At 41.2% G+C, this 57,671-nt stretch carries 53 protein-coding genes (2 of these 53 cut by a window edge); 40 read left to right on the top strand and 13 right to left on the bottom strand.

Annotated elements, in window-relative coordinates; genetic code table 11:
* From ACFOHL_RS09955 to ACFOHL_RS09930, 6 genes are all read left to right on the top strand, one after another.
* On the top strand, positions 1 to 241 hold the 3' portion of the coding sequence (locus ACFOHL_RS09955) for a type II secretion system protein J (RefSeq protein WP_376920074.1). 152 nt of this gene lie to the left of the window's left edge; the window shows 241 of its 393 coding nt (coding positions 153–393); the start codon falls outside the window, past its left edge; it ends in the stop codon at positions 239 to 241.
* A 14-nt stretch (positions 242 to 255) separates the two neighbouring features.
* Positions 256 to 879 carry a prepilin-type N-terminal cleavage/methylation domain-containing protein gene (locus ACFOHL_RS09950; RefSeq protein WP_376920073.1) on the top strand — a complete coding sequence of 208 codons (624 nt, stop codon included), beginning with the start codon at positions 256 to 258 and terminating at the stop codon, positions 877 to 879.
* Positions 869 to 1,828, top strand: a complete 960-nt coding sequence (locus tag ACFOHL_RS09945; RefSeq protein ID WP_376920072.1) for a hypothetical protein — start codon at positions 869 to 871, stop codon at positions 1,826 to 1,828. Before ACFOHL_RS09950 ends, ACFOHL_RS09945 begins: the two co-directional genes overlap by 11 nt.
* Positions 1,829 to 2,118: 290 nt before the next feature.
* Positions 2,119 to 3,537, top strand: a complete 1,419-nt coding sequence (locus ACFOHL_RS09940; RefSeq protein ID WP_376920071.1) for a hypothetical protein — start codon at positions 2,119 to 2,121, stop codon at positions 3,535 to 3,537.
* Positions 3,538 to 3,608: 71 nt separating this feature from the next.
* The gene (locus ACFOHL_RS09935; RefSeq protein ID WP_376920070.1) at positions 3,609 to 4,442 is read left to right on the top strand and encodes a sulfotransferase; all 834 of its coding nucleotides are present in this window, start codon (positions 3,609 to 3,611) and stop codon (positions 4,440 to 4,442) included.
* 103 nt (positions 4,443 to 4,545) lie between these two features.
* Positions 4,546 to 7,128 carry a hypothetical protein gene (locus tag ACFOHL_RS09930; protein ID WP_376920069.1) on the top strand — a complete coding sequence of 861 codons (2,583 nt, stop codon included), beginning with the start codon at positions 4,546 to 4,548 and terminating at the stop codon, positions 7,126 to 7,128.
* On the opposite strand, the gene ACFOHL_RS09925 is transcribed toward ACFOHL_RS09930, so the two are convergent.
* Positions 7,088 to 7,876: a sulfotransferase family protein gene (locus ACFOHL_RS09925; RefSeq protein ID WP_376920068.1), complete on the bottom strand. Its 789-nt coding sequence runs from the start codon at positions 7,874 to 7,876 to the stop codon at positions 7,088 to 7,090. The genes ACFOHL_RS09930 and ACFOHL_RS09925 overlap by 41 nt on opposite strands.
* 370 nt (positions 7,877 to 8,246) lie before the next feature.
* On the opposite strand from ACFOHL_RS09925, the gene ACFOHL_RS09920 reads away from it, so the two are divergent.
* From ACFOHL_RS09920 to galU, 11 genes are all read left to right on the top strand, one after another.
* The gene (locus tag ACFOHL_RS09920) at positions 8,247 to 8,861 is read left to right on the top strand and encodes a hypothetical protein (RefSeq protein WP_376920067.1); all 615 of its coding nucleotides are present in this window, start codon (positions 8,247 to 8,249) and stop codon (positions 8,859 to 8,861) included.
* Positions 8,862 to 9,072: 211 nt separating this feature from the next.
* Positions 9,073 to 10,047 (top strand): HAD family hydrolase, encoded by a 975-nt coding sequence (locus ACFOHL_RS09915; protein ID WP_376920066.1) that lies wholly within the window; start codon positions 9,073 to 9,075, stop codon positions 10,045 to 10,047.
* 7 nt (positions 10,048 to 10,054) lie between these two features.
* The gene (locus tag ACFOHL_RS09910) at positions 10,055 to 11,974 is read left to right on the top strand and encodes a rhamnan synthesis F family protein (RefSeq protein WP_376920065.1); all 1,920 of its coding nucleotides are present in this window, start codon (positions 10,055 to 10,057) and stop codon (positions 11,972 to 11,974) included.
* 3 nt (positions 11,975 to 11,977) lie between these two features.
* Complete coding sequence (locus ACFOHL_RS09905; protein WP_376920064.1) at positions 11,978 to 12,982, top strand: hypothetical protein; 1,005 nt, start codon at positions 11,978 to 11,980, stop codon at positions 12,980 to 12,982.
* Positions 12,969 to 14,156 carry a glycosyltransferase family 2 protein gene (locus tag ACFOHL_RS09900; RefSeq protein ID WP_376920063.1) on the top strand — a complete coding sequence of 396 codons (1,188 nt, stop codon included), beginning with the start codon at positions 12,969 to 12,971 and terminating at the stop codon, positions 14,154 to 14,156. The genes ACFOHL_RS09905 and ACFOHL_RS09900 overlap by 14 nt, the downstream gene beginning before the upstream one ends.
* Positions 14,153 to 15,070, top strand: a complete 918-nt coding sequence (locus ACFOHL_RS09895; protein ID WP_376920062.1) for a glycosyltransferase family protein — start codon at positions 14,153 to 14,155, stop codon at positions 15,068 to 15,070. The genes ACFOHL_RS09900 and ACFOHL_RS09895 overlap by 4 nt, the downstream gene beginning before the upstream one ends.
* A 20-nt stretch (positions 15,071 to 15,090) precedes the next feature.
* Positions 15,091 to 16,803: a glycosyltransferase family 2 protein gene (locus tag ACFOHL_RS09890; RefSeq protein ID WP_376920061.1), complete on the top strand. Its 1,713-nt coding sequence runs from the start codon at positions 15,091 to 15,093 to the stop codon at positions 16,801 to 16,803.
* A gap of 41 nt (positions 16,804 to 16,844) precedes the next feature.
* Positions 16,845 to 17,717 (top strand): glycosyltransferase, encoded by an 873-nt coding sequence (locus ACFOHL_RS09885; RefSeq protein ID WP_376920060.1) that lies wholly within the window; start codon positions 16,845 to 16,847, stop codon positions 17,715 to 17,717.
* On the top strand, positions 17,717 to 18,580 hold the full coding sequence (locus tag ACFOHL_RS09880) for a glycosyltransferase family 2 protein (protein WP_376920059.1): 864 nt from the start codon (positions 17,717 to 17,719) through the stop codon (positions 18,578 to 18,580). The genes ACFOHL_RS09885 and ACFOHL_RS09880 overlap by 1 nt, the downstream gene beginning before the upstream one ends.
* 104 nt (positions 18,581 to 18,684) lie before the next feature.
* Positions 18,685 to 20,025, top strand: a complete 1,341-nt coding sequence (locus tag ACFOHL_RS09875) for a UDP-glucose dehydrogenase family protein (RefSeq protein WP_376920058.1) — start codon at positions 18,685 to 18,687, stop codon at positions 20,023 to 20,025.
* A gap of 9 nt (positions 20,026 to 20,034) precedes the next feature.
* On the top strand, positions 20,035 to 20,928 hold the full coding sequence (gene galU, locus ACFOHL_RS09870; protein ID WP_376920057.1) for a UTP--glucose-1-phosphate uridylyltransferase GalU: 894 nt from the start codon (positions 20,035 to 20,037) through the stop codon (positions 20,926 to 20,928).
* A 109-nt stretch (positions 20,929 to 21,037) separates the two neighbouring features.
* Here the strand turns inward: galU and ACFOHL_RS09865 are convergent, their stop codons facing one another.
* From ACFOHL_RS09865 to queF, 4 genes are all read right to left on the bottom strand, one after another.
* Positions 21,038 to 21,340 (bottom strand): ComEA family DNA-binding protein, encoded by a 303-nt coding sequence (locus ACFOHL_RS09865; RefSeq protein ID WP_376920056.1) that lies wholly within the window; start codon positions 21,338 to 21,340, stop codon positions 21,038 to 21,040.
* A gap of 89 nt (positions 21,341 to 21,429) precedes the next feature.
* Positions 21,430 to 22,791 (bottom strand): nucleotide 5'-monophosphate nucleosidase PpnN, encoded by a 1,362-nt coding sequence (gene ppnN / locus ACFOHL_RS09860; RefSeq protein ID WP_376920055.1) that lies wholly within the window; start codon positions 22,789 to 22,791, stop codon positions 21,430 to 21,432.
* On the bottom strand, positions 22,784 to 24,301 hold the full coding sequence (locus tag ACFOHL_RS09855) for a GGDEF domain-containing protein (protein WP_376920054.1): 1,518 nt from the start codon (positions 24,299 to 24,301) through the stop codon (positions 22,784 to 22,786). Before ACFOHL_RS09855 ends, ppnN begins: the two co-directional genes overlap by 8 nt.
* A 3-nt stretch (positions 24,302 to 24,304) precedes the next feature.
* Positions 24,305 to 25,114 carry an NADPH-dependent 7-cyano-7-deazaguanine reductase QueF gene (queF, locus tag ACFOHL_RS09850; protein WP_376920053.1) on the bottom strand — a complete coding sequence of 270 codons (810 nt, stop codon included), beginning with the start codon at positions 25,112 to 25,114 and terminating at the stop codon, positions 24,305 to 24,307.
* Between the two features lie 93 nt (positions 25,115 to 25,207).
* Between queF and syd the strand changes: the two genes are divergently transcribed.
* On the top strand, positions 25,208 to 25,783 hold the full coding sequence (gene syd, locus ACFOHL_RS09845; protein ID WP_376920052.1) for a SecY-interacting protein: 576 nt from the start codon (positions 25,208 to 25,210) through the stop codon (positions 25,781 to 25,783).
* On the opposite strand, the gene ACFOHL_RS09840 is transcribed toward syd, so the two are convergent.
* Positions 25,780 to 26,076 carry a DNA-binding protein gene (locus ACFOHL_RS09840; RefSeq protein WP_376920051.1) on the bottom strand — a complete coding sequence of 99 codons (297 nt, stop codon included), beginning with the start codon at positions 26,074 to 26,076 and terminating at the stop codon, positions 25,780 to 25,782. The genes syd and ACFOHL_RS09840 overlap by 4 nt on opposite strands.
* Positions 26,077 to 26,394: 318 nt before the next feature.
* Here ACFOHL_RS09840 and ACFOHL_RS09835 point away from each other — a divergent pair, with 318 nt between their 5' ends.
* Complete coding sequence (locus tag ACFOHL_RS09835) at positions 26,395 to 26,763, top strand: DUF3192 domain-containing protein (protein WP_376920050.1); 369 nt, start codon at positions 26,395 to 26,397, stop codon at positions 26,761 to 26,763.
* 152 nt (positions 26,764 to 26,915) lie between these two features.
* On the opposite strand, the gene ACFOHL_RS09830 is transcribed toward ACFOHL_RS09835, so the two are convergent.
* On the bottom strand, positions 26,916 to 27,722 hold the full coding sequence (locus tag ACFOHL_RS09830; RefSeq protein ID WP_376920049.1) for a prolyl hydroxylase family protein: 807 nt from the start codon (positions 27,720 to 27,722) through the stop codon (positions 26,916 to 26,918).
* A gap of 181 nt (positions 27,723 to 27,903) precedes the next feature.
* Here ACFOHL_RS09830 and ACFOHL_RS09825 point away from each other — a divergent pair, with 181 nt between their 5' ends.
* Positions 27,904 to 28,551 (top strand): GNAT family N-acetyltransferase, encoded by a 648-nt coding sequence (locus tag ACFOHL_RS09825; RefSeq protein WP_376920048.1) that lies wholly within the window; start codon positions 27,904 to 27,906, stop codon positions 28,549 to 28,551.
* 529 nt (positions 28,552 to 29,080) lie between these two features.
* Here ACFOHL_RS09825 and ACFOHL_RS09820 read toward each other — a convergent pair.
* Both ACFOHL_RS09820 and ACFOHL_RS09815 read right to left on the bottom strand, forming a co-directional pair.
* The gene (locus ACFOHL_RS09820; RefSeq protein ID WP_376920047.1) at positions 29,081 to 29,389 is read right to left on the bottom strand and encodes a DUF3301 domain-containing protein; all 309 of its coding nucleotides are present in this window, start codon (positions 29,387 to 29,389) and stop codon (positions 29,081 to 29,083) included.
* Positions 29,386 to 30,435, bottom strand: a complete 1,050-nt coding sequence (locus tag ACFOHL_RS09815; protein ID WP_376920046.1) for a DUF3549 family protein — start codon at positions 30,433 to 30,435, stop codon at positions 29,386 to 29,388. The genes ACFOHL_RS09820 and ACFOHL_RS09815 overlap by 4 nt, the downstream gene beginning before the upstream one ends.
* A gap of 100 nt (positions 30,436 to 30,535) precedes the next feature.
* On the opposite strand from ACFOHL_RS09815, the gene truC reads away from it, so the two are divergent.
* Together truC and ACFOHL_RS09805 are read left to right on the top strand one after the other, a co-directional pair.
* On the top strand, positions 30,536 to 31,354 hold the full coding sequence (gene truC, locus ACFOHL_RS09810; protein WP_376920045.1) for a tRNA pseudouridine(65) synthase TruC: 819 nt from the start codon (positions 30,536 to 30,538) through the stop codon (positions 31,352 to 31,354).
* Between the two features lie 43 nt (positions 31,355 to 31,397).
* Positions 31,398 to 31,847 carry a flavodoxin domain-containing protein gene (locus tag ACFOHL_RS09805; protein WP_376920044.1) on the top strand — a complete coding sequence of 150 codons (450 nt, stop codon included), beginning with the start codon at positions 31,398 to 31,400 and terminating at the stop codon, positions 31,845 to 31,847.
* A 93-nt stretch (positions 31,848 to 31,940) separates the two neighbouring features.
* On the opposite strand, the gene dapD is transcribed toward ACFOHL_RS09805, so the two are convergent.
* Genes dapD through map form a run of 3 tightly spaced genes read right to left on the bottom strand, consistent with a single transcriptional unit; the run spans position 31,941 to position 36,235 of the window.
* Complete coding sequence (gene dapD, locus ACFOHL_RS09800; RefSeq protein WP_376920043.1) at positions 31,941 to 32,765, bottom strand: 2,3,4,5-tetrahydropyridine-2,6-dicarboxylate N-succinyltransferase; 825 nt, start codon at positions 32,763 to 32,765, stop codon at positions 31,941 to 31,943.
* Entirely contained in the window at positions 32,762 to 35,395 is a 2,634-nt protein-coding gene (gene glnD / locus ACFOHL_RS09795; RefSeq protein ID WP_376920042.1) for a [protein-PII] uridylyltransferase, read from the bottom strand. The genes dapD and glnD overlap by 4 nt, the downstream gene beginning before the upstream one ends.
* Positions 35,396 to 35,443: 48 nt before the next feature.
* Positions 35,444 to 36,235: a type I methionyl aminopeptidase gene (gene map, locus ACFOHL_RS09790; RefSeq protein WP_376920041.1), complete on the bottom strand. Its 792-nt coding sequence runs from the start codon at positions 36,233 to 36,235 to the stop codon at positions 35,444 to 35,446.
* A gap of 213 nt (positions 36,236 to 36,448) precedes the next feature.
* On the opposite strand from map, the gene ACFOHL_RS09785 reads away from it, so the two are divergent.
* The 18 genes from ACFOHL_RS09785 to tilS all read left to right on the top strand — a co-directional run bounded on the left by ACFOHL_RS09785 (position 36,449) and on the right by tilS (position 57,540).
* Positions 36,449 to 37,972: a S10 family peptidase gene (locus ACFOHL_RS09785; protein WP_376920040.1), complete on the top strand. Its 1,524-nt coding sequence runs from the start codon at positions 36,449 to 36,451 to the stop codon at positions 37,970 to 37,972.
* Between the two features lie 233 nt (positions 37,973 to 38,205).
* Positions 38,206 to 38,934, top strand: coding sequence for a 30S ribosomal protein S2 (rpsB, locus tag ACFOHL_RS09780; RefSeq protein ID WP_376920039.1), 729 nt, complete (start codon positions 38,206 to 38,208; stop codon positions 38,932 to 38,934).
* A 70-nt stretch (positions 38,935 to 39,004) separates the two neighbouring features.
* Entirely contained in the window at positions 39,005 to 39,877 is an 873-nt protein-coding gene (gene tsf, locus ACFOHL_RS09775) for a translation elongation factor Ts (protein WP_376920038.1), read from the top strand.
* A 139-nt stretch (positions 39,878 to 40,016) separates the two neighbouring features.
* Positions 40,017 to 40,757, top strand: a complete 741-nt coding sequence (gene pyrH / locus ACFOHL_RS09770; protein WP_376920037.1) for a UMP kinase — start codon at positions 40,017 to 40,019, stop codon at positions 40,755 to 40,757.
* Positions 40,758 to 40,773: 16 nt separating this feature from the next.
* Complete coding sequence (gene frr, locus ACFOHL_RS09765; RefSeq protein WP_376920036.1) at positions 40,774 to 41,331, top strand: ribosome recycling factor; 558 nt, start codon at positions 40,774 to 40,776, stop codon at positions 41,329 to 41,331.
* A gap of 9 nt (positions 41,332 to 41,340) precedes the next feature.
* Entirely contained in the window at positions 41,341 to 42,132 is a 792-nt protein-coding gene (gene uppS / locus ACFOHL_RS09760; RefSeq protein WP_376920035.1) for a polyprenyl diphosphate synthase, read from the top strand.
* The gene (locus tag ACFOHL_RS09755; RefSeq protein WP_376920034.1) at positions 42,126 to 42,989 is read left to right on the top strand and encodes a phosphatidate cytidylyltransferase; all 864 of its coding nucleotides are present in this window, start codon (positions 42,126 to 42,128) and stop codon (positions 42,987 to 42,989) included. The genes uppS and ACFOHL_RS09755 overlap by 7 nt, the downstream gene beginning before the upstream one ends.
* Positions 42,990 to 42,996: 7 nt before the next feature.
* Positions 42,997 to 44,184, top strand: a complete 1,188-nt coding sequence (ispC, locus tag ACFOHL_RS09750) for a 1-deoxy-D-xylulose-5-phosphate reductoisomerase (RefSeq protein WP_376920130.1) — start codon at positions 42,997 to 42,999, stop codon at positions 44,182 to 44,184.
* Positions 44,181 to 45,530, top strand: coding sequence for an RIP metalloprotease RseP (gene rseP / locus ACFOHL_RS09745; RefSeq protein ID WP_376920129.1), 1,350 nt, complete (start codon positions 44,181 to 44,183; stop codon positions 45,528 to 45,530). Before ispC ends, rseP begins: the two co-directional genes overlap by 4 nt.
* 43 nt (positions 45,531 to 45,573) lie before the next feature.
* Positions 45,574 to 48,045: an outer membrane protein assembly factor BamA gene (gene bamA / locus ACFOHL_RS09740; RefSeq protein WP_376920033.1), complete on the top strand. Its 2,472-nt coding sequence runs from the start codon at positions 45,574 to 45,576 to the stop codon at positions 48,043 to 48,045.
* Between the two features lie 91 nt (positions 48,046 to 48,136).
* Entirely contained in the window at positions 48,137 to 48,652 is a 516-nt protein-coding gene (locus ACFOHL_RS09735; RefSeq protein ID WP_376920032.1) for an OmpH family outer membrane protein, read from the top strand.
* A 120-nt stretch (positions 48,653 to 48,772) separates the two neighbouring features.
* Positions 48,773 to 49,219, top strand: coding sequence for a 3-hydroxyacyl-ACP dehydratase FabZ (gene fabZ, locus ACFOHL_RS09730; RefSeq protein WP_376920031.1), 447 nt, complete (start codon positions 48,773 to 48,775; stop codon positions 49,217 to 49,219).
* 1 nt (position 49,220) lies between these two features.
* On the top strand, positions 49,221 to 49,991 hold the full coding sequence (gene lpxA / locus ACFOHL_RS09725) for an acyl-ACP--UDP-N-acetylglucosamine O-acyltransferase (RefSeq protein ID WP_376920030.1): 771 nt from the start codon (positions 49,221 to 49,223) through the stop codon (positions 49,989 to 49,991).
* Positions 49,992 to 49,999: 8 nt separating this feature from the next.
* Positions 50,000 to 51,133: a lipid-A-disaccharide synthase gene (gene lpxB / locus ACFOHL_RS09720; RefSeq protein WP_376920029.1), complete on the top strand. Its 1,134-nt coding sequence runs from the start codon at positions 50,000 to 50,002 to the stop codon at positions 51,131 to 51,133.
* A complete protein-coding gene (gene rnhB / locus ACFOHL_RS09715) occupies positions 51,134 to 51,715 on the top strand; it encodes a ribonuclease HII (RefSeq protein WP_376920028.1) in 582 nt (193 codons plus the stop codon).
* Positions 51,716 to 51,765: 50 nt separating this feature from the next.
* Positions 51,766 to 55,182: a DNA polymerase III subunit alpha gene (dnaE, locus tag ACFOHL_RS09710; RefSeq protein WP_376920128.1), complete on the top strand. Its 3,417-nt coding sequence runs from the start codon at positions 51,766 to 51,768 to the stop codon at positions 55,180 to 55,182.
* A 35-nt stretch (positions 55,183 to 55,217) separates the two neighbouring features.
* Positions 55,218 to 56,174 carry an acetyl-CoA carboxylase carboxyl transferase subunit alpha gene (accA, locus tag ACFOHL_RS09705; protein WP_376920027.1) on the top strand — a complete coding sequence of 319 codons (957 nt, stop codon included), beginning with the start codon at positions 55,218 to 55,220 and terminating at the stop codon, positions 56,172 to 56,174.
* 7 nt (positions 56,175 to 56,181) lie between these two features.
* Positions 56,182 to 57,540: a tRNA lysidine(34) synthetase TilS gene (gene tilS, locus ACFOHL_RS09700; RefSeq protein ID WP_376920026.1), complete on the top strand. Its 1,359-nt coding sequence runs from the start codon at positions 56,182 to 56,184 to the stop codon at positions 57,538 to 57,540.
* Between the two features lie 77 nt (positions 57,541 to 57,617).
* Here tilS and ACFOHL_RS09695 read toward each other — a convergent pair whose 3' ends face one another.
* Positions 57,618 to 57,671 carry the final stretch of a GGDEF domain-containing protein gene (locus ACFOHL_RS09695; RefSeq protein ID WP_376920025.1) on the bottom strand. It continues 849 nt past the right edge of the window, so only the last 54 of its 903 coding nucleotides appear in the window; its start codon lies beyond the right edge, outside the window; its stop codon occupies positions 57,618 to 57,620.

The raw sequence follows: 57,671 nt of genomic DNA, 5'->3' as shown, positions 1-57,671 counted from the left end.
ACAGGCGATTGCCTATTTGGAAAGTGTCGAGTTCAAAAAACAGCGTGAAGGCTCGTTTCAAATACAGGAAATAGTCATTCGTTGGCGAAGTACAATCTTACGGCAATCTAAAAATGAGTATTATCGGCGGCAACCTGCTTGGAATGTGGTGTTGTTCAACGTTGATTTGTCTTTTTACATCGACAACAGAGAAGTTGCATCGGTGACTACTGCGATGACTAAGCAGTGGCTTGAACAATAATTGCGAGGTTTTGGGTGAAACATATCCATCCCAATATAACTAAATCAAATGGCTTCACAATCATGGAGTTGTTAGTTGTTTTAGTTATTCTGTCGCTTGTGACGACTTTGTTATTGTCGTCGTTATCAGTAATTTGGAAGAGCTTTGAACGTTTGGAGCACAAACAGCTCAATCATTCTGCAAATCTTGCCGCGTTTTGGTTTAGGAGTAGCATAGAAAATGCAATACAGTTTCACCCAGAGCGTCCTTCTTTTTATGGTGATGCTCGTTCAATCACCTTCTTTTCTGTAGGCGCTATTGATTCTGAAACCAGTCAACCGACGCGGCTTAGTTGGGAGATACTGGTAGCAGAAGACAAGCATAACCAAGATATTTATACCCTGCGATATGTAAATCGTCTATCCGGCGAGTATGTCGATACACACAAAACTGACGTCCCGTTGAGCTTTGTCTATGCAAATGAAAACAAAGAGCAATCATCGATCTTTCGTCCCGAAAGATCTGTGTTACCAAACGCGGTCTATATTACTGCCAATACGGAAAGTGAAAATCAAATTTGGGTAGTTGCCATACCCAAAAATAGAGGGCCGGCTGAAGTACCCGTTGAAATGGCAACGTTTGGTGAATATGAATTTTAAAGATATCTTTCAACCGCAAGACGTGTCAAGGCTATCCGTTCAAAGAGGCGTAGTGCTATTAGCTGTGCTTGGATTCCTAATTATTGCTAGTATATTAATCAGTAGTGCCAGCGTCATAATGGAAGAGCGGCTAAATATTGCTACTCAGTCGCAGCAAAACTTTTATAACTTGGCTTTAGCTCATTCAAAAAAAGCCGAATTAATATATTTGTTGTCTACCCAGCGGCTAACCGTTGCCGGCATTAGCCAAGGAAGAAACCCAGAAGGTGCTATCACGAATGAAGACGGTTTCTTCGTAAATCGAACGACAGGCGACGAATTAAGAGTGGATGGGCAAGTTATTACAACAGAAAATAGCCTTTCCTTTGCCATACAAAATATGGCGGGCTTGATTGCGATAAATACAAGTGAACAGTTTTGGTTGTCGCGATATTTGAACAATAGTCGAGTGAGCTCGATCAATAAGCACAGGCTACTCGATTCATTGAGAGATTACGCCGATGAAGACGACACACAGTCTGCCGCTGGCAAAGAAGCAAGTTCGGGTTATCATACAAGCAACTACCTTTTACAATCGTGCACTGAATTATATTCCGTTGCTCACTGGTCGGCATACCTGCTTACAGATGATTCTCTATTAGAACATTGTTCATTAGGACGCACCTCGATATTAAATTTTAATGCGGTGCCGATAAGGCTTTGGAAAAGGCTCTTTCCTGACAGTGCAGATAAAGTGCAACAAATGCGCGAAAAAGGGGAGTGGTTGGAGTCACTAAACAGTCTGACACAAATGGAACCTAGTATAGTTAATCTGCAGGATGAATATTATTCCGTATTAGGCGGTAAACGTTTTGCCGTATTGGTGTGGCATGAAGGTGTGCAGGTAAAAAGCCATATTCAAGTGGGAGATAACCTTGCAAAGCCGTTTACCTCGAAAATCTATCAATAACTTTATGCTGATTTTTATACCTAAAATTTTGTTGTAATCCTTGCAAAACTTACTTTTCATGCTATAAAGTTATAAAGCTAGTAAATATTTGAGGGATCGCGCCGATATTTATTTAGCTTTTTGCTCTTGTTGTTTCAAAAAAACAATGAGTTATACAATAAAAAAGTTGAACGCGACAAATTGGTGTTGTACCTTATAGGGGATGTCTGGTGCAAAGTCACTCAGATTACTATGTTGGCAGTGCGCCAAGACAAACAAAAAAACTTAATCTACACTCTCAGGAGTTTTAAATGCTAAATAAAAAATTACTGGCTGTCTCAGTTGCAGCCTTATTCTCTGGCGCTGCTACAGCCGCTATCGATTTGAATGCGACCACTAGCCAAGCCCTCGTGTACGAAAGAGCTGCTATCATTGCTTCTGGCGGTTCTGCAAACGTAGAAGAAGATGGTTTCTTGGTGGTTCAGGGTGGTTCTGGTGAACTAAACGTTCTTGTAAACGCAGGTGTTGGTATTGCTGCTGGTGGTACTCGCTTCATACGGTATGATTTAACTAATGCAAGATTCAATAGTGGCTCAGCGATTGCAGGTGATGGTGCTGGCGGTAGCGCCGACTCGGTAACTATTACTTCTTCTGCAAGTCCATCGCCTGTTGCGGCAGTTACCTTGCTTGAGGGTGGTACTGACGAGTCAACCTTTGCGATTTTTCAGGTAGATATCTCTACTGCGGCCTTGAGCTCCACTGATGACTTCGTTCTTGCACTTCCAAGCTTGGATATCTCGCAAACGGAAGCTGCGTCCATTACGTTTGCTCAATATACAGACTTTGCACAAGCGTCTAACAAATCAAATTCGCTGAATTCTAGTGTTAAAACTGGTCAAATTGCGTCTATCTCAACTAGTGTGGTCGGAACTGTTTCTAAACCACTGAATGTCAAGGCAACTGTGTCGAGCGAATTTAAGAAGTTCCTAAATAACGGTTCTACATCACCTGGACGAATTGGCGATACTCTAGCTACAGTTGGCTCTATGGATGTAAGTGGTTATAATGGAACTACCACGTTGGATCCGGACGATAGTATGGCCATTGCAACTGCAGATGTATTAGATATTAGTCAAAAACTAGTGTTTTCTGGTGATTTTACGTTTGGTAAGTGGACTGTTGATACTGGTTCGGCCTGTGCTTCAGGTACTGTTGCATCTACGCTAAACGGAGACAAAAACACACTCACTACTAATGCAGATGTTACTCTTACTACACCTCATTTCTTATGTTTAGAGAATGGTACAGAGAAAGACGTTATAAATCGTGGTAGTTATAGTGTAGCGCTGGCAGATACTGGTAACTCAGGGTCGTTAGGTGTAATATCTTACGATACTACATCTGTTGCTATCCCGTATCTAACTACTTTTAGTGATTACAATCAACGTGTATACTTAATAAACTCTAGCAGTCGAGATGCTGCATACACTACTTCTTTTAGAACTGAAACTGGTGTTACAGCGACAGCTGGTGCAGCTGCTACAGGAACTATTCCTGCAAACAGTGTGTTAGCAATCAGAGCATCTGATATTGTTACACTTGATGGTAGAACAAGAACTTCTGCTACTATTGAAATTGAAGCAAACCAAGGCGACATCAAAGCAACTACACAGACGATTAATTTGTCTGATGGTTCTACAGACACTGTTGATTTAGTTGTCACTCAGTAAACGTAGTAAATGCTATGTTGTAAAGGCCACTTAACAGTGGCCTTTTTTATTTTTGGGTATTTTTTATTATAATGACGTTTCTTTTAACTGGGGTGCCGCGAGCAGGCACGACATTATGTTGTAATATTCTTAACAATCAAAAGGTCTTTCTAGCACTACACGAACCTATCAACCCCTCAAAGCTCATACCGGATACTAGGACTCCTGCTTACCTTCAGATAAAAGACAAAGTTTTAGAAATCAAGAAAAGCATTTCACTGGGCTTACCTATCGAATTGGGAGACGCTAAACAAGGTTTGGCAGTCAATAACCCCGTTGGCTTGAATGTCGATGCAGCAACCGGCAAGCGCAAGTTGCAAGCAGTCCGCGGAAGTGTTTTGCTGAAGCAATATATTGGTAAGAATGTTCAACTCGTTATTAAACAAAATGCTCTGTTTACGGCTTTATTAACCGAGTTGCGTCGAGAGTTTCCAATAGTTTGTGTTGTGAGAAACCCTGTAGATGTGCTGTTATCTTGGTGGACGATTAGTTTACCAGTTAGCAGAGGGCGTTTGCCTGCAGGTGAGCAAAACAGCGCTTTGCTTGCATCCCGTTTACGAGGTTTGGATGAGCTTAATCGTCAGTTCACGATATACGAATGGTTTTGTGAGTCTTATGAGCCCTATCGCCAAAACACTGTGCGTTATGAAGATATTATCATAACAAATGGTCAAGCATTGGTCGAGAAGTTCAATATTACCTCTCCGTCTTTATCTGAGCTGGCATATCAAGAACGTCATTTTCCGGAAGATGTTTTGCATAAGTTGAGAGCAGCGCAAAATCACATTACCTCGATGAATACCTTCGGGTTTTATACTAAACAAGAAATAACTGATAGACTACAGCAAGTTTTGTCACAGCAATAAGTAGTCGATGCCAAGTTGTTCACCTTATTTTTATCTTCTCACAGGGTTTCATAGAAGTGGAACCTCGCTTTTAGCTCAGACATTTCTAGCAAATGGAATGAATATGGGGCAAGAGTTGATGGGGGCAACATTCAGTAATCCACTGGGTCATGTGGAAGATATGCCTGTAGTTAGATTGCATGACAAAATTTATCAGCTAAATGGTGTTGATTGGCGTTATCACGATAGTGAGCCATTAATAAAACCAGTATGGTTAAGCAATTATCTTAAGTCTTACATAGAAGGTAGGCAGAACGACTCCACTATAATTCAAGGGGTTAAAGACCCAAGAGCTGTGCATTTTCTAAAAGATTGGCAGCATGCTGGGGGTAAAAACATTAAGTTTGTTTTTATTTATCGCCACTGGCGCACAGCTGCTTACTCTTTACTAAAACGCCATAGTCGCCATTTAATCAACAATGCCCATGACATCAACAAGCACATTGTTAATTTTAGCTTTTGGGAGTATCCGAGCCTACCATATAATATGTGGCTGTCTGCAAATAGGGTTATTTGTGATTTTGTCAAAGCACACCCGCATGATTGCTTACTTGTCTCTCAAGAAGCATTAGTAAAGGGCGGGAGGCCACCTGTCTCAGCAATATCGGGTATAAATTTGACTACTGAGATGTTCAATTTGAGTACCTATCAGGACAACATGTTGACAGAGCAGACTCCGCTAGTGTGTGAAAAAGTCCTAGATAGCAAATTGCAAGTTAAGTTAGAGGAGTGTTACCAAAATCTGCAAAGTCTGTCCGATTTGCCATTTCAGAAGGTATCAAAAACTGGGGGAGCATTTTCTTTTGCTTGCGAGACCCAAAAACAGGGTAAAAGTTTGTTTAGCGACAAAAGATTGGATTTATCTTGTTTGACTTGGTCTGAGTTGAGTGGCGCATGTATTCAAATTCCGCCTAAACGATTAACGTGTAAAAGCTATAACGAAGTCTTACAGAGAGAGCTGGGGAGCGTTCAAGACTATGACTCGCTAGCAAAAGTAGCGCATATGCAAGGCCACTGGCTTGTTACTCGTACTTTAAAAATGCGCGCAAATATAAAGCGCTGTATAGATAACATGCAATCGCCTTTTGATCTTCGCAACTGGCTTCTGTTTGTCGACACTCAAACGGATTGGTTGGCGTTGAGTGATACCAATTTGCATAAACCAAATCCGTTTTCGTTGCGCTCTGTTCAAGCTTTGCCTCAGCGATTCAATGAAATGTGCGATGATGAGATTGTGATCCACGAGCAGTTTCTTGAGAAGTTCTGTTTAGGTGATTTGAGTGCTGCTCCGAGAAATTCATTAAGACTAGATGCCAATGTTCACAACCTGGTAAGTAATGAGTCACTTTCTATATTTTTTTCTAAAAAGCTACTGCTCGAGGCACTGCCATTTGATGCATATATGCATATTGCGGAGCTAACTAAAGATTTAGGTTTGTTTGGAATAGCAGAGTTTGCATATTTTAAAGCGCTACGGCTTTGTTTTAAACACATAGTACAATCCGAGGAGATGAGCTTAACTGTTGAGCAAAAAATAAACTTGCGAGATGCTTATACTGCTTTGTATAAATATTATCGTTTATTACCCCACGAAAAACTTGCCAATTTAGTTAAAGGAGCTGCAAAGTTATTCGAAATATATGTTTGTGAATCGGATAACGAAGCACCAGCCAACAGCCACGACATGCCCGGCCTTTCTTCACTTAAGCATCGCTTTGCCTTGCTTCCCCATTCTTTGGATTACAAGCAAATACTCTCGATTGGGTACGAGAATGAAGATTTAGGAAAAATGCTAGATAGGTTGAATTCACGTTTGTGCATGTTGTGTAAAGACAACCGAAAATGGTTGGACTTAGGCTTGAAAAGCTTACCTGGTATCAATGTAAAAGCAAGTTTACGTTATTGTGTTCATGAGCATTGGCGCTCTCTGTGGCCCGAAACAGTATATAACTTTCTATTTAATATCCGAGAGCGTAAGGATTACATTGACTGTTCGGATTACCACAAAATGGTCGCGACAGCATCCTTGCCTGTATCCGAACAGTCAAAGTCTCTGAGGATATATGTCTACGATTTTGAACCCTATGCTTTTGGTGCGCTGTATACCCTACTTAAGGAAAAAAAGCTGCAAGCACAAACTTACATTCTGCTTACCAAGGAGCAAAGATTTGAGTATGGCGAAGCTTTAGACTATTTTCAGAATATCGGCTGCAAACTGATTCAAATGGATGGCAAAGGAATTAAAGGCGCGATTTATAGTGATAAAAGTATTGATTGTGCAGCAACATGGTCTTGCTTTTTACATTGTGCTCATGATAGTAGTGACTTATCTAGGCAGAGCTTAGTTGTGTCTTGGTATACCGCTCTTGGAGGAGAGCAGTCGTTTAATGAACTATACTCTGATACAGACTGCCCTCATATGGCCTTGCCATCTTATCCACCTTGGGTTCTCGATGATATCCAAAACCGACCATTTTATTATCCTGTAGCTTATATGTGTTGGTTAAACAGTGCTGGATTAAACGTTGCACTTTCCATTCGCGAAAATACACAACACCATTTTTTAATAAAGCTCTTACACCGGTTAAAGCAACAAGAGAACACAATCAGTTTTGTCCATCAGCAGTTTTTGAAGCATTTTCAATAATTGCCCGCCAATACTTGTGATTTTCTCGTTTTAACCAGTAGTAACTTTTTGCGTAACATTTTCCAAAAAAAATGTTTGTTGTTACTTTAGTCTTTTCACTACAAAATATCCGTTCTGGTGCTATTGACTGATAGGGGAGGTTTAAAAACTGAAAAACGGATTTAAGCACGGTGTTATGTTTTTTTATAAGTGCTTCTTGGTTCAAGAGCAATACTTGGTCTGCGGGTATTGTATCGAATAAATTGCGTAACTGTGGCGCATAACACCCCCTCGTTAGATAGCTTTGGTGACGCCAAGGTGATTGAAATGATAAGTTATTTTTGTATCTCGCTAATCTGAAGTGCTCAAGTAATAGAGCCGTAAGAAAAGAGCGAGATTCATGCCCTTTGTTTACAGACATACGATAGTGACTCAACGCTCGCTCAATAGGGTTGCGTAAAACGACGATAAATTTAGCCGCGTTGTTGTATGCATAGCAATGTTTTAAGAACGTAGGGCTAAACCAGGTTATAGGGGTGGCGTCACATATATACTCTTCGCCCTTATACTGACTCAACTTGGCTGCGTACTCCACACGAGCATGTTTCATTTTTTTGTGGCTATGTAAAAAAGCAGGTGAGTCGAAAATATGTGCTTCTTTCCCATCAACAACATATATATTATTGTGTTGCTGCAAAAAATAGGCAAGTGCCGTAGTCCCCGATTTTTGTGCACCAATAATATGCAGGTTTACTAGTTTATCTTTCATCAATCCCCTTGGGAGATAGTAATTTGCGTGGTATTCTCAATTTTATTTATTGAATCCATATTCGATTTTGACGTCAATCAGCTTCTATCGAAATTATTCAGCTTACACTGGTGGTCACCAAAAAGTTTTTGATTATTTAAACCACTCGTTAGCATTGAATGAACTTGAATGTAAATTATATATTGCCAATAAACTAGATAAAAACACAATATTTGACAATTTGGCAGGTGTTAAATATCAGAGGCAGTACCAACCTCAAAAAGCGGATATAGTATTTTTGGCTGGAGTTGATTGGGAAGCATATTTGCCGTTTTATAACCAGCGACAGTTAAAAATATGTTTGGTCCAGCATCTTAGGCATGCCAACCCTATGTATAAACAGTTTTACTATTTGCAGCATCGAGCAGTGAGGATTTGTGTTTCCGATAGTGTTTGTAAGGCTATTTCGCCATTTGCAAATGGCCCTTGCATCCATATTCCCATGGGGTATGAGTTCCCTAAATTCATCAATTCAACGTATACGCACGATGTATATATTCTCGCGAAAAAGCGCCCTGGAGTAGGAAATGTCATCGCTGATTGGTGTATGAAGAATAATTTGAAAGTAAAATGTCATGATCATTTGGTTCCCAAGAACGAAGTATTAAGTGCAATGGCAAGCGCAAGCTTATCGGTTTTGTTACCAAATGAAACCGAAGGGTTTTATCTGCCCGGGATCGAAGCAATGTATTTGTCTAAGCGAGTGCTTATGACAGATTGCATTGCCAACAGAGAGTATGTTTCAAGTGAGTCTAACGCTGTGCTTTGTGAGTTTTCGTTAGATAGTATTTTGGCGAAGTTGAATCAAATGTTGCCTGAATTAAGAAGAGGTTGTAGTGACATGTTATGTGCGCAACAAAAAAATGCCATAGTCCAAAAGTATAATTTGATGAGAGAGCGTGAAGCTTATCACCAGCTACTCAATGAATTACTGTGGAAAAACTAAACCTTAATGAGCATACGGCTACTAGGTTCATGATTTTATCTCTATATTAAATTTACGAAATTGCAGTGCAATGTGGTAAAGTGCAAAGTTAGATTAAGTTGTCACAAGAACAATATTTTTCATGCAACACAAATCCATAGCACTTTCCGACTTTGGTTTTCAATTCTTGGGTCCTATGTGCAGTGAGTATATGCATCACCTACAGACCTTTATGTCTGAACACGAGGATTCCCCATTAGGTTTTTTGGCAAGAGAGGGGTATTTTCTCAAAAAAATTTTTAGTTCACTTTCAGCGCATAAGTTAATAGAAAAACGCCCTGCGTTTTACTTGTTTACATCACGTACCTTTTTGTTTCGAATTTGTATCGCTGATCCTTACTCTTGGGAATACAGCTGTAAGCACAAATTTGAAGGTTCAATCGATGATTTTCTTTGTGCTCGGTTTGGCTTTACGCACGCGGTTACTCAAAAAATTTTTTCTAAGCAATTGCTAGGTGAAGTTGTTTCTTTACCGGAAGACTTCGATCGGATAACGAGTATTTTTTATCAGCACTTGGATTTGTTAAATAATGCAGTAGCAAAAAGTCGTGGCGTGTATCGAGATTATATTAGCAGTCTGCCTTTGTTTTCTGGAAATAAGCCAATCCTGGTCGATGTCGGGTATTCAGGAACTATTCAGAAGTTGCTTACGAGATTGTTAGGTCACGACACACTAGGACTATACTTCATCACTACTGCTCAAGGTATTTACAAACAAAATGGTACTACTGCTCAAATACATTCAGTTTTTAAAGATAAGGTAAAAATGGGTGGGGGCTATGCAATGTTAGATAAATCCTTATTTTTGGAGTCATTACTAACCGCACCCAATGGGCAATTAATCGATATGTACAAGTTGTCTAATCCGTTACTAGAAAAAGAAGTGTTTCGTCCTGTGTTCGGCCGAGTCTCGTACACACAAGCAAACTTTGAAGAACTCGAAGCAGTATTTCGTGGGGTGTGTGAGGCTGTTGTACATTTTTTTCAAACTGGGGTCAGATTTTCTAAGGTGCAAATAGAAGAAATGTACGAAGTGTACACTTCGTCACCACAAATGATTCCAAGCGTGTTACGTCCTCTATTTGATGTTGATGATGCCATTTCAGGAAATAAAAACGTGAAACCACTGCAACTATTTGGCTTGTAAAAAAAGTATGAACGATGATTTAAACCTGCACTTGCCGAAAGATGCGTACGGTTACTCTGAAAAAAATTATGAAGATATGTTGTGTTCTGCAAAAGACTCGGGTGTGTTCGATCTCGATTTTTATCAGGCACATTGCGGCGAATTTGAAACCGAAATGCTTGCATTTAAAGATGCCGTGCGAAAAACTCGCTTTTCAAATGTGAACCCTTCTGCCAATTTTGATACAGAAGGGTACATGAGAATGAATTTAGACGTGTACCAACAAAATACCAGTGCCTTGGCTCACTATATTTGCCATGGGGAAGAAGACAACAGAAAAACCATGCCAGCAACTCATCGTTGGGTTCCCAAAAGTGCGCTAGTTGCTAAGGACACCAACACTTGGCAAACTCAAAAGGTAGCTATTGTTGTACATATTTTCTATTCGGAGTTTATTGAAAAGTTTGCAGGCAGCATAGCAAAATTTCCAATAGCGGTAGACGTGTTCGTTAGTGCGTCGACTAATGAAATTGTTGAGCTGGTAAAAGATAAGTATCAGACTATAGAGAGCATTCGACAATTGAAGGTCGTTAAAGCGGAGAATAGAGGGAGAAACTTTGGTCCTTTCCTGGTTGAGTTTTCTCAAGAGCTCCTAGAGTATGATTTGATGTGTCATGTGCATTCAAAAAAGTCACTGTATTCTGGTCGTGAACAAACTCAATGGTTTGACTATATGCACGAGTATTTACTAAACGATGTTCACGTAGTTTCATGTCTTCTTCGTTTGTTTGACGAACATCAAGATATAGGCATCTACTATCCGACATCATTTTGGATGATGCCCAGTTGGGTCAACCATTGGACTTGTAATAAGTCTCATGCTCAAACTTTTGTCGACGAGTGGGGTATTAGCACTAACACTGGGTTTTTAAATTATCCGGCTAGTGGCATGTTTTGGCTGAGACCAAAGGCTGCTGAGCAATGGCTGGGTCGCGCATACAATTATAAGGACTTTCCTAAAGAGCCTCTCCCAAATGATGGATCGTATTTACATGCATTGGAGCGCTCCGTTGGGCTATTGGTTGAAAAGAATAATTATAGACAACTGTTTTATCATCCATCCACCGCGAAGTTTACTTTAGATAAATCTTATATTTACACGAATTATCACAAGCCTCCTATTCAGTTGTTCAACGAAGTCAAAAACTTTGAAATAGTTTCTTTTGACATTTTCGATACGATATTAAGTCGAGAGTTTCAAGTTAGTGATCTAGCAAAATTTAAGCTTGGAGAAGTACTCTCAAACTGCGATGTAGTTTCTTCTCCAATGCAATTTGTAGAGGTGAGGAATAGTGTCGAGCATCAACTTCGAGTAGAGAGAAAGTTTTGTGGAGATGTCAGTATAGTTGAGATTTATCAGAGAATTTCAGAAGAATTTCAATGTGAAAATAGTCAAGCTCAGGGGTGGGGTGAACTTGAGTTCGAGTTTGATCGAAAGTCGATTCGAGCAAAGCCAGAAATGGTAGATTTGATATATAACTTACATGAGTTAAATAGGGATATATGGTTTATCACCGATACATATTATACCGAAGATCAGATAGCAACTTTATTACAATCTATAGGAATTAGTATTCCTTATAAATTGTTTGTTAGTAGTGAACTTGGTCTAAGAAAAGACGCGGGAACGATGTGGAACCATGTGTCGAAAGCCGTACAAGCTCAAGAGCGAAGTTATATTCACATTGGTGACAATGTGCGCTCTGACGCTCAAATTTGTGGTGACTTCGGACTTACAAATATGCATGTATTACACCCAGTTGATAAATGGCAAGCCAAGTCGTTACCGAACAATTGTGTTTGTCGAGACCAACTTAATATAACAGAAGTAAACAAATGGGGGCCCTTAGTGAGTAAGTTTGGTCGTTACCCATTCTTTGGAGAGTAAGATTTGAATAAATTGTTTTTGCATGTCGGTCCGCATAAAACAGGTACAACTGCTATTCAAAAGTTTTTGCTCGACAACACTGGAGCTTGCTTTCAGCAAAATCTTTTTTATCCCAGAAAGTATATACATATTTTTGGTCACCATTGCTTTCGGTCAGTCGTAAAAGAGAGAAAACTAAATGCGGTAGAAAAAGCTTTTTTTTTGGATTCTAAACATGACATTCTGTTGTCTAGTGAGGATTTTATTTCTCTTGATATCGCTGATTTTGAGTATCTGCGAGAGTCTCTCGATCCGCTTAATATTGTGATCGTTTTTGCTTGGAGGCGGGCAAGTTACAAGTTGTATTCAATATGGCAAGAAGTCATAAAACACGGCGGGACGATAGACTTTTTTGAATATTACTATGACCACCTTGCCCGACCAAGTACTAGCCAGATGCTGTCTCCAGATTTGAAGTTGAATACCTTTGTGAACGTGTTTGGAAAACAGAATGTTAAAGTTTTGGACTATGATACCAGTAGAGCAAACAATTCGCTTTTCCAAGATTTCATAAAAGTATGCGGGTTAACATGGAATAATAATTTTTCAGTGAGCAAAATTGACGATACTGCAAAAAATCAATCAATGCAGCTTCATGATATTGAAATAGTCAGAGCCTTAAACGGGGTGATGGCAAAAAAATATGATTATCATGGCAGTCAAGTGAGACTAGCATATAACCAGTACAAAGGAAATTTGAATAGGGTACACCTATCAGAATTGGTAAATATAATTCGCGAGCATACTCATAAGAAAGTAGTGGGTAACTATTTTATTGATACCAGAGCAGAAAAGTTGATGCAGAAAAGGTTTAAGGAAAATATGCTAAATTATCAGGACAATCATCAAACGAAACCTTTACTCATTTCATCTTCTCGTTGGATGAGCAACATAAATGTTCATGATTTACTGAGCAGTCTATCTAATGAGTTGTACAACTTGAATATGCAGAACAATGCAAAAAATTAAATCTAAATTAGTTACTATCGCAAAAGACGAAGCTGCCTATCTTCCGGAATGGTTAGCTCACCATTTGTTTGTTGGTTTTGACAATATAGAGGTTCATGTAAATCGTAGCAGTGATAATACTATCGCAATACTTGATAAAATTTGTGAGCAGTACACTCAAATAAGTTACCGAGTTTTTGATTGGGTTGATGTTTGTACGGAAGCTGTAAGCAGGAACATTCAATTTGTCTCCCAAGCTTTAGCTATTGATGAAGCAAGGAAATCAGGTTTTTTTTCGCATATTAGCTTTTTAGATGTGGATGAGTTTTGGTTTGACCTAAAAATAAACAGAAAGATAAATGATTACATTGTCGAACTTGGTAGTCAAAACATTATATACAACCTCTGGGTAAATGATTTGCCCCAAGAGACTTCGTTTAGTCTATTGGACAAAACGCTATCAGGAAATATGTCTGTGTTGGGAAAATGCATATATCCACTCGATACATCATTTGAGCAATTGCATTTGCATATACCCGAAATATCGCAAGGCAAGCGCTACATATTGCCAAACGGCGAATACGTTATTTTTGATTCAAATGCTCCACAAGCTGTAATTGAAGAACAGAGAAAACTGTATGATGCCATTGTGTTCCATCGCGCAACTAGAAGTGAAATGGAGTATGTATCCTTGGTGTACAGAGGCCGTCCCAGCGATAGGTTCCCGTATAAACGAAATAGAAGAGGCTTACCTTCTCAATATGAGCACACAGTAAACATTAACTTAAACGATGCTTTTGTTAGAGAACGAAATAGAGCTATTGAAAGAATACTGTCGGTTTGTGGTGACGACTTGCTTAACATCGCGAAAAATTTTGTTATTCAGCGATATCATCAATCAATCTCCCAATTGTCCGAATACCTTAGTAATGAATACGAAATCTTAGTTGAAATCTTCAAGGGAGTGCACATTCACGAAGTAGTGCTTCATTTTACTCGTTTTCGCCAGCAAAAATTAAAAGAATGCGGTAATGATGTAGATAAAATTCGTATTTTGGCTCAACAGGCTATTCATCAAAGTGTTGATGAGGCTGTATTGCTGATTAAACTGGCTCATTCATTAAGGCCGACTGGTCCGTTGATTAACAAGTTAAAAGACAAGTACATTGCGAAACAAAGGGCACTCAACTTGTGAGCGGGAATAAATATTGTATTGCTTCTCCGCACAAAGATGAGAGTTGGTACGACTACCGTTTATATGAAAACTTAAAGCATTCTCTAAGAAAGCTTGGTTTTGTGCATCAGGCTGCTGCAAAAAATCGTATATATTTTTTAGGTGCTCCTTTAAAAAAGCACTACCCCAAAGTAGGACAGTTTGACCCCCAAGCAAACAACATAGCACTAATCTATTGTCACTTGCAGAAAATACATTCATTGCGCGAGTTTGATCATATATTTGTGACCAGCGAGTATGCTAGGCGTTATTTGACTAGACGACGGTTTAAAGGGTGGTTGCGTGGAAAGTTTAGCTCGACTTTTGATACGCAACGGAAAATCAGAGTCATGAGGCCGTTCTCTTCACTCAGTCCGTTGCTTGAAATACCGGAGGAATATAGGTGTGATATAAGTTTCATGGGCGTCCCTAGGAAGCGTCCAATAGTTGAGGATATTCTACCTATTGTGGAAAAGCACGGACTAAAATTTCAAATCATTGGCCCATCTTGGCAAAATTACCCTGGTGATAAACGTGCCAAAGCGTATTGCATTGGAGCTAGCGTGCCATACAAAAACCTTCCTTTTGTTGCACAGGGTGCTACTATTAATTTGGTTGACCATCACGAAAGCATGAAAAAGCAGGGAATGGTTAGCCACAAGTATATTGACCTCATTAATGCGGGTGGGTTTGTTATCAGCGACAATAACAAAGATGCTAAAAACAGCTACAATGGGATTGTCTATCGTTCGGCAAATGAACTAGAAGCACTTGTATTAAAGTACTTATATGATCATGAAAAACGAGATAAAAAAAGAACAGAGCAATGGAACCTGACTAAAGGATTAACGACAGATGCAGCGGCTAAAACTTTTGCTGAATGCTTTGTAGATTAACTCCTTTGGAAGTATTAAGTATGGTTCGCGTTCTTGCAGTTTTTGCACATAAATTAAACCGAATTTTACCTAGGTTCGTTAGCAAACGACTGCGGAATTCAAAACGCTTGTTCTCTTGGTATGCTGCACTTATTCAAAAAAACAGGCATTTTATAGATCCAAATTATGTTGTCCCCTTCGAAATACCCAAGTGGGGTTACTTCCCGAGCTCTGAAGATTACAACAAGAATATAGTAAAGCAAAACCAGATAATTCGATTAGCATCTGAGTACATTGCTATCAAGCAAGGATTTGTAGTTGTAATTCTGATGCCTACTTTTGATTTTGTGAGCTTGCAAAAAACCTTGTCTTCCCTAAAGCTTCAAGCCCATTTTATCGATCGCCTATTAGTTGTAACAGAAGAGATCGAGTTGTGTAAGACTTGGTTGGCCAAAGACTCGTGTGGATTCGCTATAGAGTTGGTAGGTGCCAAAAGCAATCGCTTAACATTTAAGTTCGATTTTCCATCGTTTGTATGCTTTAGTGGCGAAGTGCTACACGAAAAAGCGTTCAGCTATTTGAGCCATTTCTCCCCAACATTAAAAAATCTTACCTACTGTGATACTGATGTATTGTTACAAGATATACGTCAGTTGCCGCATTTTTACCCTGATTGGAATCCTGACTATCAGTTATCTGCGAACTATATTCGGACAGGTGTGATTGTGCCTCAGGGGGTTACAATTATGCTTGAAGAGTTGTCGAAAGACACTGTTTCGACTTGGTTAAAAAACTTGTATTTGTCTGATTCAGAGATTAAAGTCGATCATATACCTTTGGTATTGATACACAGACCAATTAGCTTACTTAGAACATTAAATGAGGGGTGTAATACCGCAACACTTTTCAATCCCTCTCGTTACCCTAGGGTTTCTCTTATCGTACCTACATACAATGGCCTACAAGTACTCAAAACTTGTATTGAGTCGATCCTAGAAAAAACAACGTACCAAAAATATGAAATTATAATTGTCAACAATAATTCAGATGATGAAGCTACACTTTCGTATTTGGAGACAATCAAACAGCATGAAAATATAGATGTGCTTGAATACCCAAAGCCATTCAATTATTCAGCTATAAATAATTTTGCAGTACGCCATGCAAAAGGCGAAATCATTGGTTTAGTAAACAATGACATTGAAGTCATTACCCCTGAGTGGCTAGAATATATGGTCACTCATGTTCAGCGGCCTGACATTGGTTGTGTGGGAGCAAAGTTGTTGTATCCAAATGATTTAGTGCAGCACGCGGGCGTTGTGATGGGATATGGTGGGGGAGCTGGGCATGCTCATAAGTTTTTCCCTAGAGAGCATCCAGGATATTTGGCTCGTGCAGTATGTACTCAGAACTTTAGTGCGGTTACAGCGGCTTGTCTATTAGTGAAAAAATCTGACTATGAAGCAGTTAATGGCTTAAATGAAGTAGATCTTACTGTTGCTTTTAATGACGTAGATTTTTGTTTGAGAGTACTGGAACTTGGCAGACGTAATTTGCTTTGTGCGGAAGCTGAGTTATACCATCATGAATCTATTACACGAGGTCACGAGGATACCCCAGAAAAGGCAGAGCGATTTACTAATGAAGTGAATTATTTGAAAACAAAATGGTCTGATTTCATTTCTCATGATCCTGCTTACAACCCCAACTTAACGCTTAGGTATGAAAATTTTTCTATAAAATTGGATGAATAAAAGGGACAATATGCAGCTAATATACGACAAACGGAGAAATCTTGTCTAAATCCATTGAATGCAAGCGTTCGCCAAGAATAATAAATACAGACTGCGTTATCGCAATGGCACTCTATTCAGAAGACAGAGCGGAATGGTTGCGTGATGCAATTAGGAGTATTTTAAGCCAATCATTTAACGATTTTGTTTTTATTATTGTCATTGATGGCCCAGTTTCAGTGGATTTAAAAAATGCCTTGTTCACAGAGGTAGGTGATGACGAGCGTGTCGGGGTATTTGAATTCTCTGAAAATCGCGGACTCAGCGCTGCTATGAATTATGCAATTGAATGGTCTGAATTTTTAACGCCAAAGTTTTTTTTTAGAATGGACGCAGATGACATCTCTCACCAACAGCGTTTGCAAGAGCAAATAGACTTCCTAAAAAAACATCATAACGTTGATGTGTTAGGTTCATCACTTTACGAAATAGATGAGTTAAGCCGCCAAGTTGGCAAGCGTGTATTACCCCATAAACACGAGAAAATAAAAAAAATGATTTTTACTCGTTGTCCGTTAAATCATCCCACTGTTTGTATTCGTTATAATGTGTTCAAGTCTGGTTTTCGATACGACGAAAGCTTAAAAAATACCCAAGATTATTTTTTGTGGATTAACCTCATGCAAGCTGGATTCAAGTTTGCAAATTTGAAAGAGCCGCTGTTGCATTTTAGGCGAGTAAACAATTTTTACAAAAGACGTGGTTTTAACAAATCACTAAATGAGTTTCGCGCTCGTAGACTTGCAATGAAAAAGCTCAATAAATACAGATTCAGATATGCATTTTACGCAGTCTCGGTATTGATAGTCAGAATGATGCCTCCCCCTATCATTCGATTTGCATATGCAATTGACCGGCTATTGTTGAGGCATTGATGAAAAAGGCTGGTGCGATAATAATACTTTATTACCCAGAGGTTGATGAAGTATTGAATATGTTGGCTGAGCTTTCTAGCGACTTGGAAAGCGTTGTATTGATTGATAACACACCAATACCTATGAAAATTGATTTTAGTCAGTTTTCCAATGTTACCCATTGTAAACTGGGGAAAAATGTGGGTTTAGCCTCAGCTCAAAATCAAGGGCTCAAACATTTGCTCGATTTAGGGTGCCGGTTTGCTTTTATTTTTGATCAGGACACCCAAATAGGTGCTCAATACATCAAAAGTATGCTGCAAGTTTGGAATGATGCTAACGATCAGATGCTTGCAGCTATTGGCCCCCAAATTATATGCGAATTTAGTGACACCATTGAATCTCCAGTGATACAGACTCCTTACAGAAAAAGCAACGGGCTACATTACGTAAAGCAGATAATTTCTTCTGGCATGATGCTTGATTTAGACAAAATTAAAGATATCGGATTAAAAGAAGATGGTCTGTTTATTGACGCTGTTGACCATGAATGGTGTTGGCGGGCAGGAAAATATGCCTATGCGGTTGCGCAAACCCCTGAAGTGCAAATTAGGCACAGAATGGGTGTGGAACGGAAAACACTATTTGCTTGCAGCTATAAAGTTGGTCAGCCCATTCGTCACTATTATCAAGTACGTAATGTTCTACTGTTATTAACTAGGCCTTACGTGCCTTTTTACTGGAAAATTAGAAATATTGGAATGATATTTGTTAGACTTGTTCTTGTAATACTTCAAGGAGACAATAAGCTTTCGAGAATGAGTTATATTTTTCAAGGTTTATTGGATGGTTTAAGGCGAAAGTCAGGTAAATTGAATAAGTAATAGGAATGGTTTGGTTTGCGTAATTGCAGGCTCTATTCAACAGATTGAACTAATGATGAAGTTCAACCTCGCTCGAATTTAGTAATTTTGAAAAGGATAGATTAATGAAAGTTACCGTATTTGGTATTGGGTATGTGGGGCTAGTACAAGCTGCTGTACTAGCAGAAGTCGGGCATGATGTGTATTGTGTAGATGTTGACCAACAAAAAGTTGACAATTTGAAAGCAGGGATCATTCCTATTTTTGAACCGGGTTTAACTCCGCTTGTAAAGTCTAATCACGAAGCCGGAAGAATAACTTTTACGACTAATGCGGCTGAAGGAATAGAACATGGTGAATTGATTTTTATTGCTGTAGGTACACCACCTGATGAGGATGGCTCTGCTGATCTAAAATACGTGTTAGCCGTTGCCAGCACAATTGCAGAAAATATGTCGTCGCACAAGATAGTTATCAATAAGTCAACTGTACCCGTTGGGACAGCGGATAAAGTACGCGCAAAAATAGCAGAAGTGCAAAAGACAAATAATAAAGATGTCAGCTATGATGTTGTATCCAATCCTGAATTTCTAAAAGAGGGGGCGGCTGTCAGTGATTGTATGCGTCCCGATAGGATCATTTTGGGCACCTCTAGTGAGGTATCAGAAAAAAAACTTAGGGAGTTATATGCGCCTTTTAACCGTAATCACGATAAAATCATTGTGATGGACGTGCGGAGCGCAGAACTAACAAAGTACGCTGCAAACTGTATGTTGGCAACCAAAATTAGCTTTATGAATGAGATCGCCAATTTAGCTGAGCTCTTTGGTGCAGACGTTGAAAATGTACGTAAGGGGATCGGTAGTGATCCACGGATAGGCTATCAATTTATTTATCCGGGTTGCGGTTACGGTGGATCTTGTTTCCCCAAAGATGTGCAGGCGCTCGTTCGTAGTGCAACAGGTGTCGGTTATAGTGCAAAAGTGCTCGAAGCCGTGGAGGCTGTAAATTATCGTCAAAAAGAAAAACTGTTTGACTATTTAATGGATCACTATGACAACAATCTCAAAGGCAAAACTATTGCCTTGTGGGGCTTGTCTTTCAAGCCCAATACCGACGACATGCGAGAAGCGTCGAGTCGTGTGTTAATGGAAAAGCTTTGGGAACAGGGGGCGAGCGTGCAAGCCTACGATCCAGAAGCAATGGAAGAAACACAACGAATTTATGGCAACCGCGCAGATCTGTCTTTAATGGGTACCAAAGAAGCGACAATGAATGGCGCGGATTGCTTGGTTATCTGTACTGAATGGCAAGCGTTTAAAGCACCAGATTTCGAAGCTATCAAAAATACGATAAAAGACCCTGTGATTTTTGACGGAAGAAATTTATTCGAGCCAGCGTTAATGTCGGAATACGGATTGCAATACTACGGTATTGGTAGAGGTTCATCAGTTAAAGGAAATTAAGGAATTTTTATGAGTCAAGTGAAAAAAGCTGTCATTCCTGTTGCAGGTTTGGGTACAAGAATGTTACCGGCCACTAAAGCCATTCCAAAAGAAATGTTGCCTGTAGTGGATAAGCCACTTATTCAATATGTTGTACAGGAGTGTATTGCAGCTGGATTGAAAGAGATTGTATTAGTCACACACGCCAGTAAAAACAGCATTGAAAACCACTTTGATACGTCTTTTGAACTTGAGGCGACCTTGGAAAAGCGTGTAAAACGTCAGTTACTCGAGGCTGTTCAGCAGATTTGTCCAAAAGACGTGACGATTATGCATGTCCGCCAAGGTGTAGCGAATGGTTTAGGACATGCAATCATGTGTGCACTTCCGCTCGTTGGCGATAATCCTTTCGCTGTAGTTTTGCCTGATGTGATTATTGACGACAACTCCTCTAATCCTCGCAAAGATAATTTAGCGGATATGGTCGCTAAATTTAATACTACACGCGTCAGTCAGGTTATGGTTGAACAAGTAGCGGATGAAGATGTATCTAAATTTGGTATTGTTGATTTAGAGGGCAAAGAATTAGCGCAGGGAGAGTCGGGCAAAATTCACAAAATGGTCGAAAAGCCACCGTTGGAAGAAGCCCCATCAAACCTTGCCGTTGTTGGCCGCTATGTGCTTTCAGAAAAGATATGGGATTTACTCGCTAAAACCCCTCCGGGTGCGGGTGACGAAATTCAATTGACTGATGCGATAGATACCCTGATGGAGCACGAACAAGTTGATGCTTACTATATGAAAGGTAAGAGTCATGATTGCGGTTCTAAACTAGGGTATATGATGGCCAATGTCGAATATGCAATGAGACATCCTGAATTAGGCGCTGAATTTACTGAGTACGCACGCAAGTTGCTTGCTTAAGTCTGTGGTAGAAAGAACTAAGATTAAAAAAGGGAGCTCACGCTCCCTTTTACTTTAAGCTTGTAAGCCAGCTAGTTCAGTAATTGCTTATTGCACTGAGTGGGGCGCTTTAAACCTCGATGTAAGTAATCACTTTTTCTAGCAATTTTTCGCCAATACCTTTCACATTAACTAGCTCTTCTTTACTACGGAATTTCCCATTGAGTTTTCTATAGTCGACGATCGCTTGCGCCTTTTTTTGTCCTATTCCTGGTAAACTAGAAAGAACAGACACTTCTGCTGTGTTGATATTCACAAGTGCAATTTGGTGCTGCTCAGTTTTGACTTCGCTGTCGGCTAGTGCATCTTGTTGCGAGTAAATTAGAGCAGATACTGCTAATAGTAGTACGGTTATCCATGTGGTTAGTTTCATTTAAAATCTCCTGTGTTAATCTAAATTCCACATTGAAGACTTTAATAGAATTGAGCAAAATGAATAACTGTACAAGAGCATTGAATACTCTATAGCTTCACTTTATAGCAAGGATTATAAGTACTGCCAGGCAATTTCATTCGGCCTTGTTCAACAAAAGAATTGAGTAACTTATCCATATGCTTCATAAGTATTTCGTCACCCGAAATTTCAAATGGTCCTAGCTCTTGTATTTGTTTTACACCTTCTGCTTTTACGTTACCGGCCACTATTCCAGAAAAACATTTACGCAAATTTGCTGCCAATGCACTGGCGGGCTGATCCAGATGCAGATTTAATGCAGCCATACTTTGATGACTGGGGTTAAAGGTACGTTGGAAATCGTCGGGGATCTTAAGACGCCAATTGAAATTAAACAAATCGCCTTGCAACTTACGGTATTGGATCACTCTGTTTTTAGCTTCTACGAGCTTTGAAGCGACAAGCTGAGCATCACCCACTACGATTTCATACATCGCCTGAGCCTCTGAACCTAGGGTGTCTCCAATAAATTGGTCAATGGCTGCAAAGTAGTCGGCTTTGTCCGCAGGGCCTGTCAATATTAAAGGGATGGTTTGATCTCTGTTTTCTGCTTGTAAGAGCAAACCTAGCAAATAGAGTAATTCTTCTGCGGTGCCAACGCCGCCGGGGAAAATCACTATGCCATGGGCCACCCTCACAAAGGCTTCTAAGCGCTTTTCAATATCAGGCATGATAATCAGCTCGTTAACTATTGCGTTAGGGGGCTCTGCTGCAATGATAGAGGGCTCTGATATGCCTACATACCGACCATTTTTTATACGCTGTTTGGCATGGCCAATAGCGGCACCTTTCATTGGTCCCTTCATTGCACCTGGACCGCAGCCAGTGCAAATGTTAAAGCCTCTTAGTCCGAGTTGATAACCGATTTCTTTAGTGTACTTGTATTCGTCTTTGCGGATAGAATGCCCACCCCAACATACAATCATATTGGCAGGTTCGGCGGTACTGAGTGCGTTTGCGTGGCGCAGCATATCGAAGACCATATGCGTAACAATGTGGTTTTCTTCTAGCTCCTTTTCAAAAGACAGTTGATGCTTACTGCTCATGTATAGCATGTCGCGCAATACTGCAAATAAGTGTTCGTGCACACCAGCAATAAGCTTACCATCAACAAATGCCACCTCTGGTGGATTGATAAGCTCCATTTTTACGCCGCGCTCTCGACGAATCAAACGAACATCAAAATCATGATATTTTTCGAATAATGCTTCAGAATCATCCTGTTCAATACCAGAATTTAAAACGGCAAGGCAACAGTTTCGAAAAACCTGATAAAGTTCAGCGGAGGTTGAAGTAGCAAGTTGATTTACCTCCAGCTGAGATAGTTGGCTCATCCAACCAACTGGATTGAGTTGCACAGTATTAGTCATGAGACTCCTTGCGTTGAATTTGATTTCTACCGTTTTCTTTCGCTGTATAGAGTAATTTGTCGGCTTTCTCAAAAGCGTCTTCTAGCCGCATATCGCTTAAAATTTCTAACATACCGATTGAAATGGTGACACTTACGCGGTTACCTTTAAACATGAAAGGGAGCTTCGAGATTTTATTCCGCATGATATCTAATTTTTTAAAGGCATCGTTGCTTTGGGTGTTGGGAAGTAAAACAACAAACTCCTCGCCCCCCCAGCGTGCTACAAAGTCAGTATTGGCTAGATTGTTTTTGATTTGGGTAGCAATGACTTGAAGAGTCTTGTCCCCTACAGAATGCCCATATTTGTCATTAATTGACTTAAAGTGATCGATATCGATGATAGCCATGCACAGAGGAGTATTAGACTGTTTTGCATGATTGATTTCATTTATCGCTTTTTCTTCATAAGCGACGCGGTTAGGAAGCTTTGTTAAACCGTCGGTCAGGGCATCTATGCGTTGTTCAAGCAGTTTTTGTTTGTATCCTGCGGCTTTGTTTTCTAACTCACTCAAACGTTTTTGCATGGATTGTAACAAGGCGATCATCTTCTCCTGCTCAATGCGATCATCCGCTTCAGATTGAGTCAGAGAAGCTTGCATTTTTGTCAGGTAGTGCTGAGCTTGCTGTTTTAGATCTTCTACTTTGTGGCTATCTGTGAGTGCGGTTTCAATGGCGCTGATCTGTGCTTGCATATCAGCCGTTTGTTTCACTCGTTTTTCAATTCGTACTTTCGATTTTTCGATAGTGCTCTTAATGCCTTGATTGACTTTTAATAGCGATTGATGAATGTTGTGGATTAATTTGTTCGCAGCGCCAGCCTCGTTGATAACATCCTTGATAACAAAGCGAATCAAACTCAAACAACACTCCAGTAGCTGACTGGGGTTTAAGCCTTCGTCTAACTTCTCTCTGATTTCATTGATTGCTTTATCATTCGGATTGTTTTTCACATAGGGAAGGATCAGCGTTTTTAGTTCTTGAGCAATTTGCTGATGCAGCTGTTTTTGTTGCTTAGCCTCATTGTGGCTTTTGTTTACTTTGTTGTTACTTAGGGCTTTTCTAAACAACCCTAGGGCTTTTTCAAAAGTGCCGATTGGCGACGAAATATTGTTATCCGAAGGTGACAAGTTTTGTAAAAATAGCTTAATTTCACTTTTTACCGATTCATCAATCGCTTCTATCTCATTTAGTTTTCTGAGTGACGTCTCGATTTGTGTGATGCTATTTAGTTGCTGTTGTTTTATGTATTTAGCTTCGTTTTTTAGATCGCTATTCAGCTTTACTGATAATTCTGCAGCGGCTTGATAGTCGGGCTTGCCTGACAAAAGCTTTTTTATGGCATTCAAGTCTTCGTCTATTTTCGGCGTGCTACCTTGAAAGAACTCAGCCATGCTGGCGATAAATATAGAAAGTTTATCGAGTTGCTGCTTTGCGACCAGTAGTTTTTTCTTTGCACTATCATCTGTCATACTTTATTGCCTTGCAAGTCGCGCGTTTGAATAGGGCAATTCAAAATTTGATCTGAATGGATTAATGTCTAGACCACCGCGACGAGTATATCGAGCATAGACGGTAAGTTTGCTTGGTTTACATTGTTGCATGATATCTTTAAAAATGCGTTCAACGCACTGCTCATGGAACTCATTGTGTTGCCTAAATGATATGATGTAACGGAGTAGTCCTTCATGATTGATTTGCTTCCCCGCATAACGGATGAGTACACTGCCCCAGTCAGGTTGGTTGGTAATTAGGCAATTAGATTTCAGCAAATGACTCACTAGGCTTTCTTCACAGTCGGTGTCATTTGTATGTAAGAAATTAGGGTCAATGTCGGTTTCAGACACAGATATATCGAGTTCATCAATTAGATTTCCCTCAAGTTTGCCAAAGCTCAGAGTATCAAAATCGGATGAATGAATGAATTTTAGTCCTACTGGCGCACCTGCACAGTTAGAAAGATCGCGTTCCATCGTTTTTAACAACAATGCTGTTGTTTCAAATTTCGATTGATTGAGGCTGTTGAGATAAAGTTTGAATGACTTCGACTCTATTAGATTGGGGGAGTCTATGGGTATTGTGCACTCCACAATCGCAACCATTGGTTTACCTTTAGTATTTAACCAAGATACTTCGTAAGCATTCCAAATATCGACACCCGTAAACGGTAAGGGACTATTTAAACTTATGTTTTTTCGCCCAATACTTCGGGGTACTGCTTGCAATACCTCAGGCGTGTAATGAGAAGGGTATTCGACAATTTTTCCAAGACTCAGGTTTTTCAAATTTTTCCTTTGGGTTGTATAACTATGTTAGCATCATAAGCGAAAGCGAAAGCAAAATCCCGCCCAGCTAAACACACATATAGAACAAATTACATGTCAGAGCAATTTTTAACGCAATTTGATCAATTTATACAGTCATATATCGACCAATCAAATGATGACAATAGAGGTTTACTGACCTTATATCATGAAGAGTGGCCGTCACCCTGCATCATTCGTCAAACAGATAGCCTGCCTACTAATAGTGATGAAGTTTATTGGGAACCAGTACGCAAAGAGCCAATGACAAGTTTTAATAACATTGCAGAGGCATTAGAAATTCATATTCCTGCTGAATTTTCTCTTTTGATGGGGCGTTACTTTAGTTTGGATTTAAATGCTAAAACAAGCAGGGGCAATCTAACAATTTTGCAGGCATGGAATGAGCATGATTTTGAACGATTACAAAAGAATTTAGTTGCGCACGTACTCATGAAACGAAAATTAAAACAAGAAGATACCTTGTTTTTTGCTGTGACAGATGAAGAAGACTACATCATATCTATTTTGCCCGATACGGGGGAAGTCGTATTGGAACACGTGGGCAAACCGCCTCAAGAGCTGCTGTCAAATAATTTAGTTGAGTTTTTTCAACTATTAGAGCCAGTACCTTCGTTTGTGACACTTTAGATAGGCTTAGCTTTAGCTGGCAATAAGGCACTCAATTGCATTTCAAGTAGCTGTACTCTTGCTTCCAGCTTTTGTATGCGTTCATCTGTCGTTTGAGCAGTAGGTGCAGGTCTTGATGGCTTTGCTTCTTTCTTTGGCTGGGGGGCAATGGGCCATTGTTTCAGACCAGTAATAATCGCTGGTAATGAAACCTGATTGCCTAATTTTGATTTCACTGAGCCAACGGTAGGCTTCTTGCCATTTGCATGCAGTGCAGTACAGCAATCAATTACAAGTTGAATTTCTGGGTGCATAAATATGTCTCAATTCTGAATGATACATTTTTCAAGTTCTGATAAGTGTTGCAAGGTGTGTATCAGGCAACAAATTGTAACTATCTGAAGCATTTTATACAAATAAGAAGGCGGTATATTTTGATACTATCGCTTTTCCAAATAAGGCGTAATTGGTCTATTAAATAGATAGACTATGCTTCCTCTAAGTGTTGATTCATAAAATTCAAAGCCTAACAGGCAAGGATGTCTTTTCGGAGTCCCCATGAAAGGGTTGACGGAGATTTTGTTTAATGTGTATCCACACTCAGGGGGAACATAACCAATAGGAATATTAAAATGTCAAAAGTAGTTATTGCAGGCTTAGCCTCGCTATTCATTCTTCAAGGCTGTGTAATCTCCGTAAATGATGACGACTTTGAGCGGGGTAGTCACTATCACAATGAACAAAAAAGAGAGAAAAAAAACAGAGATTACATTTCTGACCTAGCTATCGGTACCAATGAGCACAGTGTAAAAGGTGCTTTGGGCACCCCAGACTTTAACGAGCTGCTCGTGAAAAATGAACAGCAGTACAAGATTTTGTATTATAGAACGCAACGCACGCACAGTGACGGCAAGACGACAAAGGACGAATGCACGCCATTATTGTTCAAAAATGGTGAATTAGTGGGTTACGGTGATACTGCTCTGTCTGGGTTGCAATAAGATGACATAAGTTTATAAAGCAAAGTATCAATACAACACTCCTGCATCCACTAGGATACAGGAGTCGTGAGTACTGTTTTAAGTATTGTTCAGTAGTGCAAAATCAGTTTTTATACAAGAGATGGTTTTTGCGATAAACATGCACCCTTTGGTTAGCGATCCCTAAACCATTTAGTAATGATGTACTTATTGCCGTCCAGCACTGGATTGGCTTTATGGATTGTTCTTTTGTTAGGCATTCCTTGGTTGTCTAAATTGTTCCATATTATTGCTGTGCCGAATTTAGGCTTGATTTTGAGCCTCAATGCAGAGAATTCAGTTTCCCCACCTTGTTCGACGTCGTTTAGATATATCATGCAAGTCCAAGAACGCTGCCCTTTAACTTGTCCTTCTCGTTTATATACGTCAGTCCCTAAGGAAAAATAGTCATAATGCGATTTGTATTCCTGACCTACCTCGTATTTTTGGATTTGAATAATTTCTGAAAATACAGGTATGTTCATCCCCATCATTTTTACAATTTTGTGATCTACACTGGCAACGTCATCACTTTCGGTTCCAAGAAACCCAGCTGTAGTAGAAGTTCTGTAAGACTTATCTATTGAGCTGTCCGTTACTTTAGAAGGGTTTAAAAACTTGTTTGCAGCTTGAATTGTCGCTTTACACTCTTCTATAGACAAGAAATTATCTATTCGAATCACTGTTGCTCTGCGATCCTCTAATATTGATAGGTCAAACTCATTTGGATTACTCAATATTGACGGAGACGCTAGCGCTTGAAAATAGTTTGAATCTTTATATAGTTTTGATGCTTCAGGTACTTTGATACCCAACACAGAAGATAAATATGGGTAGGTATAGCCTTGTTGCACAAGACTGCCAATGATTTCTTTTGGGTCTACCCCTTTTTTTAAATTTACTTTTACAAATTTTTTTACTGAGTTTGGAAGAGAATACAATGCAAATAACCACTTTTTATTCTTTATTTCATGGTATCACGAGAGCATAAATTTGGAAGAATAATTATTTTATACGGATATTTGGTCATTAAGAGCATAGTTAATGGTTGTAAATTATTTGTAAATAGTTATGAATTGACATATAACAAATAGTCCGATTACACTTCCGAGGGAGGAAAAAATGGCGATTTCTGTTTATCAACCTGATGTGGATCATATTACCTATGCTTGCCTGACAGCAGAGGATTTGAGCGTAGCTTCCTCAATACTCTACAACGCCTACTATGATGATCCCTTGTTTACTGACATATTCAATGCGAATAAAGAGGGGTATGAGGCGCGTCTTCGCTCTGCAATCAGAGAGGAAGTGAATACCTTTTGGGATGCAGGGCAACCATTGGTGGGCTTGTACGAAGATGGCCGATTGTTGGCGGTAAGTTGTCTAATTGGACCAGATGCTGCGTTTGGTGCCGGTCGTTTTTGGCATTGGCGTTTGAAAATGCTGCTGACGGCGGGGTATTTCGGTACTAAGCAAATGATTGCTAAAGAAGAAAAAGTCAGAGAAAAAATTCCTGCGAGTAACTACCACATGCTCTCACTAATTGGTGTTCATCCTGACTACCAGGATATTGGCCTGGGTCATATGCTAATGCGAGCCATCTTGGGTGTGTTAGAAGACGACCCAAGTTCTGAGGGTATAGGCGTTCTGGTCACTTTGGCAAAGTGCAACTCATTTTTTACCGACGGCGGCTTTGTCAAGATTTCGGATATCGAAGTTGGTAATATTGTCGGCAGCGTGATGTTCAGACCTAGGGGCAACAGACTCTAGTCAGACATTTTCGTAAAAGCTACAAAACCTTGTAAGAAATATCTTACAAGGTTGTATTACATCTTAGTAAGATTCTTACAAATTTTTCTTAGTAAATTAGCATAAATCAATATAAAACAATGGTTTAACGTGTTTTCTATACTAAGGTATAGAATAAATTTTTACTAAACATCGAAAATAAACCACCGATACAGTATTCGATTAGGTATTCTAATCCTGCCTTAAGGAACTTCAGGAAGAAGTATGAGGCAGCGATGAATAAGGATATTCATAGTATGGATACTTAGGATAACTTCAGGATGAAGCTTCGTGCCACATGGCAGTGGTATTTGAAAATGGACAAAAGGAAAGGGACCTTCACAATGGATGTGTTGCCTGCTTAGGAAGAGTGGGAAAAAATGGAAAGGGGCGCAATGGATTCTATCTGGACGATGTTATAGCAATGGATCGCTGAGAGGGAAGCTCAAAATTCAATGAAGAGCAGACTACGGTCTGCTCTTTTGTTGTATTCTAAACACTGTTACATATCTCAATGCGTTATTCTAAAAACCGGCATTTCAACCGAAATTACTGACTTCCCTATGGTGCGAACAACGCCCGTGTACTCTGTTTCTCCATCACTGCTAAATGCTAACGCGTACGTATTTTTCCAATCGAGCTTGCCTTTATGCACACCGAAGCTTGTTGAAGTTCTTGCAAGGGATATAAATTGTAAGTTCTCGCGTTCACAATAGCGCTTACTATAGGCAACTACATATTCTGCAATGCCACGAATACGCCAAAACTGTATGGCAATAGGTATGATAACTGCGAGTATGAGTATATGGGATAGAGTCATGGTTTTCCTGTCGATTCGACTAGTTGAGCAATGGCTTGTTGTTCTATTTCGCTAAGCTTGGGTTCTTTCAAATAGTCCAAGATATAAGGTCGTAAATTGGGTATTTGGACGAGATCAGCATATATGCCTTTGAACAGCGAAAAATCCGCACAGAAAGAGACGACGTGTTTCATGTATTGCCGCAAGACTGGCTTTTGACTCAAGACTTGCCAATGCCTGCCAGCGATGACGACTAGCGTTTCAAGATCGAGTGTGGGTGACTTAACCAAGATATCGCTTATCAGGGTTTCAACGCTAGGTGTGTCTGATTTGGCTAATGCTCGCAGAATGGTTGTGCTTTGCTGAATATTCTCTTTCGATAAAGCAATCAAACAATCGCTTAAGTCTTTAGTTAGGTTAACGCATTCTAGACTACCCAATATGCAATTTAGTACTTGAAGAGAGTAGTGTTTAACGTTTTGGATCAGTGCGCTTCGTATGTCTGCTTGCTCTGCAAACACAAGCAGATCGGCAATGTTCTGAATACTTAGATATTCCCATGTACTTTCACGCGGCGCATTGAGGTAAGTGTAGGCTGGATATGCTTTAAGCGTTTCCGCATTAAAATTTCCCTCTTTATTCAATAACGCTTGTTTGAGCAGTGCGCTGCAGTTCGCGCGCATTTGTTGGCTAGGCGTAAACACAAAAGGGTTATCGGGTAAGCCGCGCTCTAGGGATTTTTGATTGTCTGCTGCTTGACCTAAAGAAGTGACGACGATTTGCAGAAATTGATCTCTTGCAGCAGATACAAGCAAACTATGCTCGTCTACCGGTATTTTAATGTACCAAATGTAGTGCTCAGCATTGAGTTGTTTGTTCCAAAACATGATACATAGCCATGCATGCCCTTGCCGAGGTCTTGGGAAAGCAATACTGTTGTTTTCGTATTCGAAAAATTCTTGATTGTCTAGTAAATGAAATCCACGACTGAGATCTATCACCATATATTCAGTGCCGGCATGAAGCAAAAATTCGCTAATAGTGGAAATGGTGCGTGGATGGGTCATGTGCCTCTACTCGAGCTTTTAAAAACGCGCATATTCTATCATTTGTTTGCAGCATTCAAAGTCCTCAAATGCGATAATTAAATGATGAGTAATTATTTTCTTGAGTCAAATTTTTAAAATGTTAGAAATCGTGTTCCGCGATGAGCATCTGGTTGCAGTTAACAAACCCGCAAACATGCTGGTACACAGAAGTAAGGTAGATAGACATGAGACCCAATTTGTCATGCAAACCTTACGCGATCAAATAGGGCAGCATGTATTCCCTCTGCATCGTTTAGATAAGCCAACTTCAGGTGTTTTACTGTTTGCTACTTCAGCTAGTGTAGCGAGTCTTATGCAAGGTCAGTTTGCAGAGCATAAGATAGAAAAACAATATATCGCCATTGTGCGGGGGTATGTTGACGAAAAACAACAAATCAATTATTCCCTTGCTGAGCAGCTTGATAAAATGACTGACAATCTCGATAAAAAGATTGAAAAGAAAGAAGCTGTCACGCATTTACGCCCCATAGCCAGTATACAGTTACCAATCCCCGTGTCGCGCTACCCAACGGCAAGGTTTTCTTTGCTCGAATTGAAGCCAATAACGGGAAGGAAACATCAACTTCGTCGCCATATGGCTCACATTCGTCACCCTATCATTGGAGATACAACCCACGGAGATGGCAAGCAAAATCGATTTGCTAGGGAAAAGCTCGGCTTTCCTCGTTTGGCACTGCATGCTCATTCATTGTGTTTTTTTCACCCGTTTACCAAACAGAATGTAACCGTAAAGTGCAGCTTTGACAGCGATTTTAGTACTTTAGTTAGACGTTTTGACTCAGTCCTGACAAGGCAAATTGAAAATACAATTGAAGGCTATAAAAGGCACATATATAACGAAGCACTATACAGAGACTTGAGTTTTGGAAAGCTGTAACCACTTTAAAAAGATAATAGCCTAAATCATATGAGGATGATAAATGCGTAAAATTAGTATAATTGCCGGCTCCGTTTATGGAAATGCGCAGCATGTTGCAGAAGAAGTCAGCACTATGTTAAGTGATGAAAGTGTTGTATCAGAAGTGTTTACTGATCCAAATGTGAGCGACTTTGTTGATGCCGAGGCCTTACTCGTCATCACATCTACTACTGGACAAGGTGATGTCCCGCCAAATTTAGAGTTAGTTTTTGATGAGTTGCGCCAACAGTCGCCTTCATTTGAGAATAAACCTTTCGCCGTGGCTGCTCTAGGTGATAGTAGTTATGCGGATAGTTATTGCGGCGCGGGTAGACAGTTTTTTGAATTATTTACGGGGTTACAAGGTAAGGCTGTCGCACCTATGTTAGAGGTCGACGCAATCGAAACCTTGTCACCTGAAGAGGAAGTGGTGCCTTGGGTAAAAGCTCAGCTTAAAGTCTTGAGTGAGTAGCCCTATCGTTTTGTACTCTTCTAAAAGTGAATTGTTTTAGCCTACAAAAAAAGCCCGCGGAAAGCGGGCTGAATTCAACATAAGACCACAGATTTATTCTGCGTTTCTTAGTATCTCGTTAATTCCTGTTTTAGACAGTGTTTTAGCGTCTACACGTTTAACTATGACCGCAGCATAAAGTGAGTATTTACCACACTTGCTTGGCAAATTACCCGGTACTACAACAGAGCCAGCGGGTACGCGTCCGTAATGTATTTCGCCTGTTTCTCGGTCATATATTTTAGTACTTTGACCGATGTAAACGCCCATTGATATGACGGAGCCTTCTTCGACTATAACGCCTTCGACTATTTCAGAGCGTGCGCCAATAAAACAGTTATCTTCAATAATAGTAGGGCTTGCTTGTAAAGGCTCAAGTACACCACCAATACCTACTCCACCTGATAAATGTACATTTTTTCCGATTTGCGCACAAGAACCGACCGTCGCCCAAGTATCTACCATGGTACCTTCGTCAACGTATGCACCAATATTGACGTATGAAGGCATAACGACCACATTTTTGGCTACAAATGAGCCCGTTCTGACTGCTGCAGGCGGCACCACCCTCATTCCCTCGGCTTTAAAGCGAGCTTCATCGTAACCGGTAAATTTTAGCGGTACTTTATCAAAATAAGTAGACTCCGCGCCTTCGATTACTTGGTTGTCATGTAGCTTAAAATAAAGCAGCACAGCCTTTTTCAGCCATTCATTGACCTGCCATTTGCCATCTACTTTTTCGGCTACTCTAGCACTGCCAGAATTAAGAGATTCAATCGCTTGAGTAACGGCATCTCTAATTTCTTGTGAGACAGTGGCCTCTGTATAGGTGTCTCGGGTTTCAAAAGCATGCTCAATCACATTCGCTAATTTGTTCATATTGCTGTATTCACTTCTGGTTGATCTAGTTTGATTTTCAGTTGTTTGCGTAAAAGCACTTTCTGTTCATGGGTTAATGCTTGCCCATCGGCATTTGTAATGATGAAAACGTCTTCTGCGCGTTCACCGATGGTCGTTATTTTTGCCATTTTAAGGGTAATATTTAAGTCTACGAATAAATGACCAATTCGTGCTAATAATCCCGGTGCGTCCAGTGCTTCCAATTCAATGAGCGTGGATGCGTCTTGAGTATCAAAGAAACGCACTTTTGTTGGAACGTCTAACTGACGCATTTGTCTGGACATACGTCTTTGGTTACTGTGTGAACGCCCCGGTTTAAGCAACTGCTCTTTTACGGCTGAGGCAATGTTGTTTGCTCGTGCCTGAGAGCTAATTCTCTCGGCATTTTCATCTAATATAATCATGCTATCAAAGACGTAGTCATCTTTAGTAACCACAATTTGTGCATCATGGATTGAGCAATTTCTACTGTCCAGTACTGACGCTATTTGTGCAAAAAGAGCCGGTCGGTCATGGCAATATATCAGTAACTCAGTGCCTGCTCTTGAAGTTTCATTACTCGCCGCCACAAGCACTTCATTGGGTGATAGGCTGCCGATAGAGGTAATTGTTTTAGTATGCCATGCAATCTGTTCAGGTTTAAAGCGAGTAAAATAGTCGTCATTCATTTGTGACCAAAAAGGCAAATAAACCGATTCAGCGACTTGTAACTCTTCTAACTTTAACGCTGCTTGTCTTTTGTGAGAAACAACACGCTCAGCCAGCGTATCTTGACATTGTAAACCGTTGTCTAAGGCTTTATGTGTTAGCAAGTACAATTCTCTCAACAAGCTGGCCTTCCAATCGTTCCACAAGTTGTTATTTGTGGCGCGGATATCGGCAAGCGTGAGGGCGTAAAGTAGCTCTAAATGTGATTGACTTTTGACTGCTGAAGCAAATTCTTTAACAACATCAGGGTCGTAAATATCTCTGCGTTGCGCAACAACTGACATTAACAAGTGGTTTTCGACCAACCAAGCAATCATCTGTGTATTTTTTTCAGAAATCTCATGCTGTTGGCAAAAGGCGTATACATCCTTTGCCCCCAGTTTTGAATGATCGCCGCCACGCCCTTTTGCGATATCGTGAAATATAGCGGCAATGAACAACACTTGCGGTTCGTCTAGGTCATTGACGATACGACTGCAACGAGGAAACTCTTCTTTTTGCAGATAGTATCGTCGCACGTACTTCACCAAGCGGTGCGTATGTTCGTCGACCGTATAGGCATGGAAAAGGTCAAACTGCATCATTCCAACGATGTTGTCCCATTCGGGTAAGTATGCCCTCAATATGCCGTGTAAATGCATGATGTCCCATGCTAAGTCAAAGAAGTCAGGGTTAGACACGAGCTCGATGAATTTTTTTCGACAATCTTCATATTCGTGATAGTAATTTGACTGGAATTTCCGCCTAGCATTTCTCAGTTGCCGAATACATTTGCCGTCTAAGCCTTTTATTTCAGGGTTTTTCGTCAACAGCTCTAAAAAACTTAAAATGGCAACAGGTGATGGAAAGCAATTGTCATGTTGAGGAATGAGTTTTCCGTCTTGCACACAAAAATCTTGGTTAAAGCAATAAATTTTCTTTCGACTTTGACCAAGAATATCACTACTGAAGCGCTGCAGTAGCATAGAGTTAAGCTCGGACACTCGTTGCACAATTCGGAACAAATGCTTCATTAATTTTTCGACAGCGGGCTTGTCTTCTCCATACCCCAATAGCTTTGCAACTTGAGGTTGATAGTCAAAGAGTAAACGGTTTTCAGAGCGACCAGCAATAATATGCAGGGCAAAGCGAATTTGCCAAAGGGCTGAACGGCACTCAATAAGTTCGGCGTGCTCTAGCTCCGTAAAATAACCATGCCCGATGAGTGTTGTGCCGTCGTACTCCTGAAAGTGTTTTTTAGCTACCCAGCCAATGCTCTGTATATCGCGCAAGCATCCGGGGTTTTCTTTGATATTGGGTTCTAAGTTGTAAGACGTATCATTGAACTTATGATGGCGCTTAATTTGTTCGTCTAATTTTGCTTTAAAAAAATCTTTACTCGACCATGTTCTTGGTGCAATAGCTTTTTTCATGAGAGCATCAAAGGTATCCTTGCACCCTGCTAATAGCCTTGCTTCAACTAGGTTCGTCGCTATCGTGATATCTTCTTTAGCTAGTTGAATTGTATCTTTGATCGTCCTAACCGCTTGCCCAATTTCTAGTTTTATATCCCACAAAAAGGTAATAAATTGACTGACGGTGTCTTGTTGAGTATTTGACAATGGCTTTTTGCTCAGAATCAGCAAATCTATATCTGAATAGGGTTGAAGCTGCCCCCTACCATAGCCGCCGACAGCACACAAAGATAAGTGCTTGCTTCCATCTAAAGATAATAAACGCCATGCGTGACAGAGCAATTCATCTGTGAATTTGGCGCGCGCCAAAACCAGTTCATCGGCATTCTTGCCATTAAAATGTTGTGCTAGCCAAGCATAATTGCCTTCCACAGCTTGCTTGAAAGCTTTGAGATCATTTAACGAGGTAATTTTTTTTACTTCATTAACAAAATTATCAATCGTCATGTATACAACCTATGAAGCATCTGACTTGTTGCTGCGTTATTAGCTAATTTAATGGTTTATTATTTTCGGGATGTCTTCTTCATCCCTATGAGTCAGCACTTCGACACCTGTATCTGTTACCAGCAGTGTGTGCTCCCATTGAGCGCTCAAACTGCGATCTTTGGTGACGACTGTCCATTTGTCCGGAAGCACTTTTGAGTGACGCTTACCGGCATTAATCATAGGTTCAATGGTCAAACACATACCCGCTTTTAGCTCTTCACCGGTATTTGGTCTGCCATAATGCACCACTTGTGGATCTTCATGGAATACCGCGCCAATGCCATGGCCGCAGTATTCTTGTACGACAGAATAATTATTGCCTTCTGCATGTTGTTGAATAATGTGACCAATGTCGCCCAATTTAACGCCTGGTTTGACAATTTTTATAGCTTTATACAAGCATTCTTGGGTAATTCGGATAAGACGTTCGGCTAAAATAGAGGGTTTTCCTACAACAAACATCTTTGAGGTGTCACCGTGGTAACCGTCTTTAATCACGGTAACATCGATATTAACAATATCACCATCTTTCAACTTTTTGTCACCTGGTATACCGTGACAGATAACATGATTGACTGATGTACAAATAGATTTTGGAAAGGGAGGATGTCCGTAATTTAGAGGAGCAGGTATACCACCTTGGACGTCCACAATATAATTGTGGCACAGTGTGTTCAGCTCATCAGTGGTGATGCCTTTCTTGACGTGTTCACTGATCATCATTAATACATCTGACGCCAACTTGCCGGCGACGCGCATTTTTTCCATTTCTTCAGGTGTCTTGATTGTAATCCCCAAGGGACACTCCTGTATCATAGGTTGAAAATCCGCGCAGGAGTATACCACATCAAGCTATGATCAACACACCCTACACTTGTTGTTTTATTTCTACTGTAAGGCGGTCGTTTACTCATAGTATGGCATTGCTTCCTTTCCTAAGGCGAATGAACTTTTGTTTACCGCTATTTTTTAGTAACTTAGCGACCTAGACAGAACTCGAGAAAATTAACAATGAAATACTTATCCATTTTGTTTGCAAGTAGCTTGGTGATAGTTGGCTTGGGATATGCCTCTCCGAGCATTGGTGAGGAAATGCACAGCGAAGCACCTGTGTCTATACCAGAAGCGAGTAGTTTTAGTTCTGAGCACAAGGGCATATTTAATGGCAAGCGCTTAAGTTACAAGGTAGTGGCGGGAGAAACGTATTTAAGGGATAAAAATGAAAAGCCCACCGCATCTATCTTTAGTTTTGACTATACAGTCGAGAGTAAAGAAAAGCGTCCCGTGACATTCATATGGAATGGCGGCCCAGGTTCGTCTTCTACTTGGTTGCATATGGGGGCTTACGGTCCCAAACGAATCGTCGTGCCGAGCGATGCAGAGCATCCTGGTGCTGGGCCATACGAAATAAGCGATGCGCCCGAAACAATTCTAGACGTGACTGATATGGTCTTTGTTGATCCGGTGGGTACGGGGTTTTCACGCGCACTGGGTGATACCGAGAGCAAGGCGTTCTGGGGATTATACGAAGATGCGAATTCGATAGCGCGATTTATTGCACAATGGTTGACGGCAAATAATCGCTGGAATAGTCCTATATTTTTATTGGGGGAGAGTTTTGGCACCACACGCGCAGCAGCGGTGTCAAATGTGCTATTGGATGACCATTATATTAATGTGAATGGTATTGTCTTTGTGTCTCAAGCGCTAGATTATCAAGGTTCGTCACCGTATGTCGATGACAATATTGTGTCTTACATTACTTATATCCCTACCATGGCAGCCACTGCTTGGTATCACAACAAGGTTGACACAAGTGGTGATTTTGAATCCTTTATAAATGAAAGCCGTCATTTTGCCACTAACGAGCTTTTGCCGGCTTTGTTTAAAGGTAATACTTTACTAGAAGATGAGCGACAAAGCATTGTCGAAGGTTTACACCGCTACACTGGCTTGAGTAAAGCGTATATCGAAAAGGTCGATTTGAGAATCAATGCTTTTCGTTTTGCCAAAGAACTCAATCGAGAAGAGGGGATTGCAGTGGGCTTGCTGGATAGTCGCTACACACGTGATGAGCGTGATGACGTGTCTGCGGATTTGTCTGGTGATGCGAGTTATGCGATTTCAGCTCCCTATAAAGCTGCTTTGATGCACTATATGAGAAATCATTTGCATATAAAATGGGCGCGCCAGTATTTAAATCCCGCTGACCCAGATTTATCACCGAATTGGCGTTGGCGAACAGCGCCTGATGGCAGTGCATGGGAGCCAAAGTACGTCAATACCGCGCCAGACTTGTCTAGTGTACTTCGCAAAAATCCATCTCTAAAAGTGATGGTTGCTTCTGGCTATTACGATTTAATTACGCCGTTTTTTGACGCTGAATATACTTTAAACCGGCACGGTATTCAGTCCGATAAAATCGAGTATTTTTATTATCACGGTGGGCATATGATGTATGTGCATGAACCAGCGCGCCTTGACTTATTAAAAGATACTCGCGCGTTTATACTTCAACAAACTACGGAGCGGTAAAATCCCCCCCTGAAAATTACGCCCAATCTTGCATAAAAACTTGCTATTAAATAAGGCAAATGGTATAAAGCGCGCGCCGTTGAAATTACGGTAAATTAACTTTAATACACACACATGCTAATACTTGGTTTCGGGGTGTCGACTTTTAAGGAATTACGTAACATTAATTCCTTCGATAATGTTGATCGAAATTAAGGGTATGTGGAGGCTTAACCCCTAATTAGGATTATAAAATGTCAAATGTTTCTATGCGTGACATGCTTCAAGCAGGCGTGCACTTTGGTCACCAAACCCGTTACTGGAACCCTAAAATGGCGCCGTTTATTTTTGGCGCTCGCAACAAGGTTCACATCATCAACTTGGAAAAAACTGTTCCTTTGTTTAACGAAGCATTGTCGTATCTTAGCAGTGTATCTGCTAAAAAAGGCAAGATACTCTTTGTTGGTACCAAGCGTGCTGCATCAGAAGCCGTTAAAGAAGCTGCGCAAAAATGTGGTCAGTACTACGTAAACAAGCGTTGGTTGGGCGGCATGTTGACTAACTGGAAAACAGTACGTCAATCTATCAATCGTTTGAAAGAGCTAGAAGCTCAGAGCCAAGACGGTACTTTTGATAAGTTGACTAAAAAAGAAGTATTGCTTCTTCAACGTGAAATGACCAAGCTTGAAAATAGCCTTGGTGGAATAAAAGATATGGGCGGACTTCCTGACTGTATTTTTGTAATTGACGCTGATCACGAGCACATTGCTATCACTGAAGCGCGTAACTTGGGTATTCCAGTTGTTGCTGTTGTTGATACAAACTCAAACCCAGACGGTGTTGATTATATTGTTCCAGGTAATGACGATGCTATTCGCGCGATTCAGCTATACACAAATGCTGCGGCTGACTCTGTGACTCAGGGGCGCAACGGCGAAGCTGTACCCGCTACAGAAGATGAATTCGTAGCAGAAAGCGAATAATATACACGTAAATACTTTTTAAGGAGGCTACGGTCTCCTTTTTTAAATTTAAATATTGAGGAATAGAACAATGGCAGTGACTGCAGCACTGGTTAAAGAATTACGCGAGCGCACTGGCGCTGGTATGCTTGATTGTAAAAAAGCCTTAGTTGAAACAAATGGCGATATCGAGCAAGCGATAGAGAATATGCGTAAATCTGGTCAAGCTAAAGCAGCCAAAAAAGCTGGTCGTATCGCCGCTGAAGGTGTTATTTTGACCAAAGTTAATGGCAATACAGCAACCATGCTTGAGCTTAACTGTGAAACTGACTTCGTTGCTCGAGATGAAGGCTTCCTAGCATTTGGAAACAAGTTAATTGATGTAGCGTCTGCTAACAACATCAATGATATGGATTCGCTAAATGCTGCAGAAGTAGAGGGTGCAACGGTAGCGGAACTACGTGATACACTTGTAGCTAAAATTGGTGAAAATATCTCTCCTCGCCGTGTGATCAACGTAGATGGCGACAATTTAGGCGCATACGTGCACGGTGGTCGTATCGGCGTAATTGCAGTCTTGAAGGGTGGTGATGAAGAATTGGCAAAGGACATTGCGATGCACGTCGCAGCAGCAAATCCACAATTTGTTAAGCCTGAAGATGTACCAGCAGACGTTGTCGAGAAAGAAAAAGAAATCCAAGTCGAAATTGCTATGAAAGAAGGCAAGCCGGCTGAAATCGCTGAAAAGATGGTTACTGGCCGCATGAAGAAATTCACTGGCGAAATCAGCCTAACTGGTCAACCTTTCATCAAAGAGCCTAAAACAAGTGTCGGTGATTTATTGAAGTCTAAAGGCGCCGATGTTGTAAACTTCATACGCTTTGAAGTAGGCGAAGGTATTGAGAAAAAGTCAGAAGACTTTGCTGCAGAAGTAGCAGCACAAATGGAAGCAGCGAAGAAATAAAACGCTTTCATACTTTTGCAAATTGCAATGTTAATATACACTACGAAGCACCTCGAATGAGGTGCTTTTTTATAGTGTTGATAATATGTACAAACACATTCGCTGATCATATATCTTGTAGAACTAAAGGACGCTTTTCATGAGTATCTCACCAAAACCTGCATACCGACGTATTTTATTAAAACTCTCTGGTGAAGCCCTGATGGGCGACGAAGAGTTTGGTATTGACGCAAAAGTGCTCGACCGCATGGCGCAGGAGATAAAGGAAATTGTTGAATTAGGTGTAGAAGTTGGTTTGGTGATTGGCGGCGGTAACCTATTTAGGGGCGAAGGGCTTGCGAAAGCAGGTATGAATCGCGTAGTAGGTGATCACATGGGGATGTTAGCGACAGTCATGAATGGCCTTGCTATGCGTGACGCACTGCACCGAGCCTTTGTCAATGCCCGTTTAATGTCGGCGATACCGCTCAATGGTGTCTGTGATTCTTATCACTGGACTGACGCGATTAGTATGCTGAAATCAGGTAAAGTCGTGATTTTCTCAGCGGGTACTGGCAATCCTTTCTTTACTACAGATTCAGCGGCTTGCTTGCGCGGTATAGAAATAGAAGCTGACGCAGTGTTTAAAGCCACAAAAGTCGACGGCGTATACAATGCAGACCCAGCTAAAAACCCTGATGCCGTGTTAATGAAAACACTGTCTTATCAAGAAGTACTTGAAAAAGAACTCAAAGTAATGGATTTATCAGCATTTACTCTCGCGCGTGACCATAACATGCCAATTAGAGTGTTTAATATGAATACACCTGGTTGTTTAAAGCGAGTGGTACTTGGTGACGAAGAAGGCACCTTAATCACCCAAACTGCTGATCAAGAATAACGAATAGGTAGCAATCATGATTGATGAAATAGAATTAGACGCAAGCGAGCGTATGGAAAAGAGTTTAGTCGCGCTAAAGGGGCAACTAAGTAAGATCAGAACAGGGCGTGCACACCCTAGTTTGCTTGATAGCATCATGGTGCCATATTACGGCGCAGACACCCCACTAAAACAATTGGCAAATATTGTTGCTGAAGACTCGCGTACTCTAGCGCTTTCAGTTTTTGATAAAAGCGCGATTCAGGCGGTAGAGAAAGCGATTATGCAGTCTGACTTGGGCTTGAATCCAATGTCTGCGGGTGCAGCAATTCGTATTCCGATGCCAGCATTGACAGAGGAGCGTCGTAAAGACTTAATTAAAGTTGTGCGAGCAGAAGCCGAGCAGGGGCGGGTAGCCATCAGAAACATTCGCCGTGATGCCAACAGCGATATTAAAGACTTGCTAAAAGAAAAAGAAATAAGCGAAGACGAAAGCCGTGCTGGCGAAGAGAACATCCAGTCCATCACAAACGAATTTATCAAAAAAGTAGATGCCATGCTCGCGGATAAAGAAAAAGAGTTGATGGAAGTTTAAAATACACTTATGGATGTGAATGATTTGGCAGACCATGCCAACAACAAGGAAAATGCTTGCATAAAAGTGCCAAAACACGTTGCCATCATTATGGATGGCAATGGACGTTGGGCACAAGTAAGAGGTAAACGACGAACTTTTGGTCATAAAGCGGGGGTGGAAGCCGTAAGAGCCTCGGTTAAATATGCGAGAGAATCGGGTATTCAATCTCTGACCTTGTTTGCTTTTTCAAGTGAAAATTGGAAACGCCCACAAGAAGAAGTGGGTGTGCTCATGGATTTATTCAGCTTTGTACTCAAAAGTGAGGTCAAAAGGCTGCATAAGAACGACATTCGCTTCAAGGTTATTGGGGATTTATCGCCATTTAGCGCCTCGTTGCAAAAGAAGATTAAGCAAGCAGAAGAACTGACACAAAATAATCAAGCGCTTACTGTAAATATCGCTGCCAATTATGGCGGTAGGTGGGATATTGTAAATGCAGCGAAACGCTTGGTGGAAGAGGTACAAGAGGCAAAAGTTAAACCATCGGATATAGATGAATCGTTATTTGATTCTTTCGTAAGCACTGCGGATTTACCTGATTTAGATTTACTTATTCGTACCGGTGGTGATCACAGAATAAGTAACTTTTTACTTTGGCAGTGTGCTTATGCCGAGTTCTACTTTACTGATACGCTCTGGCCTGATTTCAATGAAGATGCCTTTAGAGCAGCGGTAGAGGATTTTTCGTCTCGTCAGCGCAGGTTCGGACTAACCGGAGAACAAATCATGACCAGTGAATCCGAGCTACAAGCATGCTAAAGCAGCGTATTATTACAGCAGTCATCCTTGCCCCTTTGGCGCTTGTTGCCATACTTTTTTTGCCGGTAGAATATTTTAAAATTGCAGTAGCCGGTGTTGTATTTTTAGGTGCCTACGAATGGGCAAATATGTCAGGTATTACCATTCGGATTTTTAAAGGCTGGTTTGCTGCTTTTATTGCTGTCTTATGTGCATTGCTTATTTATCTTGTAGATGCAGAAAGCATCTGGATTCAAGGGCAATTAAATCCAATATTTTCAAGTATTTTATCTGTTGCTTTTGTGTGGTGGATAGCTAGCATCTTTATGATTGTCGCTTACCCTAAGTACAGTGGCTTTTGGAAAAGTAGCAAACTGATTCGTGCTGCTTTTGGTGTTCTTACGTTAATTCCGACTTGGGTCGCGATCGTCAGTTTACGAACAAGCTTGTATGACGTTGACCCTTTTTATGGGGCATCACTACTATTTTATGTGCTAGGCATTGTATGGGCAGCGGATATTGGGGCTTTCTTTGTCGGGGTAAAGTTTGGTAAGCATAAGTTGCGCCCAAATGTGTCGCCAGGTAAAACCCTTGAGGGGCTCTTTGGTGGCATCACCGCATCACTTGCCATCATTGCTTTTGCTGCCTTGCATTATCAAGTGGAGCCGTCGCTGATTTGGCTTCATTTGGCAATAGGTATTATCACGGTCGGTGTATCGGCACTTGGTGACTTAAACGAGTCAATGTTTAAACGTTGTGCGGGTATGAAGGACAGCGGAAAATTGTTACCCGGACACGGCGGGGTCATGGACAGAATCGATAGTCTAACAGCGGCCTTTCCGGTATTTGCCTTCTTTTATGTCGTTTGGATGGCTTGATATGTCTGTGCAGCAGTTGACAATATTAGGTGCGACTGGATCTATTGGTAGCAGTACACTGGATGTAGTATCTAGAAATTCAGATAAGTACAAGGTGTTTGCCGTTTCGGGCTATTCGCAAGTGAATCGTCTCGTTGAAATCGCAATAGCGTTTTCGCCGCAATTTATTGTCACAAAAGACAAAGTCTCCGCACAGCAACTTCATCAGGCATTGCCTAGTGATCTGCAATCAACTATTACGCTTAAATTCGGAGATGAAGGTTTAGACTATATTTCATCTCATCCTCAAGTTGATACCGTAATGGCAGCAATTGTCGGTGCTGCGGGTTTGTCTCCGGTTTTTTCCGCTATTCGAGCTGGTAAAAAGGTATTATTGGCAAATAAAGAGTCCTTGGTTATGTCCGGTGAACTCTTTATTGATGCCGTCAAAGAACATGGCGCGAGCTTGATCCCTGTGGACAGTGAACACAATGCTATTTTTCAGTGTTTACCTCACGACTATGCTTATGGCGACGGAGAGCGTTCGGGGATTGAACACCTATTGTTAACCGCGTCTGGCGGCCCTTTTCGGGCGATGGATATTGAAGCGTTAGCGCACGTTACGCCTGAACAGGCCTGTGCGCATCCTAATTGGGATATGGGGCAAAAAATTTCTGTCGATTCAGCATCAATGATGAACAAGGGTTTAGAATTTATTGAAGCTCGTTGGCTATTTGGCCTGTCTGCAGAAAATATTAAAGTAGTTATCCATCCGCAAAGCACTATTCATTCAATGGTGCAGTATATTGACGGCAGTGTGATTGCACAGTTAGGCAATCCAGATATGCGAACACCTATTGCTCATGCCTTGGCATACCCAGAACGGATAAACGCTGGCGTAAAGGCGCTCGATTTTTTTAGTCTAGATAAGTTCAGTTTTGAAGCGCCGTGTCAAAAGCGTTTTCCTAACTTGTTCCTCGCAATCGATGCTTGCAAACGTGGGCAAGCTGCAACAACAGCATTAAACGCAGCAAACGAAGTCGCGGTGCAAGCATTTTTGAATGAACAAATACGCTTTACAGATATCTATACTGTCAACAACTATGTTGTTAAACAGCATTCAGACGCGCGACTTGAGCAATTATCGCAAGTCATTGCGCATGATAGGCTTTGCCGCGAATGTGCGACATATGCGATTGAGGAACGAAAGATATAATGTCTATCTTAAACAATCTATTTTATTTTATCGTTGCGCTCAGTATTTTAGTTGCCGTACATGAGTGGGGGCATTACTTTGTTGCCAAATTGTGTAAGGTAAAAATCCTGCGATTTTCGATTGGCTTCGGCAAACCACTTTACAAGCGTACCACTTCTACAGGGATGGAATTTGTGATTGCCGCGATTCCTTTGGGTGGATACGTGCGTATGCTTGACGGTCGAGTTGACGATATAAGTGAGACTGAGAAAGCACAAGCCTTCAACCACAAGCCAATCTCTCAGCGTTTTGCTATTGTCGCAGCGGGTCCACTTGTCAATATTGTGTTTGCAGTTTTGGTGCTGATGAGCGTTGGAATGATAGGCCAACAAACGATAAAGCCAGTAATTGGTGAGCTTATCCCTGATTCGGTGGCTGCTGGTTCAGGGCTTGCCAGTGGTGATCAAATAATTGCGGTAGGAGACCGTCAAACATTCAACTGGAGAGATGTGGGGATCGAGATAGCCACATTCAGTGGCGAAGACTTTTTACCTCTCAAAGTACTCGATAAAAACATGCGTGAACAGCCTGTTGTGATCGCTTTAAACGGATGGAAAATTGATTCGGACAGCAGCAGTTTATTCTCTTCACTGGGCTTCACACCTTATCGGCCAGCAGCCACTTCGACTATTGCGTTTGTTGCAGATGATTCGCCTGCAAGTAGAGCTGGGATGGCGATTAATGATGAAATATTGAGAATTGATGGAACTAGTTTTGAGAATTGGAGCCAAATAGTAGACTTTATCGAACAAAGACCTCTACAAAAAGTTGATATTGAGGTAAGTAGAGAAGGTCAAAGGCTTGAGTTAGCAGTAACGACTGGTCAACACCCAGAAAAACCTGACGCTGGATATCTTGGCGTTATACCTTTTCAAGCACCATGGCCGAGTGAGTATATTGAAAATATCAAACTGGGCTTTGTCGATGCTTTTGTTTATGGCTTGAGTGAAACTGCGCGACTCGTTTCAGTCACGGTAGAAATGCTAGGTAAATTGATTACAGGGGATATTTCAGTTAAAAATTTGAGCGGCCCAATTTCGATAGCGCAAGGAGCCGGAACAAGTGCAAGTGCAGGTTTAGTGACCTTCTTGACTTTTTTAGCGCTTATTAGTGTGAATCTTGGTATTATCAACCTTTTACCGTTACCCATCTTAGATGGTGGTCATTTAATGTACTTTACGGTGGAGTGGTTAACTGGAAAGCCGGTGTCAGAGGCTGTTCAGGATATAGGGTTTCGGGTTGGTGGTGCTTTGCTATTTGTGGTGATGGCTACGGCTATTTTTAACGATATCTTACGCAATATATAAATATAAGAATCTCTGACACAACGTACTGGATTAAAGATAGTAAATGAAGTTTAATAAATTTATTCTTGCCACCTTGCTAGCGGCGTCCTCTTCTGCCTTCGCGCAATCTAATTATGATTTTGTTGTTGAGGATATACGAGTAGAAGGCTTGCAACGTGTAGCTCTCGGCGCAGCTCTTACTTATTTACCTGTTCAGCGTGGCGATACGATGAACAAGTTTCGTGTCACACAACTTATTCGCTCCTTGTATTCCTCCACTCATTTCGAGAGTGTAAAAATATACCGTGATGGTGCCGTATTGGTGGTGGAAGTAGAGGAACGGCCAACCATATCGAGTATTATTTTTGATGGTAATGACGACATTAAGGATGAGCAGCTACAGGAAAGTTTAGATAACTCCAACATTCGTGTTGGCGAGCCGCTCGATCGAACCGTCATTACGTCTATAGAAAATGGCTTAAAAGATTTTTTCCACAGTATTGGTAAATATAATGCGACGGTTAGCGCGATTGTTACCCCTTTGCCAAGAAATCGCGTTGACTTAAAATTGCGCTTTGAAGAGGGTGATGCAGCAAAAATTAAGCAGATCAATATTGTCGGCAACGAAGTGTTTGATGACAAAGAACTATTTTCGCAAATGGAGTTGCAGTTTGATACGCCTTGGTGGGATTTTACCTCAGAAACTCGCTACCAGCAGCAAACCTTGTCTGGCGATATGGAAACCATAACCAGTTATTATAAAGATCGCGGCTACCTGCAATTTGGTATTACCTCGACACAGGTTTCTATGTCACCCGAAAAAGACGGTATTTATATCACCCTTAACTTATCAGAGGGCGAAACATACACGGTTTCTGATATCGAACTCGTGGGTGATTTATTGGGGTTTGAAAATTTTATTCGTCAATTACTACCGATTCAAACAGGCCGTTTGTATAGTCAAGCACAAGTCACCTATGCAGAAGAGTTTGTGTCGAAATATCTTGGCCGATACGGCTATGCATATCCTACAGTCACAACGATTCCTGAAATTAATGAAGATGATAAAACCGTTAAGTTGACCTTGTCGGTTGACCCAGGTAAGCGAATTTATGTGCGCCGCGTAAATATTGAAGGTAATGAAACAACCGCTGACGATGTATTACGCCAAAATGTCGTGCAGTTGGAAGGGACATGGTTATCAGAAAACCTACTTGAAACTTCAAAAGCGCAACTTTCTCGTTTGACTTACATGGAAGAGGTCGAATATGAAACGATTCGGTTGCCCGGCGAAGAAGACAAAGTTGATATTGAATTTAAGGTAAAAGAACAGGCATCAGGGCAGTTTAATGCCGGTATTGGATATGGTGACGCAACAAAACTGAGCTTGCAGGCGGGTATACAGCAAGATAACTTCCTAGGCACGGGTAAACGAATTGGTGCAAATATATCGACTGTATCCTATCAATCAACGGCTCAGCTAACCTACTTAGATCCCTATTTCACCATTGATGGGATCAGTCTGGGTGGTAGCCTTTCATACAGTGAGTTTGATGGCGGTGATTTTGGTACTGTACAATTTAATACAAAACGTTGGTCATTAGGTGGCACGATTGGTTATCCAATTAATGAAGTCAACCGCATCAGTTTTGGTCTTACCTATTCAGATGTTGAGCTTACCTCAGACAATACGCAGTTCGAACAAACAAGACAGTTTTATCGCCAATTTGAAGATCCAAATGATCCTGAAGCGCCGATTGACTATGCGAGTCTATTGGGCTCGGTGACATGGAGCAGAAATACGCTCAATCGCGGTTTGTTTCCGTCGAGTGGTTCTTCTCAGCGAGCGTCACTGAGCATTACTACACCTAATTCAGATGTAAACTATTTCAAGTTCATATCAGATAACAAATGGTATTTCCCATTATCTCGTAATCAGCGCTGGACGGTGCTGGCACGTATGCGCTTGGGATATGGTAATGGATATGGCGATGTGGATGGCATCGAGCAAATTCTTCCGTTCACAGAAAACTTCACAGCGGGTGGTGCTGACACTTTGCGAGGTTTTGAGAACAATACCGTTGGCCCACGTGGTTTAAGACGCATCAGTTCGACCGCCCTTACAACACCAAATGGTGTACCTGTACTGAACGATCCAAGTTTGGATACGGCAACACTCTCTAGTCGGAGTCTTGGCGGTAATGCCATGGCGATTGGTGGCGTGGAGTTAATTGTCCCGACTCCCTTTGTCGAAGCAGAATTTGACAACTCTGTTCGCACCAGTTTGTTCTATGACATAGGTAATGTGTGGGATACAGAGTTTGACTATGAAGCAGTGAAAGATCTGAACATTGTTCAAAATGGTGATGCGCTAGCCGATTACAGTGACTGGAAGTATTATCGCAGTTCTGCAGGTTTGTCTATCCAGTGGATATCACCGATGGGTCCCATGGTATTTAGTTTTTCCAAAGCCATTAAAGAAAGAGACGGTGATGATGCGAAATTCTTCACATTCAACATTGGATCGACTTTCTAGAAAGGGTATAATTTCACAAATTTTTAACTCAACATAAAGGGCTTGCTGATAAATCCAGCAAGCCCTTATAACAAGCTCAAGGAGTGTTATTTTGAAAACATTGAATAAAGGACTGGCATTTTTTGCACTGGTTGGATTATCGGTTATGTCAGTCGTTGCCAACGCTGCGGATAAAGTCGGCATCGTCGACGTACAGCGTATCATTCAATCATTGCCACAGATCGCGGCCATTGAACAAAGCATTAATGAAGAGTTCAAAGACCAGCGTCAAGAAATCCAAAAATTGCAGTCAGACGGTAATTTTATGGTTGAAAAGCTTCAGCGCGAATCAGCAACCATGAGCGAAGAAGAAAAAACTAAACTTCAGCAACAAATTCAGGAGTTAGGGCAGCAACTTCAACAAAAAGCGCAGCCTTTGCAGCAAAATATCCAAGCGCGTACAAACGAAGAGCGTCAAAAGCTTTTTGGCTTGATTCAACAAGCTATTAATGGCATCGCTACTGAAGAAGGTTACGATATTATTTTGAACGCAGGTTCAGTGCCATTCGCTAAGCCAGAGTTTGATATTTCGTCAAAAGTTCTAGATAAAGTCAGTCAAGCAAACTAATTTGCTTTAATTCAGACCAACGCTCGTTGGTCTGATTTGTTTTTTGATCCCAAAGCCTTATCTTATTGCGCCTCTGTGCCTGCACAAATTAGTAAATTTAGCCTTTAGTAGGAGATATTCTTGGCCAACGCTCTCAATATAATAGAAATCAAAGAAATTATGTCACTATTGCCGCATCGGTATCCGATGTTATTGGTTGACCGTGTGACGGACTATGTTTGTGGTGAACGCATCAGTGCTTACAAGAATATTTCGATTAATGAAGATATATTTAATGGGCACTTCCCAGGCCAGCCTATTTTCCCTGGTGTGCTAATACTAGAAGCACTGGCACAAGCTGCAGGGATTCTTGGTTTTAAGACCATGGGAAGTTCTGACAAGCTTTATCTTTATGCTGGCATTGATAAGGCACGCTTCAAACAGCCTGTAGTGCCCGGTGATAGGCTGGATTTTGAGGTTCAGCTACTTAAAGAAAGACGTGGTATATGGAAGTTTGAAGGTATTGCCAGTGTGGACGGTAAAGAAGTATGTAACGCCGAGTTTATGTGTGCAATGAGAGATTTTTAAGATGATTCACCCTTCTTCAGTTGTGTCTGAACATGCCAAGATTGGCACCGATGTCGAGATTGGGCCATTTTCATATATTGGCGACAATGTAGAAATTGGAGATGGCTGTATATTAAAAAGTCATGTAGTAGTGAAAGGACACACAAAGATTGGTAAAAACAATACCTTTTATCAATTTTGTTCGGTTGGTGAAGATTGCCAAGATAAAAAATACGCTGGAGAAGATACCTATTTAGAAATAGGTGACGATAATGTCTTTCGCGAATCATGTACTATTCACAGAGGGACAGCGCAAGATAAAAGTATTACTAAAATAGGGTCGCGAAACTTATTTATGGTCAATGCTCACGTAGCACATGATTGCATATTGGGCAGTGATAATATTTTGGCAAATAATGCGACCCTAGCGGGGCATGTTCATCTAGGTGATTTTGTCATATTAGGAGGAATGACCGCTGTCCATCAATTCTGCCATATTGGTTCTCATGCATTTACTGGCGGCGGCGCTATTTTACTTAAGGATCTTCCGCCTTATGTGATGTATAGCGGGACAAAATATGTGCCTCAAGGGATAAATTCTGAAGGCTTAAAACGCCGAGGATACAGTCCCGAAGCAATTTCAAATATCAAAAAAGCGTATAAAATAATATATCGACAAAACAATTCTCTCGACGAGGCGGCAGACATTATCGCCGACTTGGCAGAAGAAGCTGATGAGCTCAAAGTCTTAGTTGCGTTTTTCAAAGCATCCACTCGCGGAATTGCTAGATAAGTCCAGACATGTCTAAACCACTCAAAATTGGTGTAATTGCAGGTGAGGCTTCCGGTGACGTACTCGGTGGTGGCTTGCTTAAAGAGCTAAAGCGCCTGTATCCCGATGCCCAGATTGAGGGGATAGGCGGTAAGCACATGATAGACAATGGGCTGAAGTCGCTTGCTGACATGAACATTTTATCGGTGATGGGATTGGTTGAAGTACTCAAGCATTTGCCTAGTTTATTGAAGTTACGTCGATTTATCGTGCAGCATTTTTTAAACAACCCGCCTGATATTTTTATAGGTATTGACGCACCAGATTTTAATCTGCCTATCGAGAAAAAGCTCAAAGCGTCAGGCGTGAAAACTGTTCATTATGTAAGCCCAACTGTATGGGCGTGGCGTGAAAAGCGTATTCACAAAATTGCCAAGGCCACGAATCTAGTATTGGGGATCTTTCCATTTGAAAGTGTAAGCTATGAGAAGTATGGTTACCCCTATACTTTTGTTGGTCATACCTTAGCCGACGACATCCCCATTGAAGTTGATAAGGCCGCTGCGCGCAAAAAATTGGGCCTGAAGGATGAACAACATGTATTGGCTGTACTGCCTGGCTCCAGACGCAAAGAGATAGACAGTCTACTGCAAATATTTTTAGATACAGCAAGGCTGTACAACAAAACGAAGCCATGTTGCGTGCTTATCCCATCAGCGAATATGATGTTGCATAAAAAAATAGAAAGCATAGTACAAGCCCAATCATTTGATTTTGACGTTCAGATTTACGCTAAACCGGCTCGTGAGTTGATGATTGCAGCAGATTTAGTGCTTTTAACATCTGGTACGGCGAGTTTAGAGGCCATGCTGTGCAAACGACCAATGGTAGTTGCCTATAAAATGTCAGCTCTGACATACAAAATGATGCAACGTTTGTATATTCCTAAATATTTTGCCCTTCCCAATATTTTGGCAGAAGAGCAATTAGTGCCAGAAGTATTGCAAGAAGAGGTAAACCCCGCGTCCTTATGCCAATTGTTGTTGGAGCAACTTGCTAGCATGGAACAGAATATTGATAAATTCATCTCAATTCACCGAACTCTGCAATGCAATGCAAATGAGCAAGCCGCACAAGCGGTATTATCTTTGGTGAAGCAATAAGTGCGAATAGCAGGTGTAGACGAGGTTGGTCGAGGACCATTAGTTGGAGATGTTGTCACCGCAGCCGTTATTTTAAACCCGGCTATGCCAATTGAGGGTTTAGCTGACTCCAAAAAGCTCAGTGAAAAAAAACGAGAGATACTTGCTCCCATCATAAAACAGCGTGCCTTAGCGTGGAGCATTGGGCGTGCTTCTCCAAAAGAAATAGATGACATGAACATTCTTCATGCAACCATGCTTGCGATGAAACGTGCCGTCGACGGCTTGAGTATTTTTCCAGACAAAGTACTGGTCGACGGAAACCGTTTACCCCAATGGGAATATCCAAGTGAGGCCGTTGTCAAAGGCGATGACAAGCATGCTGAGATAGCGGCAGCCTCAATTATTGCGAAGGTTACGCGCGATCATGATATGCTTTGCTTAGATAAGATTTATCCTCAGTATGGCTTTGCCAAGCACAAAGGTTATCCGACCAAGTTGCATTTACAAATACTGAGAGAGCTTGAGCCTTTGCCAGAATATCGAAAAAGTTTTAAGCCAGTAAGCCTTATTATTCAAGGCAACGATAAAAACGGAGAATAATTTTTGTGACTGCTCGATTTGTACATTTGCGAATTCACAGTGATTTTTCTATGGTGGATGGTCTAAATAAGGTAAATCCGATTTTAGACAAAATTGTAGAATCAGATATGCCCGCTGTTGCAATTACAGATCAAATGAACATGTGTGGACTTGTTCGTTTTTATTCTGGTGCGTTCTCTCGAGGCGTAAAACCGATTGTCGGTTGTGACGTGAATGTACTGAACCCTTCTTTTGACGATCATATTGGATCAATGACTTTTTTGGCAATGAACAATGTGGGTTATAAGAATATTACTTGTTTAATTTCTGATGCTTATCTTCAAGGACATATTCAGCATAAAGTTGTGGCTCAACAGGCATGGCTTGAAAAATACTCTGAAGGTGTGATTGTTTTGTCTGGGGGGATGACAAGTGATATTGGTAGCTTATTAAAAGAAGCGAAATACGAGCAAGCGAAGACCTTAGCAAAATTCTATTTGTCGATTTATGCCGATCGTTTTTATATCGAGTTACATCGAACAGGACACAGCGGGGAAAATACGTATATCGAGCAAGCGGTAAAACTTGCTGCTGAGTTGGATATCCCCGTGGTTGCGACAAATAATGTAAGGTTTTTGAAACCACAGGATTTTGAAGCGCATGAAATCCGAACCGCTATTTCTGATGGTTTTACGCTTGAAGACCCTAGGCGTCCCAAAAACTACACAGAGCAGCAATATCTTCGTAGCCAAGAGGAGATGATCGCCTTATTCGATGATATTCCCGAAGCCGTTGAAAATACCGTTGAAATTGCGCGACGCTGTTCCGTACACTTAACCCTTGGAAAGTACTTTCTGCCTCAATTCCCCACCGGTGAAATGACCATAGAAGACTTTTTAGTCAAGGTTTCTGAGGAAGGCTTAGAGAGACGATTGCGCACCTTATTTCCAGATGAAGCTGAGCGTTTACAAAAACGACCTGAATATGATGAGCGTTTAAAAATTGAATTAGGCGTCATCAACCAAATGGGCTTTCCTGGTTACTTTCTGATTGTAATGGAATTTATCCAATGGAGTAAAGATAACAACATTCCTGTTGGCCCTGGCCGAGGTTCAGGAGCAGGCTCATTAGTGGCATATGCACTGGATATTACTGATCTAGACCCATTGGAGTTCGACTTGCTGTTTGAGCGGTTTTTGAACCCTGAACGTGTCTCGATGCCAGATTTTGATATCGATTTTTGTATGGATCGCCGTGATGAAGTGATTGATCACGTAGCGGAAATGTATGGACGAGATGCGGTATCTCAGATTATTACATTTGGTACTATGGCGGCAAAAGCGGTAATACGCGATGTCGGCAGAGTATTAGGTCACCCTTACGGTTTTGTCGATCGGATTTCTAAACTGATTCCTCCTGAACCAGGCATGACTTTAAAAAAAGCCTTTGAAGCCGAGCCAAGACTTCAAGAGGCCTATGATTCTGACGAAGAAGTGAAAGACCTTATCGACATGGCGCGTATCCTTGAAGGTGTGACAAGAAACGCCGGTAAACATGCCGGTGGTGTAGTAATTTCGCCGACTACAATCACCGATTTCTCGCCCTTGTATTGTGACGACACAGGCTCGAATCCAGTGACGCAATACGATAAGAACGATGTCGAAACGGCTGGTTTAGTAAAGTTTGATTTCTTGGGTTTAAGAACACTGACCATCATCCAGTGGGCAGTTGACATGGTGAAACAAGTTCGCGGTGAAGACATTGATATTTCGGCCATCCATTTAGATGATAAGAAGTCATTCAAATCCTTGATGAAGGCCGAAACTACGGCGGTATTCCAGCTCGAATCAAGAGGTATGAAGGATTTAATTAAACGTCTTCAGCCTGATTGCTTTGAAGATATCATCGCTCTAGTTGCACTATTTAGACCTGGGCCTTTGGGGTCGGGCATGGTGGATAACTTTATCGACCGTAAACATGGCCGTGAAAAAGTTTCTTACCCTGACGAAACTTGGCAGCACGACTGTCTAAAGCCTATTCTTGAACCGACTTATGGCATCATTCTCTATCAGGAGCAAGTGATGCAAATTGCCCAAGAGATGTCTGGGTATTCTCTGGGGGGCGCTGACTTATTACGACGCGCGATGGGTAAGAAAAAACCCGAAGAAATGGAGAAGCAACGTTCTAGCTTTGAAGACGGAGCCAAGAAGAACAACATCGATCCTGAATTGGCGATGAAAATTTTCGACCTAGTTGAGAAGTTTGCCGGCTACGGATTCAACAAGTCGCACTCTGCTGCCTATGCCTTGGTGTCCTACCAGACTTTATGGATGAAAGTGCATTATCCCGCCGAGTTTATGGCCGCAGTATTGTCTGCAGATATGGATAATACCGATAAAATTGTAACCTTGATCGACGAATGCAATCGAATGGGCTTAGAGATTTTACCCCCAGATCTCAATACCGGTGAATATAAGTTTACCGTTAATAAACAAGGGCAAATTGTATATGGCATTGGTGCGATAAAAGGGGTCGGAGAAGGCCCTGTAGAAGCAATTATTTCAGCGCGTCAAACAGATGGCCTGTTTACCGATCTGTTTGACTTCTGTGCCAAAATAGATTTGAAAAAAATCAACAAGCGTGTGATGGAAAAGTTAGTACTTTCGGGTGCTATGGATAATCTAGGGCCACATCGAGCCGCGCTAATGGCGACCTTGAAGGATGCTTTAGATACGGCTTCTCAGCATGCAAAAGCGGCACTGTCAGGGCAAGGCGATTTGTTCGGGACAGAAGTGAAAGGCGAGGAACAAGTCGCTAGTGCGTTTAAAAATGTGCCAGAGTGGTCAGATAGAATATGGTTGAACGGAGAAAAAGAAACACTTGGTTTATATTTGACCGGTCACCCTATCAATCAGTATTTAAAAGAAATTCGCCAATATACAGATACTAAACTAGTCGATGTAAAGCCCACCAACAAAGATAACCCTGTAAGTGTTTTAGGCTTGGTCATTGGTGTTCGCGTAATGACCAACAAAAAGGGCAGACGCTGGGCACTCGTCACCTTAGATGATAAATCTGCGCGACTCGAAGTACGGTTTTTTCCTGATGTATATGAGCAGTACGAAGAACTGCTGGTGACCGACAATTTGCTTTGGGTTCGAGGACAGGTCAGCTTTGATGAGTATTCTGGTGGCAATACAATGTCGGGCGCCGAAGTGATGACATTAGCAGACGCTAGGAGTCGTTATGCTTCTCACCTAGAGTTATTTTTACGCTCTACTGACTGTACTGTATCGTCAGTCGCTAAAATTCAGGATATACTACAGCAATTTAGAGGCGGTACCTGTCCTTTACATATTAAAGTTGAGCATCCGGATGTGGCGGTAGGCTTGGCTGCAGATAGTAGCTGGTATATAACGCCTGATGATGAACTAATGACAAATTTGGGACTCGAGTTAGGACAAGAAAATGTCAACTTACGGTTCTGATAAACAACTACAAATATTCGAATTGGGAATAATAAATGGGGTTACATTTTCTAGATTTTGAGCAACCCATAGCAGAGCTTGAAGCAAAAATAGAGGAACTCAGACTGGTCAATCAGGGCGGTGAGTTTGATGTTGGTATTGAAGAAGAAATAACAAAACTGCGTGAAAAGAGCGCAGAGTTAACGAGAAAAATATTCTCAGGATTGGGTGCTTGGCAAATTTCTCAGGTCGCGCGCCACCCAATGCGACCTTATACCCAAGACTATATTAAACACATGCTATCAGAATTTGATGAGCTTGCCGGTGACCGTGCTTTCGCCGACGATAAAGCAATTGTGGGTGGATTGGCGAGGCTCGACGATATACCTGTGATGATTATTGGTCATCAAAAAGGGCGTGATACGCAAGAAAAAATCAAACGTAATTTTGGTATGCCTAAGCCAGAAGGCTACAGAAAAGCACTGCGCTTAATGAAAATGGCAGAGCGATTTAATTTACCGATAATCACATTTATTGATACACCAGGTGCATACCCAGGAGTGGGAGCAGAGGAGCGAGGGCAGAGTGAGGCAATTGCGACGAATTTGAAGGAGATGGCTGAGCTAACAGTGCCTATCATTTGTACTGTGATCGGTGAAGGTGGTTCCGGCGGCGCCCTAGCAATAGGAGTAGGTGACAGAGTGAATATGTTGCAGTATTCGACTTATTCGGTTATTTCACCTGAAGGCTGCGCATCTATATTATGGAAAAGTGCAGAAAAAGCTTCTACAGCCGCCGAAGCAATGGGGGTTACTGCGCCACAGATAAAAGAATTAGGCTTAATCAACACGATTATTGATGAACCTTTAGGTGGTGCGCATCGAGATCACGTTGCTATGGCTGGCAATTTAAAAGCCACAATTAAACAGCAGTTATCTCAATTGTCTTCCCTGAGCAAAGAAGCGCTCATGCAAGAGCGTTACGAAAGACTCATGTCTTTTGGTTATTGTTAGGCGTTGAATGACCTTGGCGTCAAAACTGTCGTCAATTCAAGCTTTATTCGATGATAGTATCACCGGCAACGACAAACTCGTCGTTGCTTTCAGTGGTGGACTGGATTCTACAGCGCTACTTTACCTTTCTTTTTTATACCGGCAGGCTAGGCCAAATGTTAGCCTGCAAGCGATTCACGTCAATCATCAGCTAAGCCCTAAGGCTGACGATTGGTCTATACATTGTGCAAAGCAATGCGAGCAGTGGGGTATTGATTTTCAAAGCATCAAAGTTGATATTCACACATACATTGGTCAGGGCATTGAAGCTGCTGCCAGGCAAGCGCGATATGCCGCTTTAATTGATCATGCTCCGGCACAGAGTGTCATATTGCTCGGGCAGCATCTTGATGATCAAGCAGAAACTTTTTTGCTTCAGTTATCCAGAGGCGCCGGTCCTAAAGGTTTAAGCGCCATGGGAAAACTCAGCGTCAAGCATGGTCAACGTTTTGTTCGGCCTTTGTTAGCCGTAACGCGCCAACAAATATTGAGCTTTGCAAGAGAGCAGGGGTTGAAGTGGGTAGAAGACGAGTCTAATAACGACCTCGGTTTTGATCGGAATTTTCTCAGGAAGGAACTCATTCCTTTACTAAATCAACGTTGGCCATCATTTAGCAAACGCGTAGCCAGCAGTGCAAACGCTTGTGCTTCTGAAATGGCCGTTATCAATGAATACATGGGAGTGCTTTCTGAAAGGCTTTTGGGGCCAGACAACTCACTATTGTTAAGTGAACTTTCAAGTTTATCCTCCGCTACACAGCAGAGTTTTGTGCGCCATTGGCTTACCATGCACGATGCAGACATGCCGTCTTCTAAGGTTCTCCAAGAAATCCTCGACATGCAGTTTGCAAAAAATGATGCTATGCCATGTGTGAAATTGGGTAATATTGAAGTAAGACGCTATACACATTCATTATACGTCACTAAACCGTCGGTAGACATCGAGCATGTAAAAATAATTAGTTCTGACAACAGTATTTGTTTACCTGATTTCGGTGCAACGATATTCGCAAGTGAGGTGTATGAAAACGGCAATGTGGGAGAGCTTGAACGAGAAAACAGTTTTAAAGCGCATAACATTCAAGCTATTTCTGTCGCCTATGGTAAGCTCAATGATCCCTTCAAGCCACATGCTCAACGCCCCCGAAAAACGTTAAAAGCGTGGTGTAAGGAGTGGCGAATTCCACCTTGGCGTCGTAAGAATTTGGTTTGTCTTTATCTAAATCAACATTTGATTGGCGTGATAATCGCGCCCTCCAATGTTATTTGGTCTAGTGATCGGCCACAGAATGATGAAGGACAGGATTTTTACCTGAGTTTTAGTTAAACAAGATTAACAAGGGAATAAACCAACCTAGTAGTCTTGCCGACCGCGTGTTTGGGCTAAATAGCCATTGACTGTGACTATGCTGCAATTATATTGTTTTTACCAGCTTGTTTAGCTCGATACAGGGCCTC

This window comes from Agaribacter flavus (assembly GCF_042646125.1).
GTDB classification, from domain to species: domain Bacteria; phylum Pseudomonadota; class Gammaproteobacteria; order Enterobacterales; family Alteromonadaceae; genus Glaciecola; species Glaciecola flavus.
Note: the sequence above shows the minus strand (reverse complement) of the source record. Positions and strands in the feature narration are given on the sequence as shown.

Bases quoted from the DNA above. Each gene is read 5' to 3' on its own strand.
- ACFOHL_RS09945 (WP_376920072.1), top strand. From the start codon at position 869: ATGAATTTTAAAGATATCTTTCAACCGCAAGACGTGTCAAGGCTATCC.
- ACFOHL_RS09940 (WP_376920071.1), top strand. From the start codon at position 2,119: ATGCTAAATAAAAAATTACTGGCTGTCTCAGTTGCAGCCTTATTCTCT.
- ACFOHL_RS09935 (WP_376920070.1), top strand. From the start codon at position 3,609: ATGACGTTTCTTTTAACTGGGGTGCCGCGAGCAGGCACGACATTATGT.
- ACFOHL_RS09930 (WP_376920069.1), top strand. From the start codon at position 4,546: ATGGGGCAAGAGTTGATGGGGGCAACATTCAGTAATCCACTGGGTCAT.
- ACFOHL_RS09925 (WP_376920068.1), bottom strand. From the start codon at position 7,876: ATGAAAGATAAACTAGTAAACCTGCATATTATTGGTGCACAAAAATCG.
- ACFOHL_RS09920 (WP_376920067.1), top strand. From the start codon at position 8,247: ATGTATAAACAGTTTTACTATTTGCAGCATCGAGCAGTGAGGATTTGT.
- ACFOHL_RS09915 (WP_376920066.1), top strand. From the start codon at position 9,073: ATGTCTGAACACGAGGATTCCCCATTAGGTTTTTTGGCAAGAGAGGGG.
- ACFOHL_RS09910 (WP_376920065.1), top strand. From the start codon at position 10,055: ATGAACGATGATTTAAACCTGCACTTGCCGAAAGATGCGTACGGTTAC.
- ACFOHL_RS09900 (WP_376920063.1), top strand. From the start codon at position 12,969: ATGCAAAAAATTAAATCTAAATTAGTTACTATCGCAAAAGACGAAGCT.
- ACFOHL_RS09890 (WP_376920061.1), top strand. From the start codon at position 15,091: ATGGTTCGCGTTCTTGCAGTTTTTGCACATAAATTAAACCGAATTTTA.
- ACFOHL_RS09880 (WP_376920059.1), top strand. From the start codon at position 17,717: ATGAAAAAGGCTGGTGCGATAATAATACTTTATTACCCAGAGGTTGAT.
- ACFOHL_RS09875 (WP_376920058.1), top strand. From the start codon at position 18,685: ATGAAAGTTACCGTATTTGGTATTGGGTATGTGGGGCTAGTACAAGCT.
- galU (WP_376920057.1), top strand. From the start codon at position 20,035: ATGAGTCAAGTGAAAAAAGCTGTCATTCCTGTTGCAGGTTTGGGTACA.
- ACFOHL_RS09865 (WP_376920056.1), bottom strand. From the start codon at position 21,340: ATGAAACTAACCACATGGATAACCGTACTACTATTAGCAGTATCTGCT.
- ppnN (WP_376920055.1), bottom strand. From the start codon at position 22,791: ATGACTAATACTGTGCAACTCAATCCAGTTGGTTGGATGAGCCAACTA.
- ACFOHL_RS09855 (WP_376920054.1), bottom strand. From the start codon at position 24,301: ATGACAGATGATAGTGCAAAGAAAAAACTACTGGTCGCAAAGCAGCAA.
- syd (WP_376920052.1), top strand. From the start codon at position 25,208: ATGTCAGAGCAATTTTTAACGCAATTTGATCAATTTATACAGTCATAT.
- ACFOHL_RS09840 (WP_376920051.1), bottom strand. From the start codon at position 26,076: ATGCACCCAGAAATTCAACTTGTAATTGATTGCTGTACTGCACTGCAT.
- ACFOHL_RS09835 (WP_376920050.1), top strand. From the start codon at position 26,395: ATGTCAAAAGTAGTTATTGCAGGCTTAGCCTCGCTATTCATTCTTCAA.
- ACFOHL_RS09825 (WP_376920048.1), top strand. From the start codon at position 27,904: ATGGCGATTTCTGTTTATCAACCTGATGTGGATCATATTACCTATGCT.
- ACFOHL_RS09820 (WP_376920047.1), bottom strand. From the start codon at position 29,389: ATGACTCTATCCCATATACTCATACTCGCAGTTATCATACCTATTGCC.
- ACFOHL_RS09815 (WP_376920046.1), bottom strand. From the start codon at position 30,435: ATGACCCATCCACGCACCATTTCCACTATTAGCGAATTTTTGCTTCAT.
- ACFOHL_RS09805 (WP_376920044.1), top strand. From the start codon at position 31,398: ATGCGTAAAATTAGTATAATTGCCGGCTCCGTTTATGGAAATGCGCAG.
- dapD (WP_376920043.1), bottom strand. From the start codon at position 32,765: ATGAACAAATTAGCGAATGTGATTGAGCATGCTTTTGAAACCCGAGAC.
- glnD (WP_376920042.1), bottom strand. From the start codon at position 35,395: ATGACGATTGATAATTTTGTTAATGAAGTAAAAAAAATTACCTCGTTA.
- ACFOHL_RS09785 (WP_376920040.1), top strand. From the start codon at position 36,449: ATGAAATACTTATCCATTTTGTTTGCAAGTAGCTTGGTGATAGTTGGC.
- rpsB (WP_376920039.1), top strand. From the start codon at position 38,206: ATGTCAAATGTTTCTATGCGTGACATGCTTCAAGCAGGCGTGCACTTT.
- tsf (WP_376920038.1), top strand. From the start codon at position 39,005: ATGGCAGTGACTGCAGCACTGGTTAAAGAATTACGCGAGCGCACTGGC.
- pyrH (WP_376920037.1), top strand. From the start codon at position 40,017: ATGAGTATCTCACCAAAACCTGCATACCGACGTATTTTATTAAAACTC.
- frr (WP_376920036.1), top strand. From the start codon at position 40,774: ATGATTGATGAAATAGAATTAGACGCAAGCGAGCGTATGGAAAAGAGT.
- uppS (WP_376920035.1), top strand. From the start codon at position 41,341: ATGGATGTGAATGATTTGGCAGACCATGCCAACAACAAGGAAAATGCT.
- ACFOHL_RS09755 (WP_376920034.1), top strand. From the start codon at position 42,126: ATGCTAAAGCAGCGTATTATTACAGCAGTCATCCTTGCCCCTTTGGCG.
- bamA (WP_376920033.1), top strand. From the start codon at position 45,574: ATGAAGTTTAATAAATTTATTCTTGCCACCTTGCTAGCGGCGTCCTCT.
- lpxA (WP_376920030.1), top strand. From the start codon at position 49,221: ATGATTCACCCTTCTTCAGTTGTGTCTGAACATGCCAAGATTGGCACC.
- lpxB (WP_376920029.1), top strand. From the start codon at position 50,000: ATGTCTAAACCACTCAAAATTGGTGTAATTGCAGGTGAGGCTTCCGGT.
- dnaE (WP_376920128.1), top strand. From the start codon at position 51,766: ATGGTGGATGGTCTAAATAAGGTAAATCCGATTTTAGACAAAATTGTA.
- accA (WP_376920027.1), top strand. From the start codon at position 55,218: ATGGGGTTACATTTTCTAGATTTTGAGCAACCCATAGCAGAGCTTGAA.
- tilS (WP_376920026.1), top strand. From the start codon at position 56,182: ATGACCTTGGCGTCAAAACTGTCGTCAATTCAAGCTTTATTCGATGAT.